This window comes from Litorisediminivivens sp. KMU-197, from assembly GCF_056858395.1.
In genome coordinates this window covers 1-57,114 of the sequence record NZ_JBXEQG010000005.1, presented here as the reverse complement: position 1 = coordinate 57,114, position 57,114 = coordinate 1, and the positions used below count along the sequence as shown (strand labels likewise).

Annotated in this window: 50 protein-coding genes, 1 tRNA gene and 3 pseudogenes (1 of these 54 only partly in view); 12 read left to right on the top strand and 42 right to left on the bottom strand. The window is 64.6% G+C overall.

What is annotated here, in order from left to right:
• Together AC04PT_RS12510 and phaR are read left to right on the top strand one after the other, a co-directional pair.
• Nucleotides 1-345 carry the end of a Hint domain-containing protein gene (locus AC04PT_RS12510; protein WP_482874034.1) on the top strand. It extends 444 nt beyond the left edge of the window, so 345 of the gene's 789 nt are visible here — the last part of the coding sequence; the start codon falls outside the window, past its left edge; it ends in the stop codon at nt 343-345.
• Between the two features lie 358 nt (nt 346-703).
• Nucleotides 704-1,252 carry a polyhydroxyalkanoate synthesis repressor PhaR gene (gene phaR, locus AC04PT_RS12505; protein ID WP_482874033.1) on the top strand — a complete coding sequence of 183 codons (549 nt, stop codon included), beginning with the start codon at nt 704-706 and terminating at the stop codon, nt 1,250-1,252.
• Nucleotides 1,253-1,339: 87 nt separating this feature from the next.
• Here phaR and AC04PT_RS12500 read toward each other — a convergent pair whose 3' ends face one another.
• From AC04PT_RS12500 to AC04PT_RS12445, 12 genes are all read right to left on the bottom strand, one after another.
• Nucleotides 1,340-2,635, bottom strand: a complete 1,296-nt coding sequence (locus AC04PT_RS12500; RefSeq protein ID WP_482874032.1) for an NAD(P)/FAD-dependent oxidoreductase — start codon at nt 2,633-2,635, stop codon at nt 1,340-1,342.
• 59 nt (nt 2,636-2,694) lie between these two features.
• Nucleotides 2,695-4,053, bottom strand: coding sequence for a glutamine synthetase family protein (locus AC04PT_RS12495; protein WP_482874031.1), 1,359 nt, complete (start codon nt 4,051-4,053; stop codon nt 2,695-2,697).
• Entirely contained in the window at nt 4,050-4,727 is a 678-nt protein-coding gene (locus AC04PT_RS12490) for a type 1 glutamine amidotransferase (protein WP_482874030.1), read from the bottom strand. Before AC04PT_RS12490 ends, AC04PT_RS12495 begins: the two co-directional genes overlap by 4 nt.
• 27 nt (nt 4,728-4,754) lie before the next feature.
• Nucleotides 4,755-6,089 (bottom strand): glutamine synthetase family protein, encoded by a 1,335-nt coding sequence (locus AC04PT_RS12485; RefSeq protein ID WP_482874029.1) that lies wholly within the window; start codon nt 6,087-6,089, stop codon nt 4,755-4,757.
• 140 nt (nt 6,090-6,229) lie between these two features.
• On the bottom strand, nt 6,230-7,036 hold the full coding sequence (locus AC04PT_RS12480) for an ABC transporter permease (RefSeq protein WP_482874028.1): 807 nt from the start codon (nt 7,034-7,036) through the stop codon (nt 6,230-6,232).
• A gap of 85 nt (nt 7,037-7,121) precedes the next feature.
• The gene (locus AC04PT_RS12475) at nt 7,122-8,003 is read right to left on the bottom strand and encodes an ABC transporter permease (RefSeq protein ID WP_482874251.1); all 882 of its coding nucleotides are present in this window, start codon (nt 8,001-8,003) and stop codon (nt 7,122-7,124) included.
• A 92-nt stretch (nt 8,004-8,095) separates the two neighbouring features.
• Entirely contained in the window at nt 8,096-8,824 is a 729-nt protein-coding gene (locus AC04PT_RS12470; RefSeq protein WP_482874027.1) for a transporter substrate-binding domain-containing protein, read from the bottom strand.
• A 26-nt stretch (nt 8,825-8,850) separates the two neighbouring features.
• The gene (locus AC04PT_RS12465) at nt 8,851-9,627 is read right to left on the bottom strand and encodes an ABC transporter ATP-binding protein (RefSeq protein ID WP_482874026.1); all 777 of its coding nucleotides are present in this window, start codon (nt 9,625-9,627) and stop codon (nt 8,851-8,853) included.
• Between the two features lie 127 nt (nt 9,628-9,754).
• The gene (locus AC04PT_RS12460; RefSeq protein WP_482874250.1) at nt 9,755-10,192 is read right to left on the bottom strand and encodes a tellurite resistance TerB family protein; all 438 of its coding nucleotides are present in this window, start codon (nt 10,190-10,192) and stop codon (nt 9,755-9,757) included.
• A gap of 173 nt (nt 10,193-10,365) precedes the next feature.
• Nucleotides 10,366-10,818 (bottom strand): tellurite resistance TerB family protein, encoded by a 453-nt coding sequence (locus AC04PT_RS12455; protein ID WP_482874025.1) that lies wholly within the window; start codon nt 10,816-10,818, stop codon nt 10,366-10,368.
• A 1-nt stretch (nt 10,819) separates the two neighbouring features.
• Entirely contained in the window at nt 10,820-11,113 is a 294-nt protein-coding gene (locus AC04PT_RS12450) for a DUF1330 domain-containing protein (protein ID WP_482874024.1), read from the bottom strand.
• A 40-nt stretch (nt 11,114-11,153) separates the two neighbouring features.
• Nucleotides 11,154-11,729: a DUF6151 family protein gene (locus tag AC04PT_RS12445; RefSeq protein ID WP_482874023.1), complete on the bottom strand. Its 576-nt coding sequence runs from the start codon at nt 11,727-11,729 to the stop codon at nt 11,154-11,156.
• Nucleotides 11,730-11,861: 132 nt separating this feature from the next.
• Here AC04PT_RS12445 and AC04PT_RS12440 point away from each other — a divergent pair, with 132 nt between their 5' ends.
• From AC04PT_RS12440 to AC04PT_RS12430, 3 genes are all read left to right on the top strand, one after another.
• Complete coding sequence (locus AC04PT_RS12440) at nt 11,862-13,820, top strand: bifunctional 2',3'-cyclic-nucleotide 2'-phosphodiesterase/3'-nucleotidase (RefSeq protein ID WP_482874022.1); 1,959 nt, start codon at nt 11,862-11,864, stop codon at nt 13,818-13,820.
• Between the two features lie 81 nt (nt 13,821-13,901).
• Nucleotides 13,902-15,161 carry a D-amino acid dehydrogenase gene (locus AC04PT_RS12435; protein ID WP_482874021.1) on the top strand — a complete coding sequence of 420 codons (1,260 nt, stop codon included), beginning with the start codon at nt 13,902-13,904 and terminating at the stop codon, nt 15,159-15,161.
• A gap of 53 nt (nt 15,162-15,214) precedes the next feature.
• Nucleotides 15,215-16,018, top strand: coding sequence for a Rossmann-like and DUF2520 domain-containing protein (locus AC04PT_RS12430; protein WP_482874020.1), 804 nt, complete (start codon nt 15,215-15,217; stop codon nt 16,016-16,018).
• 4 nt (nt 16,019-16,022) lie between these two features.
• On the opposite strand, the gene AC04PT_RS12425 is transcribed toward AC04PT_RS12430, so the two are convergent.
• The 7 genes from AC04PT_RS12425 to AC04PT_RS12395 form a co-directional block, all read right to left on the bottom strand.
• Nucleotides 16,023-16,952 carry an AEC family transporter gene (locus AC04PT_RS12425; RefSeq protein ID WP_482874019.1) on the bottom strand — a complete coding sequence of 310 codons (930 nt, stop codon included), beginning with the start codon at nt 16,950-16,952 and terminating at the stop codon, nt 16,023-16,025.
• Nucleotides 16,953-17,028: 76 nt separating this feature from the next.
• Entirely contained in the window at nt 17,029-17,829 is an 801-nt protein-coding gene (locus tag AC04PT_RS12420) for an MBL fold metallo-hydrolase (protein ID WP_482874018.1), read from the bottom strand.
• Nucleotides 17,826-18,626, bottom strand: a complete 801-nt coding sequence (locus tag AC04PT_RS12415) for a TatD family hydrolase (RefSeq protein WP_482874017.1) — start codon at nt 18,624-18,626, stop codon at nt 17,826-17,828. Before AC04PT_RS12415 ends, AC04PT_RS12420 begins: the two co-directional genes overlap by 4 nt.
• A gap of 8 nt (nt 18,627-18,634) precedes the next feature.
• The gene (locus AC04PT_RS12410) at nt 18,635-19,768 is read right to left on the bottom strand and encodes a DNA polymerase III subunit delta' (RefSeq protein ID WP_482874016.1); all 1,134 of its coding nucleotides are present in this window, start codon (nt 19,766-19,768) and stop codon (nt 18,635-18,637) included.
• A gap of 120 nt (nt 19,769-19,888) precedes the next feature.
• Nucleotides 19,889-20,503, bottom strand: coding sequence for a dTMP kinase (gene tmk, locus AC04PT_RS12405; RefSeq protein ID WP_482874015.1), 615 nt, complete (start codon nt 20,501-20,503; stop codon nt 19,889-19,891).
• Between the two features lie 13 nt (nt 20,504-20,516).
• On the bottom strand, nt 20,517-21,689 hold the full coding sequence (locus AC04PT_RS12400) for a D-alanyl-D-alanine carboxypeptidase family protein (protein ID WP_482874014.1): 1,173 nt from the start codon (nt 21,687-21,689) through the stop codon (nt 20,517-20,519).
• 43 nt (nt 21,690-21,732) lie between these two features.
• Nucleotides 21,733-22,671, bottom strand: coding sequence for an SPOR domain-containing protein (locus tag AC04PT_RS12395; protein WP_482874013.1), 939 nt, complete (start codon nt 22,669-22,671; stop codon nt 21,733-21,735).
• A gap of 202 nt (nt 22,672-22,873) precedes the next feature.
• Between AC04PT_RS12395 and AC04PT_RS12390 the strand changes: the two genes are divergently transcribed.
• Nucleotides 22,874-22,963: transfer RNA gene (locus AC04PT_RS12390), tRNA-Ser, on the top strand.
• 743 nt (nt 22,964-23,706) lie between these two features.
• Here AC04PT_RS12390 and cysG read toward each other — a convergent pair.
• From cysG to AC04PT_RS12335, 11 genes are all read right to left on the bottom strand, one after another.
• Nucleotides 23,707-25,296 (bottom strand): siroheme synthase CysG, encoded by a 1,590-nt coding sequence (gene cysG / locus AC04PT_RS12385; protein ID WP_482874012.1) that lies wholly within the window; start codon nt 25,294-25,296, stop codon nt 23,707-23,709.
• The gene (locus AC04PT_RS12380) at nt 25,293-26,267 is read right to left on the bottom strand and encodes a glycosyl transferase family protein (protein WP_482874011.1); all 975 of its coding nucleotides are present in this window, start codon (nt 26,265-26,267) and stop codon (nt 25,293-25,295) included. The genes cysG and AC04PT_RS12380 overlap by 4 nt, the downstream gene beginning before the upstream one ends.
• Entirely contained in the window at nt 26,264-28,894 is a 2,631-nt protein-coding gene (locus tag AC04PT_RS12375) for a molybdopterin-dependent oxidoreductase (RefSeq protein WP_482874010.1), read from the bottom strand. The genes AC04PT_RS12380 and AC04PT_RS12375 overlap by 4 nt, the downstream gene beginning before the upstream one ends.
• Nucleotides 28,894-29,226 carry a nitrite reductase small subunit NirD gene (gene nirD / locus AC04PT_RS12370; protein ID WP_482874009.1) on the bottom strand — a complete coding sequence of 111 codons (333 nt, stop codon included), beginning with the start codon at nt 29,224-29,226 and terminating at the stop codon, nt 28,894-28,896. The genes AC04PT_RS12375 and nirD overlap by 1 nt, the downstream gene beginning before the upstream one ends.
• Nucleotides 29,223-31,655, bottom strand: coding sequence for a nitrite reductase large subunit NirB (gene nirB, locus AC04PT_RS12365; RefSeq protein ID WP_482874008.1), 2,433 nt, complete (start codon nt 31,653-31,655; stop codon nt 29,223-29,225). Before nirB ends, nirD begins: the two co-directional genes overlap by 4 nt.
• 11 nt (nt 31,656-31,666) lie before the next feature.
• Nucleotides 31,667-32,605 carry a GAF domain-containing protein gene (locus tag AC04PT_RS12360; RefSeq protein WP_482874007.1) on the bottom strand — a complete coding sequence of 313 codons (939 nt, stop codon included), beginning with the start codon at nt 32,603-32,605 and terminating at the stop codon, nt 31,667-31,669.
• Nucleotides 32,605-34,305, bottom strand: a complete 1,701-nt coding sequence (locus AC04PT_RS12355; protein WP_482874006.1) for an ABC transporter ATP-binding protein — start codon at nt 34,303-34,305, stop codon at nt 32,605-32,607. The genes AC04PT_RS12360 and AC04PT_RS12355 overlap by 1 nt, the downstream gene beginning before the upstream one ends.
• A 31-nt stretch (nt 34,306-34,336) precedes the next feature.
• Nucleotides 34,337-35,419 (bottom strand): ABC transporter permease, encoded by a 1,083-nt coding sequence (locus AC04PT_RS12350; protein WP_482874005.1) that lies wholly within the window; start codon nt 35,417-35,419, stop codon nt 34,337-34,339.
• 77 nt (nt 35,420-35,496) lie between these two features.
• The gene (locus AC04PT_RS12345) at nt 35,497-36,861 is read right to left on the bottom strand and encodes a CmpA/NrtA family ABC transporter substrate-binding protein (protein WP_482874004.1); all 1,365 of its coding nucleotides are present in this window, start codon (nt 36,859-36,861) and stop codon (nt 35,497-35,499) included.
• A gap of 277 nt (nt 36,862-37,138) precedes the next feature.
• Complete coding sequence (locus AC04PT_RS12340; RefSeq protein WP_482874003.1) at nt 37,139-38,314, bottom strand: CmpA/NrtA family ABC transporter substrate-binding protein; 1,176 nt, start codon at nt 38,312-38,314, stop codon at nt 37,139-37,141.
• Nucleotides 38,311-38,895 (bottom strand): ANTAR domain-containing response regulator, encoded by a 585-nt coding sequence (locus AC04PT_RS12335; protein WP_482874002.1) that lies wholly within the window; start codon nt 38,893-38,895, stop codon nt 38,311-38,313. Before AC04PT_RS12335 ends, AC04PT_RS12340 begins: the two co-directional genes overlap by 4 nt.
• Nucleotides 38,896-39,356: 461 nt before the next feature.
• Between AC04PT_RS12335 and AC04PT_RS12330 the strand changes: the two are divergent.
• Nucleotides 39,357-39,712, top strand: a pseudogene (locus tag AC04PT_RS12330) (transposase); the annotation flags it as partial.
• On the opposite strand, the gene AC04PT_RS12325 reads toward AC04PT_RS12330, so the two are convergent.
• The 11 genes from AC04PT_RS12325 to AC04PT_RS12275 form a co-directional block, all read right to left on the bottom strand.
• Nucleotides 39,712-40,653, bottom strand: coding sequence for a sugar kinase (locus AC04PT_RS12325; protein ID WP_482874001.1), 942 nt, complete (start codon nt 40,651-40,653; stop codon nt 39,712-39,714). The pseudogene AC04PT_RS12330 and the gene AC04PT_RS12325 overlap by 1 nt on opposite strands.
• Nucleotides 40,641-41,867: a D-mannonate dehydratase ManD gene (manD, locus tag AC04PT_RS12320; RefSeq protein ID WP_482874000.1), complete on the bottom strand. Its 1,227-nt coding sequence runs from the start codon at nt 41,865-41,867 to the stop codon at nt 40,641-40,643. The genes AC04PT_RS12325 and manD overlap by 13 nt, the downstream gene beginning before the upstream one ends.
• Entirely contained in the window at nt 41,864-43,006 is a 1,143-nt protein-coding gene (locus AC04PT_RS12315; protein ID WP_482873999.1) for a Gfo/Idh/MocA family protein, read from the bottom strand. Before AC04PT_RS12315 ends, manD begins: the two co-directional genes overlap by 4 nt.
• Nucleotides 43,007-43,069: 63 nt before the next feature.
• Nucleotides 43,070-43,813: an SDR family NAD(P)-dependent oxidoreductase gene (locus tag AC04PT_RS12310; protein ID WP_482873998.1), complete on the bottom strand. Its 744-nt coding sequence runs from the start codon at nt 43,811-43,813 to the stop codon at nt 43,070-43,072.
• On the bottom strand, nt 43,813-44,778 hold the full coding sequence (locus tag AC04PT_RS12305; protein ID WP_482873997.1) for an NAD(P)-dependent oxidoreductase: 966 nt from the start codon (nt 44,776-44,778) through the stop codon (nt 43,813-43,815). Before AC04PT_RS12305 ends, AC04PT_RS12310 begins: the two co-directional genes overlap by 1 nt.
• Complete coding sequence (locus AC04PT_RS12300; protein WP_482873996.1) at nt 44,775-45,107, bottom strand: cupin domain-containing protein; 333 nt, start codon at nt 45,105-45,107, stop codon at nt 44,775-44,777. Before AC04PT_RS12300 ends, AC04PT_RS12305 begins: the two co-directional genes overlap by 4 nt.
• Nucleotides 45,108-45,130: 23 nt before the next feature.
• Nucleotides 45,131-47,452 (bottom strand): DUF4962 domain-containing protein, encoded by a 2,322-nt coding sequence (locus tag AC04PT_RS12295; protein ID WP_482873995.1) that lies wholly within the window; start codon nt 47,450-47,452, stop codon nt 45,131-45,133.
• An 80-nt stretch (nt 47,453-47,532) separates the two neighbouring features.
• Complete coding sequence (locus tag AC04PT_RS12290) at nt 47,533-49,104, bottom strand: extracellular solute-binding protein (RefSeq protein ID WP_482873994.1); 1,572 nt, start codon at nt 49,102-49,104, stop codon at nt 47,533-47,535.
• Between the two features lie 59 nt (nt 49,105-49,163).
• Nucleotides 49,164-50,045: a carbohydrate ABC transporter permease gene (locus AC04PT_RS12285; protein ID WP_482873993.1), complete on the bottom strand. Its 882-nt coding sequence runs from the start codon at nt 50,043-50,045 to the stop codon at nt 49,164-49,166.
• A gap of 13 nt (nt 50,046-50,058) precedes the next feature.
• Complete coding sequence (locus AC04PT_RS12280; RefSeq protein ID WP_482873992.1) at nt 50,059-51,063, bottom strand: ABC transporter permease; 1,005 nt, start codon at nt 51,061-51,063, stop codon at nt 50,059-50,061.
• Nucleotides 51,060-52,163 (bottom strand): ABC transporter ATP-binding protein, encoded by a 1,104-nt coding sequence (locus tag AC04PT_RS12275; RefSeq protein WP_482873991.1) that lies wholly within the window; start codon nt 52,161-52,163, stop codon nt 51,060-51,062. The genes AC04PT_RS12280 and AC04PT_RS12275 overlap by 4 nt, the downstream gene beginning before the upstream one ends.
• A 402-nt stretch (nt 52,164-52,565) precedes the next feature.
• Between AC04PT_RS12275 and AC04PT_RS12270 the strand changes: the two genes are divergently transcribed.
• From AC04PT_RS12270 to pqqE, 4 genes and pseudogenes are all read left to right on the top strand, one after another.
• Nucleotides 52,566-53,258, top strand: coding sequence for a GntR family transcriptional regulator (locus AC04PT_RS12270; protein WP_482873990.1), 693 nt, complete (start codon nt 52,566-52,568; stop codon nt 53,256-53,258).
• A gap of 103 nt (nt 53,259-53,361) precedes the next feature.
• Nucleotides 53,362-54,741, top strand: a complete 1,380-nt coding sequence (locus AC04PT_RS12265; RefSeq protein ID WP_482873989.1) for an MATE family efflux transporter — start codon at nt 53,362-53,364, stop codon at nt 54,739-54,741.
• Between the two features lie 90 nt (nt 54,742-54,831).
• On the top strand, nt 54,832-55,425 hold the full coding sequence (locus AC04PT_RS12260; RefSeq protein ID WP_482873988.1) for an SDR family NAD(P)-dependent oxidoreductase: 594 nt from the start codon (nt 54,832-54,834) through the stop codon (nt 55,423-55,425).
• Nucleotides 55,389-56,199: pseudogene (gene pqqE, locus AC04PT_RS12255) on the top strand (pyrroloquinoline quinone biosynthesis protein PqqE); the annotation flags it as partial. The gene AC04PT_RS12260 and the pseudogene pqqE, both read left to right, overlap by 37 nt.
• Nucleotides 56,200-56,494: 295 nt before the next feature.
• On the opposite strand, the pseudogene AC04PT_RS12250 reads toward pqqE, so the two are convergent.
• Nucleotides 56,495-56,743 (bottom strand): annotated as a pseudogene (locus AC04PT_RS12250) (integrase core domain-containing protein); the annotation flags it as partial.
• 58 nt (nt 56,744-56,801) lie between these two features.
• On the opposite strand from AC04PT_RS12250, the gene AC04PT_RS12245 reads away from it, so the two are divergent.
• Nucleotides 56,802-57,114, top strand: a 313-nt coding sequence (locus tag AC04PT_RS12245) for an IS6 family transposase (RefSeq protein ID WP_482873987.1), incomplete at its 3' end; no start/stop codon positions are given.

Genomic DNA, 57,114 nt, shown 5'->3' with positions numbered 1-57,114 from the left:
ACCCTGATCGCCACGCCGCAGGGTCCGCGTGCAGTGGAAACATTGGCCCCGGGTGACCTCGTCCTGACGCTTGATCACGGGCCTCAACCCATTCGCTGGACCCAAAGCAGCAGCCATCCGCTGGACGGTATGCCCGGCGATGCGACGCCCGTGCTGATCAGGTCCGGCGCCCTCGGCCGGAACCGGCCCGCGACCGACCTCATCGTCTCGCCGCAGCATCGCATCCTCGTGGGGGGCAGGGGGCAGTTGACCGATCATTTCCCGGATGAGGTCTTCGCCCCGGCCAAGGCGCTTACCGTCCTTCCTCTCGTCCGACACATGCGCGGCCGCCGCGCGATAACCTGAGTCCATTTCGCCTGCGACCGGCACGAGGTTGTCCACGCAAACGGCAGCTTGTCCGAGTCTTTCTTCCTCGGGCCGATGGTCCTGGCCGGGCTGCCCGTTGCCAAGCGTCGCGCTCTTCGGCTCTGTTTCAATGCCGCCCCCGGAGACACCATCCTCCAAGGCCCACCCGCCAGACCCTGCCTGTCCGTCGGCGCCGTTACACGTCATCTTGCCAGCATCTCTACTGAGCCGCAGAAACTTCTCGCCTGAACTTTCGCTGCGCAGCATAAATCACCCATGCCGCACCACAGCACTTTCCTTTTGTTCTGCGCTGGCATAGGCTTTGCTGCAGCGCTGAAACTTCCGGGGAGGGTGCCCAGTGGCAGACAACGAGAAACCTCTGCTGATCAAGCGATACGCCAGCCGCAGGCTCTACAACACCGAAACCTCCGATTACGTGACGCTCGAGGATATCTCGGGCTTTATTCGCGACGGTCGCGAGGTGCAGATCGTCGATCTGAAGTCCGGTGACGATTTGACCCGGCAATATCTGCTGCAGATCGTGGCCGACCATGAAAGCCGGGGCGAAAATGTATTGCCGCTCGGGGTGTTGACCGATCTGGTCCGCAGCTACACCACGCAGGCGCAGTCCATCGTGCCGCAGTTCCTGACTGCCTCATTCGACATGTTGCGGCAGGGTCAGAACAAGATGCTCGAGATGAGCCCTATGGCGAAGATGCCGGGGTTCGAGGCCATGAAAGCCCAGCAGGAAGCTTTCATGAAGGCAATGACCAGCGGCATGGCTCCGGGTTGGTCCGGTCCGGACCAGTCCGAGACGAAGCCCGAGCAATCGGGTGCCGAAGACCTTGACGCCATCAAAAAACAGCTCGCTGCATTGCAGGACAAGCTGTCGAAGATGGACAAGTAATCGAGCATTCGCTCACGTCTTCTTCAGCGCGAAATGCAGTCCCGGACGCCGCTCCGGGACCTCATCTCAGGCACCACGGCGCGGGCGTCACATCCCTAGCCGATCCCGCAAGGCATACCACGACATCGCCAGTGTCAGCAGCGGCGTGCGCAGCGCGGCCCCTCCGGGAAAACTCGGCACCGGCAGGGCGGCCATGGCATCGAAGCCGTCACTTTCGCCGATCACCGCCCGCGCCATCAGCCAACCCGCATGGGTCGCCGTGCCCACCCCGTGCCCGGAATAACCCGAGGCCGACAGCACCCCCGGCGCCACCCGCGCCAAGTAGGGCAGGCGTTTCATGGTGATTGCCAGTGTCCCACCCCAGGCATAGTCGATCTTCACATCCTTCAGCGATGGAAACACCTGCGCCATCGGACCCCGCACTTTCGCAGCGATGTCGGCAGGGAAGCGGTAGCCATAGCTTTCGCCGCCGCCGAACAGCAGACGTCCATCATGGCTCAGCCGGAAGTAGTTCACCACGAAGCGACTGTCGGCCACTGCCACATCTTCGGTCAGCACCTCTCGTGCGCGGTCGCCCAAGGGTTCGGTCGCGGCGATGAAATTGTTGATCGGCATCACCCGCCGCGCCACCTTGCCGTTCAGCCCGCCAAGATAGCCGTTTCCCGCCAGGATCACATGCTCTGCCCGCACGGTGCCGGCATCGGTCCGCACCATCCCAGGCGAGGCTTCCTGCACGCAAGAGCCTTCGTGGATGACCGCACCCGCATCTTGCGCCGCCCGCGCCAGCCCGAGGCAATACCGAAGCGGGTGCAGATGCCCTGCATCATGGTCGATGATTCCGCCGGTGTAATCCGGTGACGGGCACAAGGCATGAAATGCATCCCGGTCCAGTGTTGCGACGTGGTCATAGCCATAGCGCGCGCGCAGGACTTCGGCATAGCCATGCAGGTCCCGCACCTCGGACGCTGATGACCCGGCCCAGGCAATGCCCGGCTTCAGGTGACAGTCGATCCCGTGCTCCGAGATCAGCCGCTTGACCAGCGCCTTGGCATCCTCACCCAGCCGCCAGTATTTTACTGCATCCGCGCGACCGACCAGCCGCTCCAGTCCTTCCTGATCGACCCGCTGGCCGGATCCCAACTGTCCGCCGTTGCGCCCCGAGGCGCCGAACCCGACCCGATGCGCTTCGAGCACCACGACGCGGCGCCCGGCACGCGCTACCTCAAGCGCCGCAGACAGCCCGGTATAACCGGCCCCCACCACGCAGACATCCGCCGTCACGTCCCCGTGCAGTGGCGGAAACGGCGGCAGCAGGTCCGCCGTCGCGGCGTACCAGCTCTTCGGGTACTCGCCCTGAACATCATTCGAAAACAGCAGGTCCAAGCGGCGTTCAGTCCTTCTTTTCGTGTCGCAGAGGTTGGGTTTAAGGCGCTTGCCGCTGGCTACACGTTCAACAGCAGGTGCTCACGCTCCCAGGGAGAGATCACCTGCAGGAACTCCTCGTACTCCGAGCGTTTCACGATCCCGTAGACCCGCGCAAACTCGGGCCCCAGCACGTCATGCAGGGCCTTGGCGGCGTCGAACAGGTCCAGAGCCTGCCCGAGCACCTGCGGGATATCCGCATCCCCGACATAGGCATCGCCCTTGAACTGCTTCTTCGGCCGCTCCTCGTTGATCAGGCCCAGATAGCCGCATGCCAAGGACGCAGCGATCCCCAGATACGGATTGCAGTCCATCCCCGCCAGCCGGTTCTCAACCCGCCGCGCTTCCGGCTCAGAAATCGGGATGCGAATGCCGGTGGTCCGGTTGTCCCGCGCCCATTCCAGATTGATCGGCGCCGCATGGTCCTTCACATAGCGCCGATAGGAATTCACGTAGGGCGCCAGCACCGCGATGGCCGATGGCAAATGCTTCTGCAACCCGCCGATGAAGTTGTAGAACGCATCCGTCTCGCCGCCCTGAGGCCCTACGAAGATGTTTTGCCCGCTTTCGAGATCCAGCACCGAGTGGTGGATGTGCATCGCGCTGCCCGGCTCGTCGGCGATAGGCTTGGCCATGAAGGTGGCAAAGCAGTCGTGCCGCAACGCTGCCTCGCGGATCAATCGTTTGAAGTAGAACACCTCGTCCGCCAGCTTCACCGGATCGCCGTGGCGCAGGTTGATTTCCAACTGGCCGGCCCCGCCTTCCTGGGTGATGCCGTCGATCTCGAAGCCCTGTGCTTCGGCAAAATCGTAGATGTCGTCGATCACCGGGCCGAATTCGTCCACGGCGGTCATTGAATAGGCTTGCCGCGCCGCGGCCGGACGGCCCGACCGGCCCATCATCGGCTCGATGTTCTTGGCCGGGTCGATGTTGCGCGCGACGAGGAAGAACTCCATCTCTGGCGCCACCACCGGCTTCCACCCGCGCTTGTGGTAGAGGTCGACCACCCGCTTCAGCACGTTGCGCGGCGCCGCCGGCACCGGCTCACCGGCGCGGGTAAAGGCGTCGTGGATCACCTGCAAGGTCCAGTCCCCGGTCCAGGGCGCGGCAGTAGCGGTGGACAGATCCGGCTTCAGGATCATGTCACGTTCGATGAAACCGTCGTCGCCCGCAGCCTCGCCCCATCCGCCGGTGATGGTCTGGTAAAAGATCGAATCCGGCAGGAAGAAATGCGTCTGGCGCGCGAATTTCGACGCCGGCACCGCCTTGCCCCGCGCGATCCCCGGCAGGTCCGAGATCACGCATTCAACCTCGTCCAGGCGCCGGTCGGTCAGGTAGGCTTGCGCCGCCCCCGGCAAGTGTGCCGTCCAGTCACTCATTTGAGGCTCCGTTCGCGAAAGAATGTGCCGATCATGTCCGCCAGCCGCGGCTGGTCCACCGGCGCGCCCAGCATGGCCTGTGCCGCCGCCAGCAGCGGGGCAGGGACCGCCCCGCCGCGGGTTTCCATCAGCCCCTGCATGAAGGCATGACCGAACTCGGGGTGCGGCTGGACCGAGAACGCCCGGTCGCCATAGAGCAGCCCGGCGTAGGGGGTGAAGGCGTTGGAGGCGACCACCTTGGCCCCCTTCGGCAGTTCCACCACCTGGTCCTGGTGCCACGCGTTCAGCGCCAGGGTCTCGTCGCCGAAGTCATACTCGCGCAGGCCCACTGCCCAGCCCTCGGGGTATTTCTCGACCTTGCCGCCCAATGCCTGCGCAATGATCTGGTGGCCGAAGCAAATTCCAACCATCGGCACCTGCGCGTCATAGGCCTCGCGGATGAACGCCTCCAGCGGGGCGATCCAGGAATGATCCTCGTAGGCGCCATGCCGCGACCCGGTGATCAGCCAGCCCTCGGCATCCTGCACTTTGTCTGGAAACACCCCGTCCACCACGTCGTAATTCTCGAACTCCAGCCCCTGGCCCTCCAGAAGTTCGGCAAACATGCCGGCGTAATCACTGAACTGCGGCAGCGTGTCCGGCCGGTGTCCGGTCGTGAGAATGCCTATCTTCATCGGTTACCCAATCCTTCAGCCCGACGGTCAAACGGTGTCGAGGTAGATCACAACCCGTTCGGCCTCGGTCAACTCTTCCATGTAATGTGCCTCCTGCCGCTTGGTCAGCAGGAAGTTGCGGATCAACTCGTCGGGAAAAATCCGCCTGATATGCGGACTGGCCTCGAAGGCATCCATCGCGCCTGTCCACGTATCGGGAATATGCGGCAGATCCAACGCATAGGCGTTGCCTGTGACAGGTTCAGGCGGTTCCACCCCGTCCTCGATCCCATTCATCGCTGAGCCGAGGATGGCCGCAACCATCAGATAGGGGTTCACGTCGCCGCCCGCCACCCGGTGCTCGATCCGCCGTGCCCTCGGATCGCCTGACGGGATGCGCACGGCGGCGGTGCGGTTCTCATAGGCCCAGCACACGCAGGTCGGTGCATGGGCGTCTGGCACCATGCGATCATAGGAATTGTGATGCGGCGCAAAGATCAGCCCGCTGTCGGGCATCGCCGCAAGACAGCCGGCCACTGCATGGCGCAGCACATCGGTGCCCTTTGGGCCGCCATCGTCGAAGATGTTGTTACCCTCGGCATCCAGCACAGAGAAGTGCATGTGCATTCCCGAACCTGCATAATCCTCATAGGGTTTTGCCATGAAGGACGCCGCGAAGCCGTAGCGCCGCGCCAGCCCCTTGACCAGCCACTTGAACAGCCAGGCATCGTCCGCGGCGCGCAGCGCATCGTCCGAATGCATCAGGTTGATCTCGAACTGCCCCAGCCCGGCCTCCGAAATGGCGGTGTCGGCGGGAATGTCCATCTCCTCGCAGGCGTCGTAGAGATCGGTGAAAAATTGGTCGAAACTGTCCAGCGCCCGGATCGACATGGTCTCGGCCGCCTTGCGCCGCTTGCCCGAGCGGGGCGAGACCGGCACCTGCAGGTTGCGCCCTGAATCGTCAATCAGGTAGAACTCCAGCTCCAGTGCCACCACCGGGGTCAGCCCCTTGGCCTTGTAACGGTCCAGTACGCGGCGCAGGCAATGCCGGGGATCTCCGTCATAGGGCGTGCCGTCGTCGCGGAACATCCAGATCGGCAGCAGGGCAGTCGGCGCCTCCAGCCAGGGCATCGGCAGGAACCCCCGCTCGGTGGGCTTCAGAACGCCGTCCCGGTCGCCGCTCTCGAACACCAGCGGACTGTCGTCGATGTCCTCGCCCCAGATATCGAGGTTCAGCACAGACACCGGAAAGCGGGTGCCGCTCTCTACCACCTTGTCGGCGAAACGGGTCGGCACCCGCTTGCCGCGCGGCTGGCCGTTGAGATCGGCGGCGGCCACGCGGATCGTGCGCACCTGCGGATTCTTCCGCAGCCAGGTCTTCATGCGGTTTTCGGACATGTGTCACCAAATAATTTGATCAAATTATGGATAACGGGCTGCCCCGGGGTTTGGCAAGGGGGGATTTACGTTGTGTCACATCGCGGCCCCGGACCTGATCCGGGGCCTCTTCGCCAATCCAGCCCCTAGCGGATCAGGTTCGGCCGAAACCGCATCTTGGCACGCCGTGCGGCCGGCAGGTGCCGGTTCAGTCGCGCGTTGATCAGCCCCATCAGCCCGGTCAGCACCAGCGTCAACAGGATGAAATAGATCGCCAGGATCGGGTAGGGCACGAAGGGATTGAACGTCTTGTCGGCGAAGTAATTCGCGTAATAGAGGGCGTCGCCGCGCTGCTGTAACGCCGGGAAACCCGAGAAATAGACAAGCGTGGTGGCGTGAAACAGAAAGATCGCTTCATTTGTATAGGCTGGCCAGGCAAGCCGCAGCATCGTTGGCCAAACGATCCGTCGGAACCGCGCCCAGCCCGACAGCCCGTAGGCATCCGCCGCCTCGGTGTCACCCTTGGGGATCGACAGCAGCGCACCATAGAAGATCTCGCCCGAATAGGCGGCTGTGTTGAGAAACAGCACCACCAGCGCCCCCGCCCAGGCCGAGGTCAGCGGCGTGAAGAACGGCACCACCTGCTTCAGCGACAGGAACAGGAAATAGGCAAAGAAGAATTGGATGAAGAGCGGCGAGCCACGAAACAGGAAGATGAACCACTCTGCCGGCTTGCGCAGCCAGACCACCCGCGATGCCCTGCCCAGCGCCACCGCGGTCGCCAGGAAGAACCCCGAGCACAGCGCCAGAACCCCGAAATAGACGTTCCAGATCATCCCCGAGCCGATCAGCACCACCTGCTGGCAGAGCGTGAAGTCCGACCGCGGCAGCAGCCGTTCGCCCACGCCCACCGAACGCAGCGCATAATCGGCTATGGTCTCCCAACAGCTCATGCAAAGACCCTCCCAGGTCCTTCTCCTGGTCGTAAATATCCCGGGGGGCAAGGGGGCAGCGCCCCCGAGCCTACGCCAACCGCACTCACGCCGCTTTCCTCTGCGCTTCGCCGCCGGCGGTGGCCTGTCCCAGCGTCAGCCGCGACATCAGCCGGTCCAGCACCACCTCGGACACCCGCGTGAACGCGAGGTAGAACACCAGCAGCGCCAAGAAATACCACATCCGCCAGTCGCCATGCGGATAGTCGGTGAACCGAGGGTTCTTGGTCCCACCCAGCTCGCGCGCCCAATAGACGATGTCCTCAACACCCAGCAGGAACAGCAGCGGCGTGGCCTTGATCAGCACCATCCAAAGGTTCGACAGGCCGGGCAGGGCATAGACCCACATCTGCGGCACCAGCACCCGCCAGAAAATCTGCCGCTGCGTCATGCCATAGGCCTCGGCCGTCTCCAGTTGCGCGCGTGGCACCGCGCGCATGGCGCCAAACAGCACGTTGGCGGCAAAGGCACCGAAGACGATGGCAAAGGTCAGCACTGCAAGCAGGAAGCCATAGGTCTCATGCATCCACTGCGGTGAAGTGCCCAGCGGCAGCTTCGCGGCATCGCAGACCACGAAATCGGACCCTTGCCGGATCGGCTGATCCCAGTCCGGGCATTTCACCTTGTGCCGCAGCCATTCGAACCCCTGGTCCAGCGCGATCACGAAGAACAGGAAGAAGGCGATATCCGGCACGCCGCGCACGATGGCGATGTAGATCCGCCCGATCCAGTTCAGCGGAAAGATATGCGACCGCGCCGCCGCCGCCCCGGCAAAGCCGAAGGCCAGTGCCACCGGGGCGGTGATCGCCAGAAGCAGCAGCACCGTGCCGAACGATAGGTAGAACGACATGTGCTTGCCGGTCGTGAGATAGCACGACAGCCAGCGAAACCGGTCCAAGGCCTCGGGGTCTGCGCAGAACTCGAAGATGGCGCACCTCGTCGAAAACAGGGCGGGCGATAGGACCCGCCCCGGGGATAGCATCATTAGGATGGGTCCCGAGGACCCATCCTACTGCAAGATCAGAAGGTCTCGCCGACCTCCCACTTCTCGATCAGCGCGTTGAGGCTGCCGTCGTCCTTCATCGACTGGATCGCCGCGTCGAATTTCTCGCGCAGCTCGGCGTCGCTTTCACGGAAGCCCATGCCGATCCCGCCGCCCAGCAGGACGTCTTCCGCAACCCAGCCCAGGTCGGCGTTTTCGTCCGCATAGGGGGCGAGGAAAGACTTGTCGGCCAGCACCGCGTCGGCCTCGCCGTCACGTACCGCGCCGATGGTTTCTTCGGGGTTGGCGAACTCCAGCAGCGTCGCGCCGATCTCGGCCAAATGCGCGGCCTGGATGGTGCCCGCCTGCGCCGCGATCACCGCGCCCGCCGGATCGATGGTTTCGCCTTCGCGGCCCAGATAGCCCGACGGATCCGGCTGGGTGTAGTTCTGGGTGAAGTCGATCACCTCGTCGCGCTCGTCGGTGATCGACATGCCGGCGATGATGGTGTCGTAATTGCCCGACACCAGGTTCGGGATGATCGAATCCCATTCGTTGGTGACCCATTCGCAGGTCAGTTCGGCTCGTTTGCAAAGCTCGTCGCCCACTTCGCGCTCGAAGCCGTCGACCTCGCCCGCGTCGTTGAGGAAGTTGAACGGAGGATAGGCGCCCTCGGTGCCCAGACGCACGGTCTCGGAATGGCTGCCGGCCAAGGCAAGACCGGCCGAAACGGCCAGCGCGGCGGTGCCAAGAAGGATGGTTTTCATGAGTGATGCTCCCTTGGTTGGTTGGTTCAGGCGGCCTGTGTCGAGGACAGAAAGCCCTGCAGCCGCTCGGATTTAGGCGCGCCGAACAACTGGTCCGGTGCGCCTTCTTCTTCGATCAGGCCCTGATGGAGAAACACCACGTGGTCGCTCACATCAGCCGCCATTTTCATGTCATGGGTCACGATCAGCATGGTGCGGCCCTCGGTGGCGAGGTCCTTGATCACCCGGACCACTTCCTGCTCCAGCTCCGGGTCCAGCGCGCTGGTCGGCTCGTCGAAAAGGAGCGCCTCCGGTTCCATGCAAAGCCCGCGTGCGATCGCCGCCCGCTGTTGCTGTCCGCCCGACAGCTGCGCCGGCCACGCATCGCACTTGTCTCCGATCCCCACCTTGTCGAGGTAACGTCGGGCGCGGGCTTCGACCTCGGTCCTGTCGCATCCCAGAACCGTAACGGGCGCTTCCATCACGTTCTGGAGAATGGTCATGTGCGACCACAGATTGAATTGCTGGAACACCATCGACAGGTTGGTACGGATGCGCAGCACCTGCTTGGCATCCGCCGGCCGCCGGGCCAGCCCGTTGCCTTTCCAGCGCACTGGTTCGCCTTTGAACAGGATGTCGCCCTGCTGGCTGTCCTCCAGCAGGTTGGCGCAGCGCAACAGGGTCGACTTGCCCGACCCGGACGAGCCGATCAGCGAGATGACCTCGCCCTTGTGGGCCGTGATCGACACGCCCTTGAGTACTTCGAGCTCACCATAGCTCTTGTGCAGATCACGGATTTCGATGACGGGGGTCTGGTCGTTCAAGGCGCTACTGTCGCTGGGATCATTTGCCTCAATAGGACGGAAAATCGCCGGCCTTGCAACGAGGAATCCGGGATAACGCCCAAGAATCGCGTAGCCCTGCCGTCACGGCAGGCAGCCAGGATGGCCCTCAGTCCCCGGCAACCCGCTGACGGGCCATGGCGGATTCGACATCCGACACGCCCAGAAGCGGCGCCACCATGCGCAGCAGCGCATCCTCGGCCTCATCGCGTTCGCCATCGGCCAGCACCACCTGCCAGAGCGCCTCGATCACGCCGATACGGGCGTCGTAGGGGACCGCATCCTTGATCGCGCGGGTGAATCGCACCGTGTCGGGGGCCTCCGCCTCCAGCGCCTCGGCGTCGCTGCGCAGTTTGGAGGCCGCGAAGGGGCTCAACCCGTAGCGTTCCACGGCGATCCGGTCGATCAGCGCGGCCTCTTCGTGATCATAGCTTTCGTCCGACCGGGCGACCCGCACCAACAGCGCGGTCAGCGCAAGGCGGGCGTCTTCATCGGGCATCTGTGCGGGCTCCGGCTGGGTCAGCCGTTTGAGGAAATCTGCGAACATGGGGAGGATATAGAGGCCCGACAGGCAGGGGCCAAGAAGAAGCTGGGCCAAGCGGCCCCGTCCGACAGACCAAGCCGCGCGCAGACCCCGCCCCGGACCCGATCCGGTGCCTAAGCGCCAACACCGCCAACAAGGTTGCGGTTCAGCAGGGGACGCAGGCCACCCTATGGAGGCTAGCGGATGCTCTCCGCCGCCGCTCTGGCCTCCCGGCTATGATCCGCGCTGACCCCCAGCATCTCCTCGACGAGTTCCACCAGCGCAACTTCGTGTTCTTCGCGCACCCCGTCGGCCACCACAACCCGCCACAGGGCCTCGACGATGCCGTGCCGCTCGTCATAGCTCACCGCTTCCCGCAGCTTTTCCACGAAGTCCGGGGTCCCCGCCACGGCCTTCTCCAGCCGCTCGCTTTCGGCCCTGAGCTTGGCGGCCGCGACCGGGTTCAGCCCCAGCCGGCGTGCGAGGATCCGGTCGATCTGCTCCAGTTCTTCGAACAGGTAATGGTGATCGGCTTTCGCCACCCGAACCAGCAGCGCACCCAGCGCATGCGCCGCATCCATCGGCGGCAGGGGCGCCGGCGCCGAAGCCTCGCCCGTAAAGAACCGGGTCAATCGCTCGATCATTGTCATGCTACTCGTTCGTCCCTTCGACAATGGTGAAATTGGCTTCCGCCGCACGTTGCCGGATCGCCTTTGCCTGTTGGTACAAGTCACTGTGATAGCAGTCCAGCGCCGCTTGATAGGTGTCGAACTCCACCACCACCGACCGGGGCCGCACCGCGCCCTCGGGCACATCCTGCAAGCCCCCCCGCACCAGAAAGCGCCCGCCGAAGGCGTTGAGAGCCGGTCTCACCGCCGCGCGATATTCCTGGTAGATCTCGACATCCGTAACTTCCACCTGGACCAGCCAATAGCCCTTCGCCATACCTGTCTCCCTTGAAGGTTCTTCCCGCGCGGGGCACTTCTCAAGGCCGCGCCCGATTGCGTTCGGCCTTGCTGATCACCTGCGGCTCCGCCACCGGCTTCCAGTCGGGCGGCGTAAAGAAGGGCGTTTGCTGCCACCGCCCCGAGACACGCTCGGCCAACATGCCCGTTGCGAAGCGCCAGATCAGCAGGCCAAGCCCGCGATCCTTTGCTGGCTTTCCCGGTCCGTTGGCATAGACCGTGTTGACCTGCGCGCGCATCCGCCCCAGTGCCGTGTCATCGCCGCGATGACATGCCGTCAGAAGTGACACGAAGGGCAGCTTTGCCGAGCGCAGCGTATTGCACACCGGCGTCCGGCAGCACGCCGTATACCAGCGGCTCAATCCCTTCGGAGACAGCTTCATCAACGCCAGGTTCTCTGCCCCACGCGTGAACCGCACCTGCGATGGCATGACCTGAAGCAGCGCGGTCCCGCCGGCCGGGTCCAGAACATCCGACCCCAGATGCCGCGCGAAGGTCTGACAATCCGCACAATAGCACGTAACCCGGGTACCGGTTTTCGGCGCCTCGACCTGCCACTCGGTGGCTCCGCAGCTACAGGAAAACGTCTCTGTCATGCCATGGACGCTACCCTGCGCCGCGCCCCTCGGCAAGCAATGGCTTTCGCCCGACACACCCCCTTCGCAGAGCCGGATTACCGGTATACCATCACCGGACAAAGCCAACAAAAAGACAACCGGGAGACCCTCATGAGCTTCAAACTGTCCCGCCGCGGCTTTCTTGCCGGAACCGCCGGCCTGATCGCGCTGCATCCGTTCTCGCTGCGCGCCGCCGGCAATCAGGCGCACCTCAGGATCATGGAAACCACCGACCTGCATGTGCACGTCTTCCCCTACGATTATTACGCCGACAAGCCCAACGATACCGTGGGCCTCGCCCGAACCGCCGCCCTGATCGACAACGTCCGCGCCGAGGCCACCAATGCGCTGCTGATCGACAACGGTGACTTCCTGCAAGGCAATCCGATGGGCGACTACATCGCCTATGAGCGCGGCATGAATGAAGGCGACATGCACCCCGTCATTGAGGCGATGAACACGCTGGGCTTCGACGCCTCCACGCTGGGAAATCACGAATTCAACTACGGGCTGTCGTTCCTGCAAAAGTCCCTCGCCGGGGCCAACTTCCCTGTGGTCTGCGCAAACATCGCCACCAAGAAAGGCGCTAGCCCCACCGACGACGAAACCCTGCTGCCGCCATACGTCATCCTTGACCATCAGGTCACCGACGGCGCGGGCGAGACCCATGCCATCAAGGTGGGCCTGATCGGTTTCGTGCCGCCGCAGGTGATGAACTGGGATCGCCAGCATCTCGAGGGCAACGTGGAAGCCCGCGACATCGTCGAAACCGCCAAGGCCTGGGTGCCGCAGATGCGTGAGGAGGGCGCCGACATCGTGGTTGCCCTGTCGCACTCGGGCATCGGCGCGGCCGATCACACCGAGGGCATGGAGAACGCCTCGGTCCCGCTGGCCGCCGTCGACGGCATCGACGCCATCCTCACCGGCCACAACCACCTCGTGTTCCCGTCCTCCACCTTTGCCGATCTCCCCGGTCTCGACGTCGAGGCCGGCACCATCATGGGCAAACCCGCCGTCATGGGCGGTTTCTGGGGCTCGCACATGGGGCTGATTGACCTGATGCTGGAACGCGACGGAAGCGGCTGGCGCGTTGTGGCCCACACCTCCGAGGCGCGTCCGATCTACGATCGGGGCGAGGATCGCTCGATCACCCCCACCGTCGAAAGCGTCGATGCGGTCCTGCAATCCGTCCAGCAGGAGCACGACGAAACGCTGGCCTACGTCCGTCGCGCGGTGGGCAAAACTGATGCCGCGCTTCACAGCTATTTCGCGCTGGTCGCTGATGACCCCTCGGTGCAGATCGTGTCGAACGCACAGGAATGGTACATCGCGCAGATGATGCAGGGCACCGAGCACGAGGGCCTGCCGATCCTGTCGGCCGCCGCGCCTTTCAAGGCCGGGGGCCGGGGCGGGCCCGAGTATTACACCGACGTGCCGGAGGGCGATGTCGCGATCAAGAACGTCGCCGACCTTTACCTCTATCCCAACACCGTGCGCGCTGTGCGCATCACCGGCACGCAGGTGAAGGACTGGCTGGAACGCTCTGCCGGCATGTTCAACCAGATCGAGCCGGGGGCCAAGGATGCCACACTGCTCAATCCGGAGTTCCCGAGCTACAACTTCGATGTGATCGACGGCGTGACCTATCAGATCGACCTGAGCCAACCATCGAAGTACGGTCCCAAGGGTGCGCTGGAAAATGAAGGCGCCTCGCGCATCGTCAACCTTCAGTACGAAGGAAAACCAATTGATCCGGAACAGGAATTCATCGTCGCCACCAACAATTACCGGGCCGGCGGCGGCGGGAGCTTCCCCGGAGCCTCGCCCGAGACCACCGTCTTCGAGGCCCCCGATACCAACCGCGACGTGATCGTGCGCTACATCGTCGAGAAGGGCACAGTCAGCCCCCGCGCTGACGGCAATTGGTCCTTCGCGCCGATGGACGGCACCACGGTGATTTTCGAGACGGGGCCTGCCGGCGCGTCCTATGCCGACAGCGTTCCCGGCGTGACCATCGAAGAGGCGGGCCAATCCGATACCGGGTTTGCCCAGTTCCGCATCACGCTCTGAGGCAATAGGCTCAAACTGCGGGGTGGGTTTCAAGTTCACCCCGCGACTTTGAGATCCACGCTTCGCAAGGAGGAGTGCAGCATGAAAGTGGTCGTGATGGGCGCCGGCGTGATCGGCGTGACGACGGCATACTATCTTGCGCGCGGGGGAGCCGAGGTTACCGTGCTTGACCGGCAGGCCGGGCCGGGTCTGGAGACCAGCTATGCCAATGCGGGAGAACTCTCATACGGGATGACCTCGCCCTGGGCCGCGCCGGGGATCCCGCTAAAGGCACTGAAGTGGCTTTTCATGAAGCGCCGCCCGCTGTTCATCTGGCCGCTGATCAGCCCGACCATGTGGAAGTGGTCGCTGCAGATGATCGGCAATTGCAATGAAAAGAGCTACCGCATCAACAAGGGCCGGATGGTGCGCATCTCGAATTATTCGCGCGACGTGATGCCGGACCTGATCGCCGAGACCGGGATCGAATACGATGGGCGTGAGCAGGGGACACTGCAGCTCTTTCGGACCGAGAAGCAGCTGAAAGGGTCGAAGGCGGACCAGGAGATCCTGGCAGAGTACGGATCACCCTACGAGGTTCTCGATCGGGACGGATGTGTAGCGGTCGAGCCGGCGCTTGGCCTTGTGCGCGACAAGTTCGTCGGCGGCCTGCGCTTGACCGCTGACCGAACCGGCGATTGCCGGATGTTCACCGTCGCCTTGGCCGACACATGCGCCGAAATGGGTGTCGAGTTCCAGTATGGTCAGGCAATCCGGGCCATCGCCATCGAGAACGGCAAGGTCGCCGGTGTCGATACCGAGATCGCAGGCCGGATTACCGGCGATGCTTATGTCTGCGCGCTCGGCAGCTACGGACCGAGGGTCCTGAACCCAATCGGGGTCAAGCTGCCGGTCTACCCGGTCAAGGGATATTCGGTGACGTTGCCGGTGACCGAGGACGCCTGCGCCCCGCAATCGACGCTGATGGACGAGACCCACAAGGTTGCCATCACCCGGCTGGGCGACCGCATCCGCGTCGCCGGCACGGCCGAGATTGCGGGCTATTCCAAACGGCTCGGGCCGCATGCCACCGACACCGTACGTCATGTCATCGGAGATCTGTTTCCGAAGGGCGGCGACCTGTCCAAGGCCGAAGGCTGGACCGGCCTGCGCCCGATGACGCCTGACGGCACGCCGGTGCTTGGCCCGTCGCGCTATGAAAACCTCTATCTCAATACCGGGCACGGCACTCTGGGTTGGACCATGGCCTGCGGGTCGGGCCGCGCCGTGGCCGACGTGGTGCTGGGCCGGAAGCCCGAGATCGACATGGACGGGCTGACGGCAGAGCGGTACGCAGGCTGAGCAATCCGCTTTCCGGCAGACCGCCCCCGGGGCGCGGGGACAGGAGGCTGACAATGCGCATCAATCTGGTGGGGCCCGGCAAGGTCGGGCGATGTCTGCTGCGTCTGCTGGCGAAGACCGGCCATGAGATCGGCGAAGTCTGCGCCCGCAGTATCGGGGGCGCCCAGGATGCCGTGGATTTCGCCGGGGCCGGCACGCCGGTCGACAGCCTGACGGATATGCGCCCGGCAGACCTGTGGCTGCTGACAGTGCAGGACAGTCAGATCGAGCCGGTGGCCCGCGATCTCGCCGCGCTGGACCTGCCCGCCGCCACGGCGGTGCACTGCAGCGGTTTCCACGGATCCTCGGCCTTGTCGGCCCTGTCCGGTAGGGGGTGGCAGGTGGCCAGCATCCATCCCAACCTGTCGTTTGCCGATCCGGCCACCGCCGTCCGGCAGTTTCCGGGGTGTTATTGCGGTGTCGAGGGTGACGGGGACGCTGTGGCCGCGCTGTTTATAGGCCTCGGCGCGCAGGTCTTTCCGATCCGCAGCGAAGCGAAGGCGCTCTATCACGCGGCGGCGGTGTTTTCGAACAACTTCACCACGGTGCTGCAAGCGACGGCCGGCGAACTCTGGGCCGAGGCGGGGGTGCCCGATGACGTGGCCGGCGCCATCAATGACGCGCTTCTGCGCGGCACCGTCGACAACGTTCTGGCCAAGGGCGCGAGGGCAGCGCTCACCGGTCCGGCAGCGCGGGGTGACGCGGATGTGGTCACGTCACAGCACCGGCAGGTGGCAAACTGGAAACCGGAGGCGGGGGACGTCTATCGCCTTCTCAGCGACATGGCGGGGCGGTTAAAACGGGACGGTGTAACCTGAGCGTTCAGGGCAGGATCGTCAGCCAGACCCAGATCGTTGCAATCGACAGCGCGGTCGCGAACAGAACCGACGAGGCCGCGACACGCTTGGCCACGCCGTACATGTTCGCGAAGACATAGATGTTGATGCCCGGCGCCATGGATGCCGTCAGCACCGCAGACCGCATCTGTCCGGTGGACAGATCAAACGCGCGGGCCAGCGTGTAAGTGATAGTCGGATGCAGAATCAGCGATACGACGCAGACAAAACCGATGATGCGCAGGTCGCCCTCTGGCCGGTAGTGGAACATGACACCCCCCATACCGAAAAGCGCGCAGGGGATCGCTGACCGCACCAGCATGTCGAGCGCCTGCGTAGCGACGCCGGGCAATTCCATCCCGGTGACATTGACCAGGGCGCCCAGCATGATCCCGATCACCAGCGCGTTGCGGAACATCGCGGTCAGCACCTTTCGAGGAACCTGCCGCGCCGGCGTACCGCGGGCGCGGACGATTTCCATCGCAGTGATGCCGATGCCGTAGCAGATCGGTGAATGCAGCGCGACGATGGCAAAGTTCGGCCCCAGCGCGGGCGCGCCATAGGCGCTCTCGGTGATCGCCAATCCCAGCATCACCGAATTGGCGAAAAGGCAGCAGAACCCGATGGCGACCGAGTCCTCCCACGCCCGCTTGAACAGGTAGCGCCCCGCCAGCAATCCGAGCGCGAACCCGGTCAGAGAGCCGGTGTAGAAGCTCACCAACAGGTCCATGTCGAAGTTTGCACCGAGGTCCAGTTCCGAGATCGCCTTGAACAGCAGCGCCGGCACCGCGACCTTCTGCGTGAAGTCCATCAGCCCGTCGATGCCGACGGTACCGATCCAGCCGCGCCAGACCGACAGGTAGCCCGCGCCGATGACCAGAAATACCGGCAGGATGACATCAAGCAGCGCTTGCATCTTCAGACCTCTGCGTCAGCCGCACCGAAACAGAGCTTCGGCGGGAGTTCACTTGGCATGATACAGCTTTGGTGGTTCATGCAGGCAGGGTCAGCCGCATGAGGTCATAGGCCGGGGTGATATAGTCCGGCGTCTCGGCCACGAGCGTCGCATAGTCAAGATCGAAATGCATGTTGGTCAGCACCGCGCGCTTTGGCTGCGCCCGGTCGATCCAGCCCAGCGTCTTGTCGAGATGCGCGTGCGTCGGGTGCGGCTTGCGGCGCAGCGCGTCCACGATCCAGATATCGAGATCCTGCAGCATCGGCCAGGTCGCCTCGGGGATGTCGACCACGTCGGGCACATAGGCCATACCGCCGATGCGGAACCCCAGCGCGTCGATGGACCCGTGATCGACCTCGAAGGGGGTCAGGGTGACTGGGCCGCCGTCGCCGTCGACGATCACGTCGCCGTCGATGGTGTTGAGGTCGAGGATCGGCGGATAAGGCGAGCCCGCGGGCTGCACGAAGGCATAGCCGAACCGCGACAGAAGCGCGTCCTGCGTCGCCCCGTCGGCCCAGACTGGCAGCCGCGCGCGCATGTTGAAAACGATCATGCGCAGGTCGTCTATTCCGTGCACATGGTCGGCATGGGCGTGGGTATAGACCACTGCGTCCAGTTTGCCGGTGGCGGTGTCCAGAAGCTGGCTGCGCAGGTCCGGCGAAGTGTCGATCAGCACGGTGGTCGTGCCTTTTGCGCCGATGCGCTCGACCAGCAGCGAACAGCGGCGTCGACGGTTCTTCGGGTTCTCCGGGTCGCAGTCGCCCCAGAGGCCGGGCAGGCGCGGCACGCCGCCGGACGAGCCACAGCCGAGGATGGTGAAACGGTACTGGTCGCTCATGCCGGGGACCACGCGGCGGCCTTGGCGAAGAGCCGCTCGAAGTTGGCCTCGGTCTGGGCGGCGAAGTCGGCGTAGTCCATGCCGAAGGTCTCGGCAGCGCGCTTAGCGGTATGGGCGGTGTAGGCAGGCTCGTTACGCTTGCCCCGGCGTGGCGGGGGCGCGAGGTAGGGGGCGTCGGTCTCGACCAGTATGCGGTCTACCGGCGCGGCTGCGAAAATGGCCCGAAGTTCCTCACTGCGCGGGAAGGCCGTGATGCCCGACATCGATAGGTAGAAGCCCAGGTCGAGCGCGCGCTTCGCCAGTTCGGCACCCGAGGAAAAGCAGTGCATCACGCAAGGGTAGGGCGCATTGCGGTGCTCGGCTTCGAGTATTTCTGCCATGTCGTCGTCCGCCGCGCGGGCGTGGATGATCAGCGGCAGTTGGGTCTGCTGCGCGGCCTCGATGTGGATGCGCAGTGACTGCTTCTGAACCTCGGCACTGTCCGAGGTGTAATGGTAGTCCAGCCCGGTCTCGCCGATGCCCACGAATTTCGGATGCCGCGACAGGCGCACCAATTCGTCGACGCTGGTCATTGGTTCGCTGGCGGCGCTCAAGGGGTGGGTGCCGGCGGCGTAGAACACCGGGTCATGTGCCTCGGCCAGCGCACGCACTGCGGGTTCGTTCCTGAGCTTGGTACAGATGGTCACCATGCGATGCACGCCGGCCTCGGCGGCGCGTGCGATTAGCGCGTCACGTTCGCCGTCGAAGTCCGCGAAATCGAGGTGGGTGTGGCTGTCGGTGATCTTCGGAGTGCTCATGAACCGCCTCAGGCGGACCGCTCTGCCGCCGTTTTCTGGAGTTTGATCACGGTATCTAGGATGAGCGCGGCAGGGTCAAGATTGACCGCCCGGCCGTGGCGGCTTCGGGCCGCGATCTCCTGCCCGGTCTCGGCCCAGGCGCGGGCGGCGCGTTGGTCGGGACACAGGCGGGCGAAGGTCTCGGCCTCGCCTGGTGCGGCCTCGGGACCGGCCCGTCCGGTGGCCCCGGCGCGGGCGAGACGGATCAGCGCCAGGTCAATGAGCGAGAAGATGGTATTGACCCGATCTTCGTCTCCGCGCTTGGTCGCGGCTTCGGCCAGGGCCAGCATCCGCGCGCGGTCGAGCCGGGGCAGGCTGGCCAGCAGGGTGACGATCGTGGCGTAGAGCTTGGCGCCATCATTGAGCGACAGTCGCACCGCATCGCCCACCGATCCCGCCGAGAGCGCCGCCAGCGCCTGCGCCTCTTCGGGCGCGATACTGATGCCTGCCTGCTCGAGCGCGGCAGTCATTTCGTCGGGCGGCAGCGGGCGCAGGTGCAGCATCCGGCAGCGCGAACGGATGGTGGGCAGCAACGCCGAGGGCTGGTGGGTAACCAGCAGCAGCGTCGCACGGGCGGGGGGTTCTTCCAGCAGCTTCAGCAGCGCGTTGGCGGCCGAAGGGTTCATCTCGTCCACCGCGTCCACGATGACCACGCGCCAGCCCCCGTCGGCGGCCGAGAGCGTAAAGCGGGACTTGAGCTTGCGGACCTCGGCGATGGTGATCTCGGACCTGATGCGCTTCAGCTTGTCATCCCAGGGACGGACCAAGCGGAACAGCCCGGGCTCGGAGCCCGCCGCCATGCGCCGGGCGACCGGATGCTCGGGATCGACATCGAGGCTGTCGGGCGGGGGTGGGGCGCCGAACAGCCCGTCATCGGCCTGCCCGGGCGGATGGGCGATCAGATGGCGTGCGATGCGCCAAGCCAGCGTCGCCTTGCCCACGCCCTTGGGGCCGGCAATCATCCAGCCGTGGTGCAGACGGCCCGAGCCAAGGGCCTGCAGGAAGGCCTGCTCGGCGGCTTCCTGTCCGATCAGGCGCGCGGTGTCGCGTGGATGCGGTGCACCGTCGAGACGGTCTGGCTGGGGTTGGACGTCGTCGCTCATGAGCGCAGGTTTAGTGCGGGGGACGGACGGACGGAAGGGCAAATGGCGACGGGCCTTCGCCTGAACCACGCGGCGCACGGAAACGGGAATGCGCGGCAATACGGGGGTGCGTGCCTTCAATCAGTGGCGCGTGGCGCGGTCCACGATGTCGGCGACTTCCTGAGCCACGAGCGTCACGTCGCGCCCCCCGTTGATCACCCGGAACCGTGCGGCGAACTCCTCGGCAAGTGCGAGGAACCCAGCGCGCATCTTTTCCTGCAGCCCGGCGCCGAAATCCTCGAACCGTTCCTCAACGCCATTGCGCCCCTTGGCACGCGCCAGCCCGGTGGCCGGGTCCATGTCGATCAGCAGCGTCAGGTCCGGTTCGCGGCCGATCATCAGCGCATGCAGCTCGTCCACCAGCCCGCGCAGGTCACCGCGCGACAGGCCCTGATACATCCGCGTTGAATCGGCGAAGCGATCGCAGATCACGACTTTGCCGTCCTCGAGCGCGGGAAGGATTGTGCGTTCCAGATGATCGCGGCGGGCCGCGGTGAACAGCAGGATCTCGGTCTCGGCAGACCAGCGATCCGGATCGCCCTGCAACACCAACGCACGGATTTCCTCGGCTCCCGGCGAGCCGCCCGGCTCGCGCGTCAGTACAACCTCGCGGCCCCGGGATCTCAGATGATCGGCCAGCAGACGCGCCTGGGTGGACTTGCCCGACCCGTCGATGCCTTCGAAGGAAATGAACATCCGTGGCGAAGCGTCAGGAGGCCAAGCCAGGCACAGGCGCACCCCATTGCTTCAGCAAGACCTTCGCCGCGGTTGTCACACGGCTCATGAATCCGCCGGCGGCGATGTCACGATCCGCCACCAGCGGAACGCGCGACTCGGGGAGACCCTCAAGGGTGATGATCATCTCACCCAAGGCATCCCCCTTCGCAATCGGCGCCTCAATGGGCGAGTTGTAGACCACCTCTGCATTGACCTTCCCGCTGGCGAGGACCGGCACTAGCATCTCAATGTCCTTCTCCGGCACGAGTCCGACCTTGGCATCGGCACCCATCCAGACGTCGGCCTCGGCCACGACCTGACCTTCGGCGGCGACCTTCGATTGCGAGAAGTGACGGAAGGCCCAGTTGACGATCTGCTCGGACTCCTCGGCGCGGGTGCGTTCGCTGTCGAGCCCGGACAGCACGAAGACGATACGCCGGTCGCCCTGCTTGGCAGACCCCACGAGACCATACCCGGCCTCCTGAGTATGGCCGGTCTTGAGACCGTCTGCCCCGATCTCAAGATTCAGAAGCGGGTTTCGGTTGTTGACGTTCTGCGGTGCACGCCCGTCGAAGGTGAACTTGCGCTCGGCGAACATCGGATAGAACTCGGGGAAATCCTCGATGATTTTGCGCGCCAGCAGCGCCAGGTCGCGCGACGACATGCGGTGACCTGCGGCAGGCCAGCCGTTCGAGTTCATGAAGGTCGAATTGGTCATGCCCAGCTGCTGGGCGCGGCGCGTCATGTAGCGGGCGAAACCAGCCTCGGTGCCGTCGGGGCTCAGCGCTTCGGCGATCACCACGCAGGCATCATTGCCCGACAGGACGATGATACCGCGCAACAGGTCCTCGACACTGACCCGGTCGGTGGTGTCCAGGAACATGGTCGAGCCCTTGTAGGACATCGCATGACGAGAGACCGGGAGCTTTTCATTGAGGTCGAGACGGCCGTCGCGGATCGCCTCGAAGGCCATGTAGAGCGTCATCAGCTTTGACATCGACGCCGGCGGCAAGGGCGTGTCGGCATCCTTGGCCAGCAGCACGGTGCCGGTGGTCATGTCGACCACGAAGGCGGATTTGGCGCGGGTATCGAAGGTGGCGGCGGGCAGGGCGGTCGCCGCGGCCACGACGAGGGCGAAGAATGGGGCAGCAAGAAATCGGATCATGAGGTTCCCGGGTCTGGCAGATCAGGCCCCGAAGGAGGGGCGGTTAACTGGATACGGCATAAGCGTCGGTGAAGCCTGCGGCCTTGATGATCTTGAGAATTTCCGCGCGCTCGTCCGCAGAGGTCGCCGGTCCGACAACCACCCGCCAGAACGTCTTGCCCTGGCTCGATTGCTTCTTGACCGTGGGGATCAACCCTTTCGATCGCATGGTGGCGGCGGTGTTGTTTGCATTCTGCTCGACCGAGAAGATGCCGATTTGGAGGAACGGCTTGCTCAACGCCGAGCGCTGCGTTTTCGGCAGGGCAGGCTTGGGGGCGGGCGCAATTGACGCCGTTTCCACGGCAGGGGCAGGCATAGCGGCATCAGGCGCAGCCACGGATGCCGTCTCGATCGCGGCGGCGGCAGTGCTGGCCACACTGTCCAACTCGGTCTCAGTCACGTCATCCGGCACATCCAGGCTGACCTGCTGCAGGTTTTCGGAAGGCTCCGGTGTCTCCGGGGCTTTTTCGCGGCGCAGAGCGGTCACGTTCAGGTTGCCGGGCTGGCCCGCCAGGAGGTTCAGCGCCGCAGCGGCATCCGAAGACACCTGCAATCGTGGGCCGGGGTTTGCGCGTTCCTTGCGAAACAGCGCACCGATCACGAACTTGCCGTTGCTGGGGTTGCGGATGATGACCCGTTCGGGCTCGTCCACGTCGGGATGCGCGACCCAGACACCGCCGAGTGAGGGACGTCCGTCCCAAAGCCCGGCTTCCGTGACCTGAAACACTTCGGGCGCCTCGACATCGCGTTCGATCAGCTTGACCGATTGCGCTGCTCGGGTGACAGCGCCCCCACCGTCGCTTTGCGCCAGAAACGCCGGCATTTCGCCGTTCTCGCATGCGGCCAGCAGCCACAGCGCCGTGCCGGCCGCCAGCAGCCTTGCCGCGTGCCGTCCACGGTCGGCACGTCCTTGACCGCGCACGGAAATATTGTGATGTCCCATCGTCTTGCCCTTCTGCCTATCGTGCCCCTGTGATCGGGGCGTGCCGGTTTTCCGGTCTCTGACTGACTGCCTGCGCCGGTTCGCGCGCGTTCAGTCTAGCCGGAGAGGACCCGCAATGAAAGGCCCGCGCGCGGGGATCGGCGGAAATTGCGCATTCGATGCTTTGCAGAATCACTCGCACGGCGCTAACGAGGCGCGACTAGGAGGAGTGGCAGAGTGGTCGAATGCACCGGTCTTGAAAACCGGCGTGCGTGAAAGCGTACCGTGGGTTCGAATCCCACCTCCTCCGCCACGGTTGTTTCCGTTTTAATTCAACCTCTTAACTGCCGCCCGAATCGTGTTATTGGACCCGTTACTGGACCCGATCATGGGATTCGGGCTGGTAGGGCTGAGACTTTCCGCCAAATCCTCTTCGTCTCGAGCCGCTTCGTTTGCTGAGCTCGGCCTTCTTGCCAAGGAAAGCGGCCAAGGCGGCCTCCTGGTTCTTGCGCGCCTTCTCGGCGTGGAGTTGATGGCGGGGTGTGGTCTGCGGGTTCAGGCGGGGCATCGGGTGGGCTGCTCGGGCTGTGCCGTTTCGTTGGAGTGAGCTTCGCTCTGAAGGCGCGCACTATCCACGCTAACCGCAGCAATATCAGCGCTTTAAACGGCGCCTGAGAGCAATCTCATGTCATCGGCCAGCCAGCCCATCGGGGTGATTGCTAAGCTGCTCGACCTGTCCGAGCGTCGGGTACAGCAGCTCAGTCGAGAAGGCGTAATCCCCAAGGCGACGCGTGGGCAATACGACCTGATCGGTTCGGTGCGCGGCTATGTCATTTATCTGCGCGACCTGGCGGTGAAGGCCCAGGCCGGGGCGCCGGATTATGCCGCCGAGCGAGCGCGGTTCATCCGGGCCCGGGCGGACCTGGCCGAGATGGAGGCTGAGGCCAAACGCGGCAGCGTGATTGCCGCCGAGGATGTGGAGGTGGCCTGGATCGCGGTGCTGGCGCTCCTGCGCACGCGGCTGCTGGCGCTGCCGGACCGGCTGGCGCCGCGGCTCTATGCGGAGCCCAGCCCGGCGGGGGTGCGCGATGCCTTGCGAAGCGCCCTGCGCGAGGTTCTGGAAGAACTGGCGGAGAGCGATGTGCGCCCGGAGCAGGACAACGACGACGATGCTGAGGCTGCCGGGGACTTCGGTGCTGCACCGGACGGTGCGGGCGGCGCTGAAGGTGCTGACCCCGCCGCGGCCGGAATCGCCACCGGCCGGGCCGCGGGCGCAGCCTCGCCGCGCGCCATCGCCTTGGGCCAGGTCACGAGGATCGTGGCGACGCCCGTCACCTCCGCGCGCGTCAGCGTCGCCGGCAGCGCATCGAGCCGGCAGCGCAGGACCGTTTCGCCCGGATGCGTGACCCGCGCCGCAACCGTGACTTCCGCCGCGCCCGGCATTCCCCGCGCCATCAGCCCCGCCACGATCCGTGCCGACTGCCCCACCGACATATAGAGCGCCAGAGTCGTGCCGGGCTTGGCGTGGCGGGCGCAATCTGGGAGGGGATCGCCGTCGCGGCAGGTGCCGGTGGTCAGGATCAGCGTGTCCGACACGCCGCGCTGGGTCAGCGATTTCCCCGCCGCCGCCGCCGCCGCGCAGGCCGCCGTGACACCCGGTACGATCTCTGCCGGAATGCCGGCCCCGCGCGCAGCCTCCAACTCCTCCGCGACGCGCCCGAACACCCCCGGATCGCCGGACTTCAGCCGCACTACCCGTCGTCCCTTGCGCGCCTCGGCCACGATCAACGCGTTGATCCGCTCTTGCGGCCAGGCATGGGCGCCCACCAGCTTGCCGACGTAGACCCTCTCGGCGTCGCGCCGCGCCAGTTCCAGCGCCCGCGGATCGACCAGCCGGTCATAGAAGATGACGTCCGCTTCCTGCAGCCGCTGCACCGCGCGCAGGGTCAGTAGGTCGCCCGCGCCCGGCCCCGCACCGACCAGCGCGATTGAGCCCTCGGCCCCCGCATCCGGCGCGCGCCCCGCGGCAATCGCCGCCTTCAGCGCCTTTGCGGCCTCGCGCTCCGCCCCGCGGGTCCAGGCCTCGCGCGGCGCCTCGGCAAAGACCCAGCGCCAGAAGGCCCGGCGCTGCTCGGGGGGCACCCGCCGCGCCACCGCCCCGCGCATCCGCCCGGCAAGCGCCGCCAGCCCGCCCAGGTTGGGCGCCAGCATCTGCTCGATCTGGGTCTTGATCTGCCGCGCCAGCACCGGCGCGGTTCCCTCGGTGCCGATCGCCACCACCACCGGGTCGCGGTCGACCAACGACGGCGTCGTCAGGTCGCAGAGGTCGGGCCGGTCGACCACGTTGACGGCGCAGCCCGCCGCCCTGGCGATCCCGTGCAGCGCCGCGTCCAGCCCCGGGCAGCCGGTCGCGATGAACCCCATCGCCGCGTCCCCGAAAAGCGCCGGCGTCACCCGCCCCGGGTGATGCAGCGCGCGGCCCGCGTCGACCAGCGCCTCCAATTCTTCATCCAGCGCCGGGGCCGCCAGCACGATCTCGGCATCGGTCTTCAGGATCAGCCGCGCCTTCTGCGCCGCCTGTTCGCCGCCGCCACAGATCACCACCCGACGGCCGGTGGTGCGAATGAACATCGGAAAGCTTTTCATGTGCATGGCTCCGTCAGGTATCTCGGGACACGATGGCGCTCGGCCCAGAGGCATCGTGCAAGCTCGCCCGGCCGCGCGTGGCCCAGCGTATCCAGCGCCAAGGCGGCGGTGCCGGTCACCACGGCCTCGGCAAAGCGGTCGTCGAGTTGTCCCGACCAGAGCGCCGCGACCCGCCGCGGGTCTTCGGCCCCGTCGTCCAGCCGTCTTGTGTCGGCGATCAACGCAGGTGCGACGCCCTTCCACCCGGCACCGTCGCGCAACCCGAAGGTGGCGATATCCTTGGCCGGGTGTCGCTCGAACTCGCCGCCGCCGCCCTTGATGACGGTCTGTCGGTTCAGCCCGAGCAAAGCCGCCGCCTCTGTCTGCAACCCGCGATAGGAAGGGTGGAACACGCCCTGCACGCTGGCCTGGGCCCGGCCCGGATTGAACATCCGGCAGACCGTGTTGACGCAAGACCGCAGGCCCAGCACGTCGCGCAGCTTGAGCAGCGCGAAGAGCTGCGGCGACAGGACCTCCAGCGGCAGGTAGGCGAGACCGTGGCTGTCGAGCAGCCGGGACACCTGTGACGGCTGCTCCGCTTGCGGGATGCCGGCCGGCACCAGCCCGGCGCGCACTGCACCGTCGGCGCCATTGTAACCGTGCAGCAGCACGCAGTGCCCGGCCCGTGCTACCAGCCGCGCCGAGAGCAGGAACCACGGCAACCCGCGGGTGCGTCCGGCGGCATAGGAAGGCCAGTCGAGGTCGGGGCGGGGCAGGGGCGGCAGCGACGCCACCGCCGCACGCGCGAAGCCGGCGATCTCTTCGGGTATCTCGCCCTTCATCCGCAGCAGCATCAGCAGTGCACCCACCGCTTCGCGGTCGGCCGCGCGCGACAGCATCAGCGCCATCGCCTCCTCGGCCTCCTGCTGGTTCAGGCTTCGCGACCGCCCCGGCCCACGGCCCAGTATGCGGACGTAAGGCGCAAGGCTCATTCCGCGGCCTCCGGCGTGCGGCACGGCGCCAGCAGTTCCGCCAGTTCCGACCGGCAGGAGCCGCAGTTGGTGCCGGCGTCCAACGCCTGCCCGATCGCCTCGACGCTCATCAGCCCCTGCGCTTCGATGGCGGTGAGGATGGTGTTGACCCCGACCGAGAAGCAGGAGCAAAGGATCGGGCCGGGGTCGGGCCGGTCGGACGGGGTCACCCCGGTCAGCGCCTCGGGCGCCACGTCGCCGGGCAGGGTGGCGAGGTAGTCGCGCATCACTGCCACCGGCTGCGGCGAGACGAAGAGCGCCGCCAGCAGCCGGCCGCCGTCGTAGAAGGCCAGCCGGGCCAGGCCGCGACGGGTGTCGATCAGAGATTGCACCCGCGCCTCGGGCAGGTCGAACAATCGACGCGCCTCGGGCTCCCATTCGGCGACCGGAGCCAGGCCGGCCAGTTCGGCTCGGAAGCCCGCGGGCGTGCGGGCGCGGGCCCAGTAGGCGCAGTCGGGCGTGATCACTCCGGCCGAGACTGCGAAGCCATACCAGACGGCCTGCAGCTTCTCGATCGCGCAGACCGCGGCCTTGCTCTCGGGTTGGCCCGAGACCGGGTCGACGGCGCCGGCCACCAGCGCGTCGATCCGGCCCGAGGGCGCGGTCTCGCCGGTCCAGTGCATCGGCGCGAAGACGTCGCCTTTCTGGACATCGGCGGTGATCCGGGCGCGCAGCACGGCGCGGCCCTGCGGGCTGCTGACCTGCACCAGGTCGGCGGGTTGAATGTCCAGTGTCGCGGCATCGGCGGGGTGAATGTCGAGGAAGGGCTCGGCCAGGTGCGCCGAGAGCCTGGGCGACAGCGCGGTGCGGGTCATCGTGTGCCACTGGTCGCGGATGCGACCAGTGTTGAGCCGGAAAGGATAGCGCGGGCCGCGCCTGGCGATCGGCTCGCGGTGCCGCACTGCCAGCATCCGGCCGCGGCCGCCGTCGTGGAAGAAGCCGCCGTCCGCGAAGAAGCGCCCACCCTGGCGGGTCTCGGTCAGCGGCCAGCGGGCGGGGGCCAGCGTCTCGTACTCCTGATCGTCGAGGCCGCGCAGCGCCGAGATGTCGAAATCGCGGCCGAAGTGCCCGGCGATGCCAGACAGCGCGGCGTACTCGCGGAAGATCTCGGCCGGGTTCTGGTAGTCGAACCCCGCGGGCCAGCCCATGCGGCGGCCCACGTCCGCCAGGATGTCCCAGTCGGCACGGGCCATCCCTGGCGCGTCCAGAACGCCACGCTGGCGGCTGATGGTGCGGTCCGAGTTGGTGACGGTGCCGTTCTTCTCGGCCCATGCGGCGGCGGGCAGAAGTACGTCGGCCAGCCGCGCTGTGTCGGTCTCGGCGGTGACGTCCGAGACCACGGTGAACTCGCAGCCCTTGATCGCCGCGGCGACCCGGTCTGCATCGGGCAGGGTGACCGCCGGGTTGGTATGGATGATCCAGAGCGCCTTGATCCGCCCGTCGCCGACGGCGCGGAACATGTCGACCGCCTTCAGCCCTGGCTTCTCGGGGATCAGGGGCGCCTGCCAGAAGTCCTTGACCGCGCTGCGGTGGCTCGGGTTCTCGATGTCGAGGTGACAGGCCAGCATGTTTGCGAGCCCGCCCACCTCGCGTCCGCCCATTGCGTTGGGCTGGCCGGTGACCGACAACGGGCCGCAACCCGGCTTGCCGATCCTTCCAGTGGCGAGGTGGCAGTTCAGGATCGCGTTGACCTTGTCCGACCCGCTGGTCGACTGGTTCACGCCCTGGCTGAAAATCGTCACCACCTTCTCGGTGCTCATCCACAAGTGACAGAAGGCGCGGATTTCGGCCTCTTCCAGACCGGTGACCGCCGGATCGTCCGCATAGGCCGCCTTCAGCGCCGCATCGAACCCGTCGACATTGGCGAGGAACGCCTCGTCCAGCGCGCCGCCTTCGTAAAGGTTCACCAGCAGCCGGTTGAACAGCGCCACGTCCGAGCCGGACTTCAATGCCAGGTGCATGTCCGTGCCGTCGCAGCTCGCCGTCCGCCGAGGGTCGATCACCACGATCCGGGTGCCGCGTTTCGCGCGGGCCGCCAGCAGCCGCTGGTAGAGCACCGGGTGGCACCACGCGAGGTTCGATCCCACCAGCACCACCAGGTCGGCCTCGTCGATGTCTTCATAGGTCTGTGGAACCGTGTCGGTGCCGAAGGCGCGTTTGTGCCCCGCCACCGTGGAGGCCATGCAGAGCCTGGAATTCGTGTCGATATTCGCCGATCCGATGAAGCCTTTCATCAGCTTGTTTGCGACATAATAATCCTCGGTCAGCAACTGGCCCGAGACATAGAAGGCCACAGAATCCGGCCCGTGCCGGGCGATGGTGTTGGAAAAGCGCTTGGCCACAAGGTCCAGCGCGCTGTCCCAGTCCGTGTCCTGCCCGCTGATCCGCGGATTCAGCAGGCGATTGCCCAGCCCCACGGTTTCCGCCAGGGCCGAGCCCTTGGAGCAGAGCCTGCCCAAGTTGGCGGGGTGGTCCGGATCGCCCCTCACGTCCAGACCGCCCGCACCGTCGGGGCGCAGTATGACCCCGCATCCCACGCCGCAATAGGGGCAGGTCGAACGCTTTTCGGTCACACCCGCGTCGTTCATCACGCAGCGCTCCTTTGGGCCAGCTTGCCGGTGTCGAGCAGCACGCGCCCATCTTCGACCCGTACCGGGTACGTGGCGATCCGCCCCTCGTCGGTGCCCTGCGCCTGCCCGGTGTTCAGGTCGAACACCATGTTGTGCAGCGGGCAGGTCACCTTCTGCCCGTGCACGATGCCGTGGTTCAGTGGACCGCCCTTGTGCGGGCAGCGGTCGGAGGTGGCGAAGACCTCGGCTTCGGCGGTGCGGAACAGCGCCACGCAGCCGACCTTGGTCTTGACCACCCGCGCGCCGCGAAGCGGGATGTCGTCGATATCTCCGATGTCGAGCCAGGTCATTCCGCGGCCTCCAGGGTAAGATCGGCAAGGGGCCGGTACTGGTCGGCCTTTTTCGCGGCCTCCTCGGCCCAGGGATCCTTGCGATAGATGCTTTGCGACAGTTCGAACCGCTCGATCAGCGCCTTGCGCTCTTCGAGGTCGTCCAACACACGCTCCTTGACCCAGTCGAGCCCCACCTTGGCGACCCACTTGTAGGGCCGGTCGAGGTACTTTGCGTTCTCGCGGTAGAGCTGCATGAAGGCGGTGGCGAGGTCGATCACCTCCTGCTCCGATGCCACGTCGGCCAGACGCTCGGTCTCCTTCACGTCCATGCCTGCCGCGCCAGCAACCCCGATCTGGTAGCCCGAGTCGACGCAGACCACGCCGATATCCTTGCAGGTCGCCTCGGCACAGTTCCGCGGACAGCCCGAGACCGCCAGCTTGACCTTGTGCGGCGTCCAGGAGCCCCAAAGCTTCTTCTCAAGCTTGATGCCGAGACCGCTCGAATCCTGCGTCCCGAACCGGCAATGCTCCTTGCCGACGCAGGTCTTCACGGTGCGCAGCCCCTTGGAATAGGCGTGCCCCGAGACAAGCCCGGCCTTGTTCAGATCGGCCCAGATCGCCGGCAGGTCCTCGCCCTTGACGCCCAGAAGGTCGATCCGCTGCCCGCCGGTCACGTGCACCGTGGGCACGTTGTACTTTTCGGCGGCGTCGGCGATGGCGCGCAACTCCGCGGGGTTTGTCATCCCGCCCCACATCCGCGGCACCACGCTGAACGTCCCGTCCTTCTGGATATTGGCGTGCCTGCGCTCGTTGACGAAGCGGCTCTGGGGGTCGTCCTGGTACTGCAGCGGCCAGTCGGCCAGCAGGTAGAAGTTGATCGCCGGGCGGCAGACATGGCAGCCGTTGGGCGTTGCCCAGCCCAGTTCCTGCCAGACCGCGGGCTGCGATTTCAGCTCCTTTGTCTTGATCAGCCGCCGCACGTCCTCGTGACTGAGATCGGTGCAGCCGCAGATGCAGGCCGCCTCGGGTGCCGCGTAATCGTCGCCCAGGGTGATTTCCAGCAACTGCTCGACTAGCCCGGTGCAGGTCCCGCAAGAGGCGCTCGCTTTTGTCGTCGCTTTCAAAGACGGCAGGTCGGTCGCGCCGCCCGCGATGGCCTCGACGATGGTTCCCTTGCAGACGCCGTTGCAGCCACAGATCTCCGCATCAAGCGGCAATGCTGCAACGGCTGAGAGAGGGTCCGCAGAGCCGCCCCCCTGATAGGACGGCCCGAAGATCAGCGTATCGCGCATCTCGTCGATCTCGGTGCCGTCCTTGATCAGCCCGAAGAACCAGTTGCCATCGGCGGTATCGCCGTACATCACCGCGCCGACTAGCCGGTCGTCCTCGACCACCAGCCGCTTGTAGACGCCGCGCGCCGGGTCGCGGAACACGATGTCGTCGCGGTTTTCACCTTCCGCGAAATCGCCCGCCGAGAACAGGTCGCAGCCAGTGACCTTCAGCTTGGTGGACAATTCCTTGGGCGTGAAGACCGCTTCCTCGTCCAGCAGGGTCGCTGCAACGACCTTTGCCTGGTCATAAAGCGGCGCGACAAGGCCAAAAAGCTGGCCGTCGAACTCGACGCATTCGCCCACCGCGTAAACATCCGGGTCCGAGGTCTGCATCTGGGCGTCGATCTCGATGCCGCGCGCCACGGCAATTCCGGCCTCATTGGCCAGCCGCGTCTCGGGCCGGATACCGACCGCCATGACCACCAGGTCGGCGGGCAGGGTCTCGCCGCTTTCCAGCAGCACCGCCTCCACCTTGTCCGCGCCGAGGATCGCCTTGGTCGAGGCCTGCGTCTTCACTGTGATGCCCCGATTTTCAAGGTCCTTGCGCAGCAGGTAGCCGGCGGCCTCGTCCAGCTGCCGCTCCATCAGGTGCCCCATCAGATGCAACACGGTGACGTCCATGCCACGCTGCGCGAGGCCCGCCGCGGCTTCCAATCCCAGAAGACCCCCGCCGATCACCACAGCGCTGCCGCCTTTGCCCGAGGCTTCGATCATCGCGTTGGTATCGTCCAGATCGCGATAGGAAATCACCCCCGGCAGATCCTTGCCCGGCACCGGGATGATGAACGGCGCAGACCCGGTGGCGATCAGCAGCTTGTCATAAGCCACTTCGCCGTTTTCGCCTTTGACCACTTTTCGGTCGCGGTCGATGCAGACGATGGACTCGCCGAACCGGCAGGTGACGCCCATTTTAGCATACCAATCGTCGTCATGCGTGACGATCTCGGCATAGCTCTTTTCGCCCGACAGCACGGGCGACAGCATGATGCGGTTGTAGTTGCCGCGCGATTCGGCGTTGAACAGGGTGACTTCGTAGGCGTCCGGGTCTTGCTCGAACAGGTGCTCCAGCACCCGCCCCGAGGCCATGCCCGCGCCGATGACGACCAGTTTTTTCATGTCGTTTCCTTTCACGAATACCAGGCGACGACGTGCGAAAGCTCGCCCCTGGAATGGATGGGAACGGCGGTGACGTCCCTGTAGCCACCGGCAATGCCCGGCACGCCGCTTTCGACAACCGGCAGCCCGGTGCCCAGCACGCGGCCAATGAGCCCCTGCCATGCGGCAACCTTGCGCGGCTCTTCCGCCTCGCCGGTCCAGAGCGGGCCGTCATTGGCGCAGATGCCGTCGATCAGCACGGCCTCGTTGGCCTTGCCCACCTTGGCGGCGCGCGCATCCCAGATCTCGAAACGCCGCGCGATCGGCGTGCCGCGGGCCGAAAGCAGGGTGAGCACGAAGGTCTCGCCCCCCGGCACCGGGATCGGCAGGCCGAGCCCGGTGGTCAGCCCGGCCTTGCCCGCGCTTTCCGAGCGGATAAAGGCATAGCCCGCGCCCAGATCACGCATCAGGATCGGCGTACCCGACGCCCAGACCGCACCGGGCAGGCCCTGGCCGCGCGGGAAATGCGTGTGTTTCGAGACAAATTCGAAATGCTTGGCCGCGCCGTAATAGCCATCGTCCAGCATCAGGAGGTTGTCCTTGGCCTTCCAGGCTTCGATGGCGCCGATCCGGTCTTCGCCATCGCCGCAAAGCACGACAAGCACCGATTTCAGCGTTTCGCCGTCAAAGAGCGGCACCGCCACGGCGCTGGTGAGCCCCGCCTTCTCGGCGGCCTCGGCGCGCAGGAAGTTGGCCGGGTCGAACCCTTTGAACACCACCGGGCGCGCTTCGGCCCAGGCCTTGCCGGGCAGGCCTTGGCCCTTCTCGAAGGAGGTCTGGCCGGAGGCCTTGGCGAAGTCGTCCAGATCGCCGTAGTTGCCGCCCGCGAGCACCAGCCTGCCGTTCTCGGGCACCCAATACTCGGTGACCTGAACGAAAGCCTTCGCGTCTTTCTCGATCAGCGCTTCCATCACGCGGCTTCCTTTTCGTCTGCCTCGGGCTTGGCCTCTTTGGCCATCTCCGACTTGCCCTTGGCGCCGTGCTCGTATTCCTCGAGGAAGCTCAGAACCTGGTCGCGGTAGGCGTAGTAATCCGGGTGCTCCAGCAGCGCCTTGCGGGTGCGGGGGCGGGGCAGATCGACGTTGACGATGCGGCCGATGGTGGCTTGCGGACCGTTCGTCATCATCACCACGCGGTCGGCCAGAAGGATCGCCTCATCGACATCGTGCGTGACGCAGATCGCGGTCACCTTGGTGCGGCTCCAGACTTCCATCAGCACTTCCTGCAATTCCCAGCGGGTGAGGCTGTCGAGCATGCCGAAGGGCTCATCCAACAGCAGCAGCTTGGGAGACAGGGCGAAGGCCCGGGCGATGCCGACGCGCTGTTTCATGCCGTTCGACATGTCATTGGCCGAGCGGTCCATCGCATCGGCCAGACCGACTCGCTCAAGGTAGTATTCCACCACATCCTGACGCTCGGCTTGTGACGCTTTCGGATACACCTTGTCCACGCCGATCGCGCAGTTTTCCCGCGCGGTGAGCCAGGGGAAGAGGTTGGGCGACTGGAACACCACGGCGCGCTCGGGATCGGCGCCCTGCACGTGGTAGCCATCCAGCCGTATCGCGCCCTTCGAAATGCTGTTGAGGCCGGCGGCCATTGTCAGCACCGTGGACTTGCCGCAGCCCGAGTGACCGATCAGGGAGATGAACTCGCCGCGGTTCACCTTCAGGTCGAAATCCTCGACCACGGTCAGCGGGCCTTTCGGGGTCGGGTAGATCTTGTGCAGCTGGCTGAAGTCGAGGAAGCGTTCTTCGATCATGCCTTCCTGCGCTTCCTTGACGGCCTTCGGCACGCCATGCACCGGTGTCACGTCGGGCAGAATGCGGCTGCCTTCGACCTTTGCCTCGATGCCCACCTCCATCAGGTAGGTGGTCACCGCCGCGCGCAGCTTCTTGAAACCTTCGTGGTGGTTCATCTCGCCCCGGTCGCGCGGGCGCGGGATCGACACATTGAACTCCTCGCCCAGCGTGCCGTCGGGATTTAGCGGGATGATCCGGTCGGCCAGCATGATCGCTTCGTCCACGTCATTGGTGATCAGGACGCAGGTCTTCTTGTCGGCTTCCCAGATCGCCTCGATCTCGTCGGCCAGGTTGGCACGGGTCAGCGCGTCAAGCGCCGAAAGCGGCTCGTCGAGCAACAGAACCTCGGGGTTCATCGCAAGCGCACGCGCCACGTTGACCCGCTGGCGCATTCCGCCAGACAGTTCGGCCGGGCGGCGCGTGGCTGCGTGGCTAAGGCCCACCATCTTGATGTAATGCGCGGCCTTTTCGATCTTCTCGGCCTTCGGCATCTTGGGAAAGACCGTGTCGATCGCCAGCATCACGTTGCCCTGCACCGTGAGCCAGGGCATCAGCGAATAGTTCTGGAAGATCACGCCACGCTCCGGCCCCGGGCCGGTAATGGGCTTGCCCTTGAAGGTGACGCTGCCACGGGTAGGGGTGTCGATCCCCGCCATCATGTTGATCAGCGTCGTCTTGCCGGTGCCCGAGAAGCCCAGGAGAACGAGGAACTCGCCCTCCTGCACTTCAAGGTTGATGTTCCTCAGAACCGGTGTGGCGTTGGTGTCTTCGCCGAAGCTCTTGGAGACATTGTCGAATTCGATGATGCTCATCTGCTTGTCCTTTCCTGCGTTGCCGCTTCGGTCACCGGTTGTTCGAGAAGGTGAAGAGGGATTGCAGAGCGAACATCACGCGATCCAGCAGGAAGCCGATGATGCCGATGGTCAGAACCGCGACCATGATCTTGGCGAGGCTCGACGACGACCCGTTCTGGAATTCGTCCCAGACGAACTTGCCGAGCCCGGGGTTCTGCGCCAGCATCTCGGCGGCGATCAGCACCATCCAGCCGACACCGAGCGACAGGCGCAACCCGGTGAAGATCAGCGGCAGGGCCGAGGGCAGCACCAGCTTGGTGATCTTGGTCCAGGTGTTCATCTTCAGCACCTTGGAGACGTTCACCAGATCCTTGTCGATCGAGGCCACACCCAGCGAGGTGTTGATTAGTGTCGGCCAGAGCGAACAGAGCGTCACGGTGACGGCCGAGATGATGAAGCTTTTGGCGAAAAGCCCGCCCTCGGTGGCCGCCATGGCCGAAACGATCATGGTCACGATGGGCAGCCAGGCCAGCGGCGAGACTGGTTTGAAAATCTGGATCAGCGGGTTCAGGCCCGCGTTGGCGGTGGGCGAAAGGCCCGCAAGAATGCCAAGGGGGACGGCCACGATGGTGGCCAGTAGGAAGCCGAAGAACACGGTCTGGATCGAGGTCCAAATCTGCTGATAGTAGGAGGGCGCGCCGGTATAGGCCACGGTCTTGACCTTCTCGGGCGCGCCCGTGTCGATGAACTTCTGGTTCCGCTTCTCGACCATTTCCTCGAACTTGGCCTGTTTGGCGGCCTTGGCCTGTGCGTCCTCGTGCAGGTTCACCGCCTCTTCCCAGACCTGCACCGGTCCGGGTACGGCGCCCAGCGAGGTCTGCACCTTGGGCGCCAGCGCCCCCCAAAGCATCAGGAAGGCGGCGATCGCCAGCAGCGGCACCGCCAGAAGGCGCCAGATCTCCGTGATCTGCGCCCTGGGGTTGTCACCGGCGGCGGCTTTCAGGACCGGGGTGACCCAGCTCAGGCCCAGTACTTGCCACCACTTGTCGGCGGCGTTGATACGGGTGAAGAGCCGGGCGCGACGGGCTTCGCGGGCCTCGGCAGCGGCGAAATCGGGGTCAACGGTGGTCATCGGGGGCGTCCTCGCGTTCGGGGTAGCAGCTAGGGGTGGTGCCGCTTCTCGCCGTGGCGGGAAGCGGCAAGTCTTGGTCAGCCTTCGACGTCGGTGCCGACAACAATCTGCTCGCCTTTCAGGCCGATCGGCAGGCTGTCGAGATAGGCGTTGGGGGATTTGCCGTCGTAGGCAATGCCATCGATGATGTCCGCGGCGGGTGTCGGCGCCTTGTAACCATCGCTGTCCCAGGGAAAGTCTGCCTCGTTGGCCAATCCCTCGTCGACCAGCAGGCGGGCCGCTTCGAGGTAGATCTCGGGCTTGTAGACCGACTTCGCCACCTCGTCGTACCAGCTGTCGGGCTTGGCCTCGGCAATCTGCCCCCAGCGGCGCATCTGCGTCAGGTACCAGACCGCGTCGGAGTAGAACGGGTAGGTGGCGTTGTAGCGGAAGAACACGTTGAAATCGGGCACCTCGCGCTTGTCGCCCTTTTCATATTCGAAGGTGCCGGTCATCGAGGCGGCAATCACCTCCGCATCGGCGCCCACATATTCCGGGAGCGACAGGATCTCGACCGCCTCCATGCGGTTGGCATTGTCATTCTCATCCAGCCAGATCGCGGCGCGGATCAGCGCCTTGGTCACGGCCAGCGTGGTGTTGGGATACTGCTCGGCGAAGTCTGCGGTAATGCCGAAGACCTTTTCGGGATTGTTCTTCCACAGCTCGTAGTCGGTGATGACCGGCACGCCGATGCCCTTGAACACTGCCTGCTGGTTCCACGGCTCACCGACGCAGTAGCCATAGATGGTGCCGGCCTCCAGGGTGGCGGGCATCTGCGGCGGCGGCGTCACCGAAAGCAGCACGTCGGCGCCGATCTGTCCCGAGATGTTCTCGGGCGAGTAATAACCCGGGTGCAACCCACCGGCAGCCAGCCAGTAGCGCAACTCGTAATTGTGGGTCGAGACCGGGAAAACCATGCCCATGTTGAAGGGCTTGCCCTCGTTTTTGTACTTCTCGACCACCGGCGCCAGCGCCTCGGCAGAAATCGGGTGAATCGGCTTGCCCTCGGCGTCGGCCGGGATGTTCGGCTTCATCTGTTCCCAGATCTCGTTGGAGACGGTGATGCCGTTGCCGTTCAGGTCCATCGAGAAGGGGGTGATGATATGCGCCTCGGTGCCGAAGCCGATGGTGGCGGCCAAGGGCTGGCCGGCCAGCATGTGCGCGCCGTCGAGCTGGCCGTCGATCACGCCGTCGAGCAGCACCTTCCAGTTCGCCTGGGCTTCCAGCGTCACGAACAGGCCCTCGTCGAGGAAGTAGCCCTGCTCGTAGGCCACCGCCAGCGGGGCCATGTCGGTCAGCTTGATGAAGCCGAACGTCAGCTCGTCCTTTTCCAGTTCCAGCTCGGCCAAGGCCGGGCTGGTCATCGTTGTCGTGGCCGCCAGGGCGAGGAGGATGTTCTTCATGGGTCTGTCCCTTTGGTCTGCGCCCGGGTGGGAGGAGTGGCACCCGGGCAAAACATAAAAAGCCGCTGACGCACTCCACCGGTTGGTGGAGGGTCGAGCGGCTTTGCTCACGTATCCTCAGGCTATGAGGAGAATTCCGTACGTCTGGCCCCGTTGCCAGCCGATGCCCCGGTTATGCCAAACGCGCGGGTCCCGGGCAAAAGACAATCGCAGGGGGTGCGAACATCTTGCTGCGCTGCGGCGTGATTTCTCGCCGCGACTGCACAATAAATGGGCGTCAGCTGCGATCCGGGTCAAAAATCCGGCCATCGAAAAACCCGTCGGGGCGGAGAATCAGCCGCCCCGACTCGGATGCCACGACGGTGTCCTTGGTGACGGCGCCCTCGAGCTTGGACGAGGCCGTAGGCAGACCCGCGGCCATGCCGGAGAGCGCCTGACGGTGCAGATCGCTGCGGAAGACGGACGCGGCGGCGGTCTGCGCCGCCCCCCGCTCCAGCCCGGTCCGGGCAGCCAGTTGCAGCCCGATCCACTCCGCCTGGCTGCGCCACGGAAAGGTCGCGGCGGCGGCGTGGAACTCCACGAACCCCGGCACCATGCGCTCCTCGCCGCGCGACGAGACCACCAAACGTCCCGACAGCGCCCGGTCGAGGATGTCCGAAGGCAGGTTCAGGTAATCGGGCCGCGATAGGATCTCTGCGGTCAGGCTGCGCGACGACGGGTCCGCCAGCCAGCGCCCGGCCCGCCACACGGCGCGCACCAGCCGCCCCAGAAGCGCGCCTTCGTCCCCGGCCCAGTCCCGGCGCACGGCCAGCACCTTTTCCGGGGCAAAGGCCCAGATCGCCTTGCCCGGCAGCAGCAGTTCGCCCACGTCGTTCTCGACCGTCTGGCTGCCCCAGGGTTCGCCGACGCAGAAGGCGTCTATCTCGCCCGCGCGGATCGCATCGCCCATCAGGGGCGGCGGTACCGTCCTTATGTCGACCGATTGCTGCGCGGGCAGGCCCAGAGCCGACAGCCAGTAATAGACCAGCTCGGCATGCATCGAAAATGGGAACGGCACGCCGATCCGCAGCCGATCCTCGGCCGCGTCGATCAGCGCCTCGCCCGCGCCGCGTGCATCGTCAAAGCCGAAGCCGTGGCCCGCATCGCGCAACCGCCTTGCCAGGTCCCGGCTGACCCCGATCACGTTGCCATTGACCGACAGCACCGACACCGCAGACAGCGCCGCACCCGCGCCGCCCAGCCCCAGCGCCGTCGCCACCGGCACCGGCGCCAGCATGTGCGCCGCATCCACCTTGCCGAAAATCAGCATGTCGCGCAGCGACGACCACGACGGCGCGCGGCGCAACTCCAACGCAATGCCTTCCTCTGCGGCAAAGCCCATCTCCTGCGCCACGATCAGCGGCGCGGCATCGACCAGCGGGATGAACCCGGCGGACAGCTCGGTCACGCTCATCCCAGGAGCCCCGCCGCGGTCACCAGCGCCTGGGCCACGTCGGCCACCCGCTTGCCCTGGTCCATCGCCGTCTTGCGCAACAGCGCATAGGCCTCATCCTCGCCGATGCCGCGGGCCTTCATCAGCATGCCCTTGGCGCGGTCGATCACCTTGCGTTCTTCCAATGCGCGCTTGGTCTCGGCCAGCTCGGTGCGCATCCGCTGGAACATTCGGAACCGGGTGATCGCGGCGTCGAGCACCGGCTTGATGCGCCACGGCTGCATCCCGTCGACCACATAGGCCGACACCCCCGCCTCGATCGCCGCCGCCGACAACCCGTCCTCGGAGCGGTCGACGAACATCGCCACCGCGCGCTCCTGCGTGCCCGAGGCCAGCGCCAGTTCCTCCAGCATGTCGCGCGACGGGTCCTCGATGTCGATCAGCACGATGTCCGGCTGGCGCTCCTCAACGCGGCGTGCCAGGCTTGTGGGTTCGGCAATCACCTGGATGTCGAAATCTCCCGCCGCGCGCAGGCTGTCGACGATCAGCAGCGCGCGGTCGCGGTCCGGTTCGACGATGGTGATACTGAGCGGGCGGGTCATGGGGTGAGATCTGCGACTCGGCGCGGGAATGTAAACAAAAAGCGGGTGGAAGAAGTGTGCGCCCGGGCGATGCGCACAATTGTTGGGCAAGTCGCGGCCCGCGTAGGCAGGATATTTTCGGCGATGATGTGGTCATCCTCCTTCGGCCCGAGTCGAGCACGGTCAGACGATCGAAGATCATCGACACCGCATCGAACCGCGCCGGACTCCAGGCCGGATCGGGGAGGGCCCGGTCAACAGCGTGTGGCAGCGGTTCGACCAGTTCACCACCTCGGCCTTCAGCGCCTCGAATCCGATTGCGCGGTTCGGCGCCGAGCACCTTTGCAGCGAGGGCATCGAAGGCGGCGTGGTCGGCCAGGACCTTGAGGACCGTGTCGTCGAGGTCTTTCATGAAGCTCTGGAAATCGACGATGGCGGGGTCGCAATGCGATCGCACGCTGGCCCCGGTTGTCTTGGCGGGCAGGCATGGGCTGAGTACGGCGGCGTTCTTCAAGCCCAAGTCCAAGTATGGCGGCATGGAGGCGTCAGAGGCGGCCAGGCTGAAGGCCCTCGAGGACGCGAACGCCATACTCAAGCGCCTGCCCGCTGATACCATGCTGGACAATGCTGTGCTGAAGAACCTGCTGGGAAAGAGCTGACGACATTGACCAAGCTCTGAGAGGCGGCACTCAGGGTGATGCGGGATCACGACATCTGGCAGCGCCGGGCCTGCATGCTGGTCGGTGTGGATCCCAATACTGTCCGGCGAGACCGCCCGCCTGACAGCGCTGAGAAACGCAAGGAGATGCAGGAGATTGCCGGCAAGCGGCGTCGGTTCTACGATGTGAGCGCGGCAAGGTCGACGGGAACAAGAGCGCCCTTCCGCTGCACGACTTGTCCGGCGAGACGGCAGGCGTGTGCGATCGTGTCCCGCAAAGACTGGGCACCATCAATTCCGGCAAGGATCGCAGCGTTGAAACTGTCGCCAGCCGCCGTGGTGTCGGCGACATGGGTCAGAGGTGGCACGGCGACGGTCCCGCTTTCGCTGTCCTTCCGGTAATGCACCGGCGCACCCCCGTTCTTCACGATCACGATTCTGACACCGGCGGCCCGGTATCGCTCCACGGTCGCGTCCGGGTCCGCGTCGCCGAACCAGCGCGCCTCGTCCTCGAACGAGGGCAGGGCGATGTCGCTGATCTTGGCACCTGCCATAATGGTGTCGGTCATCTCTTCCTTTGAGGACCATATGCGCGGGCGCAGATTGGGGTCGAAGACGATGCGCTTGCCGTCCGCACGTGCGTGGCGCAGCGCGCCCAGCAGGGTCTCGCGCGCCGGCGGCGCGAGGATGGCCAGCGTGATCCCGGAGAAATAGACGAGATCCGCGTTGTCCATCGCCCGCGCCAGCGCCTCCGGGTCGTCAGCAAGGTGCCGGGCGGCGGATTGGCCCCGCCAGTAGGAGAAACTGCGCTCGCCGTTTTCGAGGGCGATAAGGTACAGGCCGACGGTCCGGTCGGGCAGGGCGCGCACATGGACGTCGTCGATCCCTGCTGCCGTGAAGACCGCGCGCATCTGGTTCGACAGCGTGTCGGTTCCGACGGCTGTGAAATAGGACACGGCCGCGTCGGGCCGCATGCGGGCCAGATACCAGGCGGTGTTGAAGGTATCGCCGGCGAAGCCAAGGCGGTAGTCACCCGGCGTCTCGAGCGGCGCGAGTTCGGCCATGCATTCTCCGATGGCAAGAACTCGGAACGCCGGTGCGTTGGGTGTCAGTAGTTCCAAAGCGTGCCGTCCTCCAGCCTGACGACCGGGTGGCTTCCCGGCGTGTAGTCGTAGCGCGCGGCCTCTGCCTCGTCGAAGTCGACGCCGAGGCCCGGGGCATCGCTGACATAATACAGCCCGTACTCCATCCGATGTTCCGAGGGAAACAGCGCGTCGCATTCGGGCGTGCCCAGCACTAAGTATTCCTGGATACCGAAGTTGGGCGCCCAGGCGTTCAGGTGCGCCTGAGCCGCCATGCTGATCGGGGAATGGCTCGGCGCGCCGTGAAAGCCGGTGCGCACGTGGTGGAGCCCCGCCAGGTCGACGATGCGGCGGACATGGGTGATGCCGCCTGCATAGGTGACGGCCACGCGGATATAGTCGATCAGCTCTTCTTCGATCAGCCTGTTGCACTCCCAGATTGAGTTGAAGACCTCGCCGATGGCGATGGGCGTGGTGGAGTGCTTGCGGATCAGGCGCAGCGCCTGCTGGTCCTCGGCCGGGGTCGGATCCTCAAGCCAGTAGAGACCGACGGGCTCGACCGCCTTGGCAAACTCCGCCGCCTCGCGCGGCAGGAGCCTGTGATGGACGTCGTGCAGGATGTGCAGGTCGGGGCCGAAGCGGTCGCGGATTTCGGCAAGGGCGCCGGGCATGTAGCGCATGTACTTGCCGGTGTCCCAGACCTCCACCTTCGGCCGGATTCCGGTGTAATCCGTGATGTAGTTGCTGATGTCGCCCTTCTTTTCGGGCACGGCGTAGCTGGCCGAAGGCATGCCGGGGATGCCGCATTGCACGCGGACCGCCCTGTAGCCTTCGTCGACATAGTAGGCGATCGAGTCCATCAGATCCGGCAGGTCCGCCCCGGTCGCGTGGGCATAGACCAGCGCGCCCTCGCGGCTCTTGCCGCCGAGAAGCTGGTAGACTGGCAGTCCCGCCAGCTTGCCCTTGATATCCCATAGCGCCATGTCGACGGCCCCGAACGCGGCCATCGCCACGGGACCGCGCCGGAAATAGGCGCCGCGGTAGAAAAACTGCCAGACGTCCTCGGAGTTGCGGGGGTCCATGCCGATCAGGTTCGGCACGATGTAGTCCCGCAGGTAGGCGGCAGGTAGCGTCTCGCGGTTGTTGAGCGTGGCGTCTCCCAGCCCGTAGACGCCTTGATCCGTGAAGATCTTCAGCGTGACATAGTTCTTCTTCGGACCGCCGACGAATACTTTCGCATCGGTGATCTTCATGCCGCGGCCTCCTCGGCCGGCCGGGTCACATCCGTCCAGCCGTTGTGTTCGCGGATCAGGTCGATAATCCGCTGGTATTGACTGCCTTCGCGGAAAGTCGGGTAGGGCTCGACCTGCTCGCCTTGGATGTCGCGGACGAACAGACGCGTCAGGTGGTGCCAGCACTGCTCGGTCTCCCCCTCGACATCCGGAACCTCGGCGGCGATGTCTGGCGGCAACGGGCAGGCCCGCCATTTCCCGTCTTTGTGCAGGTGCAACTGGCCGCTGCCGTAATGGCCGTCAAGGTAGATCGCGCCTTCCGTGCCATAGAATACGATGTGGTCTTCGCGGAAGCGGGGCACGAGGCCGCCATGTTTGAACAGCACAGAGACGGGGCGCGGGGCGAATGGGCTCTGAAGTTGCGCCAGCACGGTGTAGGACCATTCGACGTTGCTCGTGCCCCATTTCAGCGACGGATCGCCCAGATTTTCGGGAATGAAGTTTCGCCGCTTGGCGAAATTGTGCACGCCCTCGACGATGGGCGCGCGGCCGAGGTCGTCGCGCACCTCGCCGGCGACACGCAGGATCGTGTCGCCGACGACCGACGTGACGATGGACAGCGTGTGGGTGAAGTTGTTGTTGAGTCGTCCGCCGCCTTGCTCCGCCCGGTGCGACCAGCCGAAGGGAATGCCGCGCTCGAGGTTGAAATGCGAGAGACACTCGACCTCGGTCGGCTCGCCGATGGTGCCCTGGCTGACGAGTCGCCGCGCGTGCAGCACCGACGGCGTATAGCGGAAGCTGGCGGCATAGGCGGTCTTGACGTCTTTCGTCTCTGCGAGCTCACGCAGGGCGACGGCCGTTTCGCCGCTATGGGTCATCGGCTTGTCGACGAAGACGTGACACCCTGCCTCGATGGCCTGCCGGATCGTCTCCACATGCGCGCCGCCCGGCGTCGCAATCGAAACGATATCGGGACGGCATACGTTCAGCGCCTCCTGCCAGTCGGTGCTGCCGTAGGGGATCCGTTTCCTTGCGGCCACGTCGCGAACGACTTCGGGCGTGCGCCCCACGATGCCGACCACGTCCGCACCCGCCCAGCGAAAGGCGTCAGCATGGCCCTGGCCGGCAAATCCGGTTCCGGCAATGAGGACATTTGGCATTTGGATCTCCTGTTTGGGTTCGGGTTACGCCGCCGGCGGTCGGGAAAGCGGCTGGCGGTTAGCTCAGCTGAAGAGCATGCCGCCGTTGATGTCGATATTCGTCCCGGTCACGAAGGCGGAGTCCTCGCAAGCGAGGAACAGGACCAGGTTCGCCACATCCTCGGGCATGCCCTGACGTTTGACCGGGGCCGCGGCCTCGAAGCCGCTGCGCGCGGCGTCGGCGGTGTGGACCTTGTGGGAGTCGGTGTCGATCATGTCGGGGCAGAGCGCGTTCACGCGGATCGCCGGACCGAGTTCCTTCGCAAGGCCGCGGGTCATGGTCATGACCGCGACCTTCGACGTTGCATAGGCCACCGCACCCGGACCGCCACCATCGCGACCCGCCTGGCTTGCGAGGTTCACGATTGCGCCCCTGGTCATGTGCGTCAGGCAAGCCTTGATCACCAAGAAGGTGCTGGTGAGGTTGAGGTCCATGACCGCCTGCCAGTGCGCGAGGGGCATCTCGGCGATGGTCTTGCGCGCGATCAGGCCGCCCGCATTGTTCACGAGGATATCGACACCGCCAAAGGTTTCGACCGTTGCGGACACAAGCGTTTCGACATCTGCCTGATCGTTCAGATCGCCTTGGACGGCGATGGCCCGGCCGCCCAGTTTTTCGATCTCGGACACGGTTGCTTCCGCACCTGCGCTGCTGGCGAAATAGTTCACCGCCACATTGGCGCCCTGCGAGGCCAGCTTGACCGCGCAGGCCCACCCGATATCACGCCCGCCACCGGTAACGATGGCTGTTTTCCCCGCGGGCTTCATCAGCTTCCCGAAGCTTGCTTGCGGGGCGTGGCGGCTGTTCCGCCAGCGGTCAGCTTCAGGAAGTAGTCAAAGATTTCCGGCACATTGCCGTCTCCCAGACCGGCCTCCACGGCCGCTTGAAGGTTGTGCGAGGTGCCCTCGGCGATCTCGGCCCGGGTGCCCAGGTCCCCGACCATCTTCAGGAAATAGCCCAGGTCCTTGTTGGCGTTGTTGATCGAGAAGCCCAGGTCGCTGACGCCGTCCACCGCGTAGTTCTTGCAGAAGCCCATGAAGGGCGAATTCGACGGGCCCGTCGACATGATCTCGTACAGCTGGGCACGGTCGACCCCGGCGCGATCGGCGACGGCAAAGGCCTGGCTCATCGTGCAAACGGTGGTCATGCCCATGAAGTTGTTGATCAGTTTGGTGACGTGACCCGATCCCAGCTGCCCGAGGTAAAAGACGTTCTCGCCTTGGTCATCAAGCACCGGTTTGACCTTCTCGAAGGTCGCCTTGTCGCCACCGACCATGATGTTCAGCAGACCGTCCTTGGCGTGAGCCGGCGTGCGGCCCAGCGGCGCGTCGATCATGCCGGCACCTTTCCCGGCCAGGTCGGCGCCGATCTTCTTGGTGGAGGCCGGGATCGAGGTGCCGAAGTCGATCAGCACCTTGCCCTCCGACATTCCGGCAAGGATGCCATCGTCGCCGTAGACGACCTTCTCGACCACATCCGACGTGGTCAGGCACAGCATGACGATGTCGCTCGCCTTGGCAAGTTCCCTGGGCGATGCGGCCTTCTTGGCTTTGCCGCGGTTGAGAACCGCCTCCACCGCATCCTTGTTAAGGTCCATGATCACGAGATCGTAGCCCTTGTTCTGAAGGTTCTCGACCATGTTGCCGCCCATCAGGCCGAGGCCGATGAAACCGATGACGGGTTTGGACATGCTTTGCACTCCCTTGTGCTGTTCTTGTGGATTGTCTTTCACAGGAAATCCTCCCGATGCGGGGTGAAGATATCCAGCAGCGTGCCTGCCTCGAGGCAGGTCGCGCCGTGTTCGATATTCGGCTGCTTGTAGAGCGAGTCCCCGGGGCCGACGATGTAGGTGTCGTCGCCCACGGTGAATTCGAACCGGCCCGAGATCACATAGGTGATCTGTTCATTCGGGTGGTGGTGGCGCGCGGCCACGGTGCCGGTTTCGAAATGCACCTCGACCACCATCGCGTTGTCATTGTAGGCGCCGACCATTCGGGTCAGCCCGCCGCCCGCGTCGAACAGGGCGTTCTCCTTGGCGGGGAAATAGTTCTTTACAGACATGTGCTTGCCTCCGCGTGATCGTGTCAGGTGTTGGCCAGCTTCTTCATCACCACGCGAAACGTGTTCTCGTTGGCGTCGGTGAAGTAGAGGTCGGCGTCGTAGCCCTGGTCGTCGAGGAAATGGAAAATCCGCTTCGGTTCGGCCAGTCGATAGGGCACCAGCAACGTCGCTATGCGATGCCGGGTGGCGGCCGGGTACTTAGCGTGCAAGCAGGTCGAGACCGGCAGGCCTTCGTATTCCGCCGGATCGACGTCCGGGAAACCGGTTTCCTGCGTCATCTCGGGCTTCCCCGCCTCGGACCAGACCACCTGCCCATAGAACCCCGCCCGTTCGCCGGTATTGCGGAACGAGGTCTTGCCCAGCTCATACGGTTGGTTGGCATGCAGCAGCCAGTCCAGCGTCACCGGCGTGTCGGCATCGACCTTGTCGACGATAACGAAGTAGCTGTTGCGCACGAAATAGACCTCGCGCTCGGCCAGCGTTACCTCGGGCGACAGCGACTTGTAGGCCGCGGTGGCATCGCCCTTGATGTAGATGTGGTCGTCGCGCTCTTCGGCGGCGAGGATGCGTCCGGTGGCGGACATCGCCTGCGCCTTGTCCTTCTCGGCGTATTGCCCCATGCCGTTAATCAGGATGGCGTTCTTCGATCGGGTCTGGCGCCGCCACTTGCGGTGCATGGTCGAGTTGAAGGCCACGTAGTAGCCCGACTGGATCGCCAGGTCCTCGCCGTAGGCGGCCAGGCAGAAGGCGTTCTGGTCACCGTGGCTGTGGCTGATCGAGCCGTAGGGCGAGGACTTGAAGACGAACTGGATGTGCTTGTCCGGGTCCGCCATCTCGTGCTGGATGCCGACCCAGCCGATGCCGCGGAAGTGGCGCATGCCGGACGGCGGCGCGGCGGCTTCGACCTGCGGATAATCGGTCAGGTAGGTCAGCTCGTCGAAGTTGGTGTCCCACCAGCCCCAATTGTAGAAGGCGTCTTCGGTCCCCGGGTTCAGCCGGGTCAGTTCCTCGTGGTACCACTGGTAGGCGCCATTGCCGGTGACACCGGCGTATTGGCGCAGGTTGATGCCGGTCTTGATGCAGGGCAGATCGCCTTGGGTCGAGTCGTCGCCAAAGGTGGCGCGACGGGTATTGGGCGCCTTGCAGAAGAGCGGGAAGTCCCCGGTGTTGCGGAAGAAGGGCCGCTTGTAGAGGTCGATGCCGGTGAAGGATTTCAGCCGGTTAGCCGCCTCGATCAGATATGCCATGCCCATCATCCAGTAATTGGTGCCCTCGGCCCATCCGCCATCGCTGTCGCCCCAGGGCGAATAGACCGTGGCCAGAAACTCGATGCAGTAGTTGAGCCAGTCGCGCGCCTCGTCGTCCTCGTCGTCGCCGAGCAGTGCGATGCAGGCGGGGATCAGCGTCAGAGAGACCGACCGCACAGCGTGGCTGTCATAGGGAAACAAGTGGATCTTGGCGTTGGTGATCGCGTGTTCCGCGATGTCGCGGGTGCGTGCCAGGAGGGCATCGCGCACCCGCTCACGCTCGCGCTCGTCCAACTGGTCGTGGAGCCAGTCGTAACCCCAGGCGAGCGCATTCGTGACGCGGTAGGCCCATTCGTCGGTATAGGCGCGCGAGGTGACGCCCATCGGGTCCCAGCTTGCCGCTTCCAGAAGCCACGCCTTGGCTCGGTTCAGCATCGCCTGGTCCTGTGTGACCTGCCCGCCGATGGCGAGGTGCCGGACCGCGTACATGTGTTCCTGGAGGTCGATGTAGGTCTGCCGCCAGACCGGAGCGGTGCGCTGGTGGCCCGGGTAACCCGCAGGCTCCTTCATGACCTCGCGGTCCATCCAGGGCAGAACGGATCGCTCGAAAAAGGTGGACCAGGTGCAATGGTCCGGGTCCGCCTTTACCGCGTCTCTGAACGCCGCCAGTCGCTCCTGCGAGAGCCACAGCCTCGGGTGGCTGGTCGGCGCTTCGGCAAGACGTTTGGAGCGAGACGGCACTGGAGATTGCGGCAGGTCGTCGGTGATCGTGAAGCTGCGGGTGCTGCTCCAACTCGACGCCGGTTTCCCGGCCGCGTCGCAGACCGCATAGGACCAGTGATATTCTCCCGGGGCCAGCGCGACGTCAGGCGTGAAGAAGTTCAGGGCGATGTTCGCATAGACCAGGGTGCCCTTGGCTCTGAACTCGGGATCGGTCGAGATGCGCAGCACGTATTCGGCCTCGTCCTCGATCACCGGAAGCCACGTGAACCGCGGCGGGTTCTCGGTCATCTCACTGCCGGCGCCTGGCGCATACTGGATCGTCAGTCGTCCGGTCTTGGGTTCGTCGAGCTTGGGAAGAACAGCGGCGCCAGGCATCGGTCAGGTCTTTCGCTTGGGTAAGTGGGGGCGCGCGGCCGGGGATCGGCCGCACACAGTTCGCGGGAAATTGGGGAGGCTCAGTTCGAGTACTGGCGCTCGTATGCCGAGTTCATCACCTCGAGGACCTCCTGGTAGCCCATCTTGTTGAGCGCGGAGATGTAATCGTCCCACTCCTCCTTGACGTCGCCGGTACCCAGGATCCAGGCTTGCTGGCGCTCCAGCATGTAGGTCTGGATCGACGGGAAGTACTTGTCGTAGACCGCCTGCTCGTCCTTGTTGAAGGCCACGCCCAGGAACTGATCGACCAGCAGATCCTCGCTGTCGTAAAGTTCGATGCCCTTGCGCGCAGAGTCGCGGGTCCACTGCCATTCGTAACGGTAGTCCTGCGGATAGCCGCGATAGATCTGCGCGCCTTCCAGGTACATCTGGCTGTTGACCGCTTGGCCGGAGTTCAGCACCTCGTCCTTGTAGACAGGCTGACCGTCCACCATGTCCCAGGTCTTGCCCTCGACGCCGAAGTTGGCCAGCAGGCTGCCTTCCTCCGAGAACCAGAAGTCGAAGTATTTGATGGTCTCGACCGGGTGTTCGTTGGAATAGGTGATCGCCCAGCCATCGGGCTTCATCGGGATGCGGCGGTTCTCTTCGATTCGCTTGCCCGACACCGATTTCGGCGGCAGGAAGGGGATGAAGTTGAAGCCCTCGACCTTTTCGGCCAGCGCGATGTTGTAACCGCTGGTCGAGGCGAACCAGTCATGGGTCATGCCGCCCAGGTTCTCGCCCAGGAGGAAGTCGCGCGAGGACGAACCCCGGGTGAAGATCTCGCCGTCGATCAGGCCTTCCTCGTACCACTTGGCGATATTGGCCAGGCCGTCGCGGTAGCCTTCCTGCGCGTAGGGGTGCTGAATGGTGCCGTCGTCGGCGATATAGAACTCGTGGTAAACATCGGCGCCGGTGGAGCGTGCGTCCCACAGCACCAGCAGGCGCAGGACTTCTTCCCAGGCACGGGCAAAGAACGGGATCTCGTCTTTCACGCCGTTGCCGTTGGGGTCCTGGTCGCGGAAGGCCACCAGCACGTCGTAGAGCTCGTCGACATTGTCGGGCTGTTCGAGGCCGAGCTTGTCGAGCCAGTCCTGGCGGACAAACCAGGCGCGGGCGTATTTGCCGTCGGGCAGGTACGGAATGTAATAGACGTTGCCGTCATAGGCCTGGATCGCTTTCCAGATGTCGGGATGCTCGTCGAACCACGCCTTGATGTTGGGCGCATGTTCCTCGACCAGGTCGTTGAGCGGCACGAAGGCACCTTGCGGCCCGTATTCGTTGACCGGTTGCTTGATCTTGGCGCCACCGACGATGTCGGGCAGGTCGCCAGTGGCCAGCAGCAGGTTCATCGCTTCTTCCTGCTGGGTGGAGTTACGGCCGGAGGTTTGGTCGATCAGGTGGATGTTGGTTTTCTCGCGCGCCACTTCCTCGACCGGGTAGATCTTGGAGGTGTCGCCGCCGGGGCCGTAGCCCTGAGCGCGGGCCCAGTGCATGTGGACCGTCAGCTCCAGCGGCTCGTCGACGATCGGCAGTTGGCTTTCGGCAAGAGCCGGCGCCGTAAGGGCCGTGGTTCCGATGATGGCAGCAGCTGCCAGTTTGAACGTTCGCATGGTATCCTCCCTTTTGCGAATTGCTTGTTTCCGTGGTTGATCGGTTGGTATGGCGCTACTCATTCCTTCACTCCGCCCAAGAGGATGCCCTTGGAGAAGTACTTCTGGAGGAAGGGGTAGATGAGCAGGATCGGGATGATCGAGCAGACGATGATCGCGGCGGTGACGGTCTCGACCGAGTAGGCGGCCGTCAGCAGGGACGTGGCGAATTCCTCGTCGTCGCTCAGTTCGACGATGACCTTGCGCAAGTAGACCTGAAGCGGGATCTTCTCTTCGTCCTGCAAGAGAACCATGGCCCAGAAGAAGCCGTTCCAGCGCGACACGACGCAAAAAAGGGCTACAGTGGCGATCGCGGGCTTGGACAGCGGCATGTACACTTTCCAGAGCACCTGGAACTCGTTGGCGCCGTCCATCCGGGCAGCCTCTTCGAAGGACTTCGGGATGCCCTCGAAGAAGTTGCGTAGCAGGATGATGTTGAAGCCGTTGACCGCGAAGCCGATGATGATGCCGAAGTAGCTGTCGAGCAGACCCAAGTCACGCATGTTCAGGAAGAACGGGATGAGACCCGCGTTGAACCACATGGTGAAGGCCACCACCAGGTTCCAGAACCGCCGCCCGTAGAGCTGAGGCTTCGACAGGGCGTAGGCACCGGGGATGATGAAGGCCAAACTCATCAGCGTCCCGCCAATCGTGTAGATAAAGGTGTTCATGTACGACGACCAGAAGAGCGGCTCGCTCAGCACCTGCTTGTAGGCCTCCAGCGTGAACCCGACCGGAGTCAGGATGACGTTGCCGGCGCGGGCCTCGAACCCGGTGCTCATCGACAATGAGGCGATGTAGATGAACGGGTAGAGCGTAGAGAGGGTGAACAAGCCGATCAGGACCATGTTCAGGATGACGAACATCTTGTCGCCACGCGAATAGAGGTTCATGTTGGTCATTGTCCGGTCTTCCTCACCAAAGCGATGTGCGCGAGTAGCGCTTGGAGATTGCGTTGGCCGTCATCACTAGCACGAAGGCCACTACCGCGTTGAACAGGCCCGCTGCTGCGGCAAGGTCGTACTGACCGCCCTGGATGCCTTGGCGATAGATGAAGGTGTTCACGACGTCGGCGGTTTCGTACGTCGCCGGCTGATAGAGCAGGATGATCATCTCGAAGGAGACCTCCAGCATGTTGCCGATCCGGATGATGAGCATGATGATGATGGTCGGAAGGATCGACGGAAGCGTGATCTTCCACATCATCTGCCAGCGGCTGGCGCCGTCGACGACCGCGGATTCGTAGAGCGTCGGAGAGACACCTGCGATGGCCGCGAGATAGACGATCGACTGGAAACCCGCCTCCTGCCAGATGCCAGTGCCGACAAAGATCGGTCGGAACCATTCGGGCTTGGTCAGGAAGTAGATGGGTTCGATCCCGAGCCATCCGAGGACGGTATTGACGATCCCCGCCGACGGGCTGAAGGCCGTGATGACGATGCCCGCAATGATCACCGACGAGACGAAGTGGGGCAGGTAGACGATGGTCTGAGCCGTCTTCTTGAAGGTCTGCTTGAGGATCTCGTTGAACATCAGGGCCAGCAGGATCGGCATGGGAAAGCCGAAGATCAGGCCGTAGAAGCTGATGATGATCGTGTTTCGCAGCGCGCGCAGGAACTGGTCATTGCCGAACAGCGTCTGGAAATGTTCGAACCCGATCCAGGGACTTCCCGCAACCCCGCGGAAAACCGAATAATCCTTGAACGCGATCTGCAGCCCGTACATCGGCTTGTAAAGAAAGATCGCCAGCCACAGGATCGTCGGGATCAGCATGACATAGAGCTGCCATTCCCGCTTCAGGTGGTCGCCGACCCGCTCAATGCGGCTGGGTTTACGGCTACGCTGGGCTTCTGTGGCGTCGAAGATCAATTCTTCGGTCGACGGACCGGCGGCGCTTGTAAAGTTGGGATCGTTCGTCATTGTTCCAGCACCTGTCCGGGCAACGCATCACCGGTCTTGGCGTCGAAGACCTTCACGAGGTGCGGTTCGATGGTGAACCCCTTGATCCCGTCGAGGATATGCATCTGGCCGACGGTATCGGTGCGGATGACAAAGGGGTCACCTTGCAGGCTGGCGTGAATCAGCGCCTCGGATCCCAGCGTCTCCACCAGATCCACATCGAGGGTGACCAGGCTCGGATCGTCCTGATCGGAAACCGAAACAAATTCGGGCCGAATGCCGAGAATAACCTCTTGCCCCACCGCGTTGGTCAGCGTCGGGATCTGCTGAAGCTGGACGCGCTGACCATCGAAATCGGCGACCGGGCCTCGGTCGCCGGCGATGACCGTAGCCTTGACCATGTTCATCGGCGGCGAACCGAGGAAACCCGCAACGAAAGTATTGGCCGGGTTCAGGAACAGCTCCATCGGGGAGCCGATCTGCTCGATCCGCCCGTCATGCATGACGACAATCCGGTCGGCCAGCGTCATCGCCTCGACCTGATCGTGGGTGACATAGATCGAGGTCGCGCCGAGCCGCTTGTGCAGGCGCTTGATCTCTGCGCGCATTTGGGTGCGCAGCTTGGCGTCGAGGTTCGAGAGCGGCTCGTCGAAAAGGAATACCTTGGGGCGGCGGACGATCGCGCGACCCATGGCGACCCGCTGACGCTGACCGCCGGAGAGGTCTGCCGGGCGGCGCTCAAGGTAGGGCGTCAGGCCGAGAATGCCGCCGACCTCTTCCACCGAGGACGCGATCTTTTCCTTGCTTTCCTTGCGAATGCGCAGGCCGAAGGCGATGTTGTCGGCCACGTTCAGGTGCGGATAGAGCGCGTAGTTCTGGAACACCATCGCCACGTCGCGATCCTTGGGGGCGACGCGGTTTACGAGCCGCCCGTCGATCGTGAGATCGCCGTCCGAAATCTCTTCGAGACCGGCGATCATCCGCAGCGTCGTCGACTTGCCGCAGCCCGAAGGCCCGACCAGCACGACGAATTCCTTCTCCTGAACTTCCAGGTCGATCCCGTGGACCACCTGCACCGCACCGTATGCTTTGACGATACCGTTGAGATGTACGCCAGTCATAGCTTCCCCCCTGATGCGCCGTCTCCTGCCGGCTCTATGTTTCGTCCGGCCGATTCGACCGCTAGTGAAACTGGTATACTAGTAATTTTTCTGGAATACTAGTCTGAAATATGCTAGACAGGATTCGAGACGGCTTAGGCCTATGAAAAGAAGGATGAATCGGGATCGAAGGACGAGGGCTGGAACGGGGAATGCTCCGACGTCCGTTGGTTGTTACGACATCGCTCGATGTGCGACCCTTTGGGCGGCGCCGTCGGAACGGGTCAGAGTGCAGATCGACGGCCGGATCGGACCCCGAGGCGGGAGACGAGGATGCAGGGCAGCCACGATCCGGTTGCAATGCGGACGTCCCGGCCCGGCGCCTTGCCCCCGGTGACGGGACGCCATGATGGAGAAGACGCGATGGACCAAGTGACACAACTCAGCGAACGACGGACCGCTGTAGACGACATTTTCGATTTTCTGCACGAGGAGATCCTGAGCCTGCGGCTGCGTCCGGGCGACAAGATCTCGGAAGCCGACATCGCGGCCCGCTTCGGTGTCTCGCGGCAACCGGTCCGCGACGCGTTCAGCCGGCTCGCAAACCTCGACCTGCTGCTGATCCGGCCCCAGCGCGCGACCGAGGTGAAACGCTTCTCGATGAAAGAGATCGTCAAGTCGCGTTTCGTTCGCGCGGCTGTCGAAAGAGAGGTGCTGCGCCTCGCCGCCGCCAATTGCGACGCGGTCGGCGCTGTGAGACTGGACGAAGCCCTGGCGAAGCAGGACCAGGCGATCGTCGAGAAGGATGTCGAGGGCTTCGGCACGCTGGACTACGAGTTCCACAAGATGCTCTGCATCATCGCCGGGATCGACTTCGCCTTCGACATCATCATGACGGAAAAGGCAAAGGTCGACCGCCTCTGCATGCTGGGCCTCTCCAAGGAGGACAGGATGCCCGAACTGGTGGCCGATCATCGCGCGATCGCGGAGGCCGTAAAGGTGCATGACGCCGACCAGGCTATCAAGATCGGGATGCTTCACCTCTCCCGGCTCGACAAGACGATCGAGAGCATTTCGGAGAACAGCGCCCACTACTTCGAAGCCTCGGGCGCCTGACGGCCCCCACGGACCGCTTTACCTCTTCCACGCTCTTCGCGCGGGCGCTTGCGGCGACCGCCCGGTCGTCCTTCGCCCTTGCGCACCTGAAAGCATCGTTCAATTGTCCGTCACACCCATCGATATCCAGGGCGCAGGCCCGTCCAGCCCGACATGGCGAACCGTGCTCGCCATCGCTTGGCCGATGACGCTGAAGGCGATCATCCTGCATGGCACGGTCGTGATCGATACCTACCTCGTCTCGGCGCTGGGCGAGACTTCGCTCGCTGCCATGGGTCTCGCCGCGGCCATCGCGGGGTTTGTCCTTGGAGGCATCCTCGCCTTCTCGAACGCGATGCAGATCCGATCGGCACAGGCCTTTGGGACCGGCGAGACGGTGTTCCTGAAATCGGCGCTTGCCTCCGGTCTCGCCATCAGCCTTGTCGTCGGCGTGATCGGCCTCCTCGCGATCGTAGTGGTCGGCGGCTCGGTGATCGACGCCATGGCGCCGAGCGCAGAGGTTGGCGCACTTGCGCGGGACTATCTCGCGGTTTTTTCCCTGGTGATCCTAGGAGAGGCGATCGGCCAGACCCTGTCGAGCTATTTCAACGGCTGCGGCGCGACCCGGATTCCGCTTTACAGCTTCTGCCTGTCGCTTCCAGTCAACGTGGCGACCAGCATCGTGTTGATACACGGATACCTGGGGCTTCCGGCCTTCGGCGTCACTGGCGCGGCGATGGGCAGCGCTATCGCCATCGTGGTTCAGGTCGCCTTCCTGTTCCACCTCTTCCTCCGCCGCGAAGGGCACGTCCTGCGCGTGCAAGGGTGGCGTCAGGGGACCTTCCCGGCGGCGCTGCGCCGCCATCTCGGCTTTGCCCTGCCGATCGCCGCGACATTCTTCAGCGCCACCTTCGCCACCCATGTATGCACGCTGATCTATGCCCGGCTGAGCCTCAATGAATTCGCCGCGATGACGCTGATCGCGCCCTGGATCATGGTGACCGGCACGGTCGGGATGCAATGGGCGCAGGCGACTGGGATCATCGTTGCACAGCTTCTCGGGCAGAAGCGGCCCGAGCCGGTCCTAGACCGCTTCCTCCTGAGCGCCTGGCGCGGCGCGCTAGTCGCCTCGGCCATCGTCTCTGCGCTCCTGCTCGCGGTCTGTCTGTCTGCCGGCAATCTCTACGCCGATCTGAACACGGAGACCCGCGCCGTCCTGTTCGGCTTCCTCCCGGTGCTGCTTGTCCTGCCCTTCCCGAAGGGCTCGAATGCGATCTGTGGCAACACGCTAAGGGCCAGCGGCGATACCATCTACGTGATGCACGTCTTCGTCTGGGCCCAATGGCTGTTCCGTGTTCCGGCCACGGCACTCGCCGTTCTGTGGTTCGGGTTTCCGGCCTTCTGGGTCCTGTCGCTGCTGCTGTGGGAAGAGTTTCTCAAGTTCCCCGCCTTTCATCGCAGGCTCCTGTCCGGCGACTGGAAACGGGCCGTCATCGACCGGTAGCGTGGTTCCCGACCTGCCCGCCACCGAAACCGCCACGCGAACGCTATTGTCGCCCTCGGCCCGGCCTGAGTCCCTCAATGAGGAGAGAAAATGAACCGCTTTTCGCTCGAGAGCACCCGCGCCTTCGTCACCGGCGCCAATACCGGCATTGGGCAGGCCATCGCGCTGGATCTCGCTCGGCACGGGTCCCATGTCATCGCGGTGGGCCGGTCACCGATGGATGCCACTCTTGCAGCAGTGCGCGAAGCGGGCGGCCGGGCCGACCCGCTCGCGGCCGATCTGGGTACTGCCACCGGGGCGACCGAGGCATTTTCCGGCGCGCTGGACAGGTTTGGCCCCATCGACACACTCGTGAACAATGCTGGCAAAATCCGGCGCGCAGCCAGCATCGATCTAACCGAAGCGGATTGGGACACCGTGATGGACATCAATCTCAAGTCCGTATTCTTCCTGTCACAGGCCTTTGCCCGGGCTCGATTGCAAGCGGGCCGCGGCGGCAGCATCGTCAACATCGCGTCACTCTTGTCATTTCAAGGCGGTATTGGGGTTGCGTCTTATACCGCCTCGAAGAGCGGCATCGCTGGTCTGACTAGAATCCTCTCGAACGAGTGGTCATCGAGGGGGATAACCGTAAACGCAGTTGCCCAATGCCTGACCTGCCGCTCGCCATGCTGGCCGAACTGACCCACCGTTGCCCTCTGATGTGTCCCTACTGCTCGAACCCGCAGGAACTGACCGCGCGGGACGCAGAGCTCACGACCGAAGCATGGGCAGACGTGTTCCGACAGGCGGCGGATCTGGGCGTGCTGCAACTCCACCTGTTTGGTGGCGAACCCGCTTCGCGGCGCGATCTTGTGGACCTGGTCATCGCGGCGCGGGAGGCAGGGCTTTACACCAATCTCATTACCTCCGGCATCGGGCTGACTGAGGCGCGGCTTGAAGCACTGAACGATGCCGGACTCGATCACATCCAGCTATCCGTGCAGGGCGCAAGCGCCGAAATCGCCGACCGCATCGGCGGCTACAGGGGGGATTCGACCGTAAGATGCACGTGGCGGGCCACATCGCCCGGCTTGGCTTTCCGCTAACGCTAAACGCGGTGATGCACCGCGACAATCTAGGCGATCTGCCCGCGACTATCGCATTGGCGGAACGGCTGGGCGCATGCCGGATCGAAATTGCCTGCGTGCAGTTCCAGAGCTGGGCGCTTGCCAACCGCGCCCGTCTGCAACCCACACGCGCACAAGTGGACAAGGCCAAGGCCATCGTGCGCGATGCGATCCGGCACAAGGCAGGTCGACTGGTGATCGACTTCGTCCCCCCCCCGACTATTACTCGGACTTTCCCAAGGCCTGCATGAGCGGCTGGGGCTCGACCGGGCTGAACGTCAGCCCGGATGGCACGGTCTTGCCCTGCCACACGGCGCAGACGATCCTGAATTCGACATTCAAACCAGTAAGTAGTCATTCTTACCGGAGTTGTCACGAAGGATGAGCAACACCACCCTCATTTTTTTTCCGAAGTTGGTTCGACCTCTGGAAAGGGAAAAGACAACTGGGAGCTTTGGTTCAACGAGACAGGCCTCTCTCAACCTTCAATTTCTTGGAAATGTCGCACCAACTAAGGCTCAGGCCGAGGCAAATTGGAACTGCTGAACTGGGCTCATGTCGGGCATTGTTACAGCCGGATGATGTTCGTCCAAGCTTATATGCTCTGAACCGCGCCGGGTTTTCCGGAGGCTGATTTGTCTAAGCTACGCGGCCATGTCTGATGTTTCCAGAGCTGCGTAGAAGTTTGCTTCGGCCTCTGCTGGCGGGATGTTTCCGATGGGTTCCAACAGGCGGCGGTTGTTGAACCAATCGACCCATTCGAGTGTGGCATATCCCACGGCGTCGAAGCTGCGCCGTGGCCCACAGCGATGAATGACCTCTGCCTTGAAAAGACCGTTAATCGTCTCGGCCAAAGCATTGTCGTAGCTGTCACCGACGCTGCCGACCGACGGGGCGCTGTCAGAGAAACTCACCTCGAATCGGGGCAGGGCGGTCCCGTAGCCTTGTCGCATGTTCAAGCGCGACCCGTTCAAGTATTTCAAAACGAGCCCCGAGATCATTCGCCTGGCGGTGATGCTGTACGCCCGGTTCCCTCTGTCGCTCCGGAACGTCGAGGATCTGCTGCACGAGCGTGGTGTCGACGTCAGCCACGAAGCCGTCCGGTTCTGGTGGCACCGCTTCGGACCGATATTTGCATCCGAGATCCGGAAACGTCGGATTGCGGCGATGGCATCGAGCCGCTGGAAATGGCGCTTCGACGAGATGTTCGTCAAGATCAACAGCGTGACGCACTACCTGTGGCGGGCCGTGGATCATGAGGGCG

Bases quoted from the DNA above. Each gene is read 5' to 3' on its own strand.
- AC04PT_RS12340 (WP_482874003.1), bottom strand. From the start codon at position 38,314: ATGAGCGTGACCGAGCTGTCCGCCGGGTTCATCCCGCTGGTCGATGCC.
- AC04PT_RS12470 (WP_482874027.1), bottom strand. From the start codon at position 8,824: ATGAAAACCATCCTTCTTGGCACCGCCGCGCTGGCCGTTTCGGCCGGT.
- AC04PT_RS12295 (WP_482873995.1), bottom strand. From the start codon at position 47,452: ATGCCTGGCGCCGCTGTTCTTCCCAAGCTCGACGAACCCAAGACCGGA.
- AC04PT_RS12480 (WP_482874028.1), bottom strand. From the start codon at position 7,036: ATGAGCTGTTGGGAGACCATAGCCGATTATGCGCTGCGTTCGGTGGGC.
- AC04PT_RS12360 (WP_482874007.1), bottom strand. From the start codon at position 32,605: ATGGAAGCGCTGATCGAGAAAGACGCGAAGGCTTTCGTTCAGGTCACC.
- AC04PT_RS12410 (WP_482874016.1), bottom strand. From the start codon at position 19,768: ATGAGCGACGACGTCCAACCCCAGCCAGACCGTCTCGACGGTGCACCG.
- AC04PT_RS12415 (WP_482874017.1), bottom strand. From the start codon at position 18,626: ATGAGCACTCCGAAGATCACCGACAGCCACACCCACCTCGATTTCGCG.
- AC04PT_RS12395 (WP_482874013.1), bottom strand. From the start codon at position 22,671: ATGGGACATCACAATATTTCCGTGCGCGGTCAAGGACGTGCCGACCGT.
- AC04PT_RS12275 (WP_482873991.1), bottom strand. From the start codon at position 52,163: ATGACTGGCGTACATCTCAACGGTATCGTCAAAGCATACGGTGCGGTG.
- AC04PT_RS12355 (WP_482874006.1), bottom strand. From the start codon at position 34,305: ATGAGCATCATCGAATTCGACAATGTCTCCAAGAGCTTCGGCGAAGAC.
- AC04PT_RS12310 (WP_482873998.1), bottom strand. From the start codon at position 43,813: ATGAAGCCCGCGGGGAAAACAGCCATCGTTACCGGTGGCGGGCGTGAT.
- AC04PT_RS12270 (WP_482873990.1), top strand. From the start codon at position 52,566: ATGGACCAAGTGACACAACTCAGCGAACGACGGACCGCTGTAGACGAC.
- AC04PT_RS12350 (WP_482874005.1), bottom strand. From the start codon at position 35,419: ATGACCACCGTTGACCCCGATTTCGCCGCTGCCGAGGCCCGCGAAGCC.
- AC04PT_RS12445 (WP_482874023.1), bottom strand. From the start codon at position 11,729: ATGACAGAGACGTTTTCCTGTAGCTGCGGAGCCACCGAGTGGCAGGTC.
- tmk (WP_482874015.1), bottom strand. From the start codon at position 20,503: ATGTTCATTTCCTTCGAAGGCATCGACGGGTCGGGCAAGTCCACCCAG.
- AC04PT_RS12290 (WP_482873994.1), bottom strand. From the start codon at position 49,104: ATGCGAACGTTCAAACTGGCAGCTGCTGCCATCATCGGAACCACGGCC.
- manD (WP_482874000.1), bottom strand. From the start codon at position 41,867: ATGAAGATCACCGATGCGAAAGTATTCGTCGGCGGTCCGAAGAAGAAC.
- AC04PT_RS12450 (WP_482874024.1), bottom strand. From the start codon at position 11,113: ATGGCGAAGGGCTATTGGCTGGTCCAGGTGGAAGTTACGGATGTCGAG.
- AC04PT_RS12495 (WP_482874031.1), bottom strand. From the start codon at position 4,053: ATGAGTGACTGGACGGCACACTTGCCGGGGGCGGCGCAAGCCTACCTG.
- AC04PT_RS12315 (WP_482873999.1), bottom strand. From the start codon at position 43,006: ATGCCAAATGTCCTCATTGCCGGAACCGGATTTGCCGGCCAGGGCCAT.
- AC04PT_RS12425 (WP_482874019.1), bottom strand. From the start codon at position 16,952: ATGCAAGCGCTGCTTGATGTCATCCTGCCGGTATTTCTGGTCATCGGC.
- AC04PT_RS12490 (WP_482874030.1), bottom strand. From the start codon at position 4,727: ATGAAGATAGGCATTCTCACGACCGGACACCGGCCGGACACGCTGCCG.
- AC04PT_RS12435 (WP_482874021.1), top strand. From the start codon at position 13,902: ATGAAAGTGGTCGTGATGGGCGCCGGCGTGATCGGCGTGACGACGGCA.
- AC04PT_RS12485 (WP_482874029.1), bottom strand. From the start codon at position 6,089: ATGAAGACCTGGCTGCGGAAGAATCCGCAGGTGCGCACGATCCGCGTG.
- nirD (WP_482874009.1), bottom strand. From the start codon at position 29,226: ATGACCTGGCTCGACATCGGAGATATCGACGACATCCCGCTTCGCGGC.
- AC04PT_RS12280 (WP_482873992.1), bottom strand. From the start codon at position 51,063: ATGACGAACGATCCCAACTTTACAAGCGCCGCCGGTCCGTCGACCGAA.
- AC04PT_RS12380 (WP_482874011.1), bottom strand. From the start codon at position 26,267: ATGAGCCTTGCGCCTTACGTCCGCATACTGGGCCGTGGGCCGGGGCGG.
- AC04PT_RS12460 (WP_482874250.1), bottom strand. From the start codon at position 10,192: ATGTTCGCAGATTTCCTCAAACGGCTGACCCAGCCGGAGCCCGCACAG.
- AC04PT_RS12455 (WP_482874025.1), bottom strand. From the start codon at position 10,818: ATGACAATGATCGAGCGATTGACCCGGTTCTTTACGGGCGAGGCTTCG.
- cysG (WP_482874012.1), bottom strand. From the start codon at position 25,296: ATGAAAAGCTTTCCGATGTTCATTCGCACCACCGGCCGTCGGGTGGTG.
- AC04PT_RS12375 (WP_482874010.1), bottom strand. From the start codon at position 28,894: ATGAACGACGCGGGTGTGACCGAAAAGCGTTCGACCTGCCCCTATTGC.
- AC04PT_RS12420 (WP_482874018.1), bottom strand. From the start codon at position 17,829: ATGAGCGACCAGTACCGTTTCACCATCCTCGGCTGTGGCTCGTCCGGC.
- AC04PT_RS12430 (WP_482874020.1), top strand. From the start codon at position 15,215: ATGCGCATCAATCTGGTGGGGCCCGGCAAGGTCGGGCGATGTCTGCTG.
- AC04PT_RS12285 (WP_482873993.1), bottom strand. From the start codon at position 50,045: ATGACCAACATGAACCTCTATTCGCGTGGCGACAAGATGTTCGTCATC.
- AC04PT_RS12260 (WP_482873988.1), top strand. From the start codon at position 54,832: ATGAACCGCTTTTCGCTCGAGAGCACCCGCGCCTTCGTCACCGGCGCC.
- AC04PT_RS12440 (WP_482874022.1), top strand. From the start codon at position 11,862: ATGAGCTTCAAACTGTCCCGCCGCGGCTTTCTTGCCGGAACCGCCGGC.
- AC04PT_RS12300 (WP_482873996.1), bottom strand. From the start codon at position 45,107: ATGTCTGTAAAGAACTATTTCCCCGCCAAGGAGAACGCCCTGTTCGAC.
- AC04PT_RS12400 (WP_482874014.1), bottom strand. From the start codon at position 21,689: ATGATCCGATTTCTTGCTGCCCCATTCTTCGCCCTCGTCGTGGCCGCG.
- AC04PT_RS12335 (WP_482874002.1), bottom strand. From the start codon at position 38,895: ATGACCCGCCCGCTCAGTATCACCATCGTCGAACCGGACCGCGACCGC.
- nirB (WP_482874008.1), bottom strand. From the start codon at position 31,655: ATGAAAAAACTGGTCGTCATCGGCGCGGGCATGGCCTCGGGGCGGGTG.
- AC04PT_RS12345 (WP_482874004.1), bottom strand. From the start codon at position 36,861: ATGAAGAACATCCTCCTCGCCCTGGCGGCCACGACAACGATGACCAGC.